General features: G+C 66.2%; 50 protein-coding genes and 1 tRNA gene (2 of these 51 only partly in view). 29 read left to right on the top strand and 22 right to left on the bottom strand.

Features of this window, described 5'->3' with window-relative positions:
- The 4 genes from yjjJ to ACZK5G_RS19820 all read left to right on the top strand — a co-directional run.
- On the top strand, positions 1–916 hold the 3' portion of the coding sequence (gene yjjJ, locus ACZK5G_RS19835; protein ID WP_478464512.1) for a type II toxin-antitoxin system HipA family toxin YjjJ. Its footprint begins 485 nt before the window's first position; the window shows 916 of its 1,401 coding nt (coding positions 486–1,401); its start codon lies beyond the left edge, outside the window; the stop codon is at positions 914–916.
- A 124-nt stretch (positions 917–1,040) separates the two neighbouring features.
- Positions 1,041–1,116 (top strand) — tRNA-Ile (locus tag ACZK5G_RS19830).
- Between the two features lie 69 nt (positions 1,117–1,185).
- A complete protein-coding gene (locus tag ACZK5G_RS19825; protein WP_121504310.1) occupies positions 1,186–1,833 on the top strand; it encodes a hypothetical protein in 648 nt (215 codons plus the stop codon).
- A 60-nt stretch (positions 1,834–1,893) separates the two neighbouring features.
- A complete protein-coding gene (locus tag ACZK5G_RS19820) occupies positions 1,894–2,580 on the top strand; it encodes a hypothetical protein (RefSeq protein WP_248858325.1) in 687 nt (228 codons plus the stop codon).
- A gap of 24 nt (positions 2,581–2,604) precedes the next feature.
- On the opposite strand, the gene ACZK5G_RS19815 is transcribed toward ACZK5G_RS19820, so the two are convergent.
- A complete protein-coding gene (locus ACZK5G_RS19815) occupies positions 2,605–2,997 on the bottom strand; it encodes a DoxX family protein (RefSeq protein ID WP_032128569.1) in 393 nt (130 codons plus the stop codon).
- Between the two features lie 118 nt (positions 2,998–3,115).
- Here ACZK5G_RS19815 and ACZK5G_RS19810 point away from each other — a divergent pair, with 118 nt between their 5' ends.
- Positions 3,116–3,535 carry an H-NS histone family protein gene (locus tag ACZK5G_RS19810; protein WP_478464510.1) on the top strand — a complete coding sequence of 140 codons (420 nt, stop codon included), beginning with the start codon at positions 3,116–3,118 and terminating at the stop codon, positions 3,533–3,535.
- 49 nt (positions 3,536–3,584) lie between these two features.
- Positions 3,585–3,992: a hypothetical protein gene (locus ACZK5G_RS19805; protein ID WP_478464508.1), complete on the top strand. Its 408-nt coding sequence runs from the start codon at positions 3,585–3,587 to the stop codon at positions 3,990–3,992.
- 21 nt (positions 3,993–4,013) lie between these two features.
- Here the strand turns inward: ACZK5G_RS19805 and ACZK5G_RS19800 are convergent, their stop codons facing one another.
- A complete protein-coding gene (locus tag ACZK5G_RS19800; RefSeq protein WP_478464506.1) occupies positions 4,014–4,655 on the bottom strand; it encodes a glutathione S-transferase family protein in 642 nt (213 codons plus the stop codon).
- A gap of 127 nt (positions 4,656–4,782) precedes the next feature.
- On the opposite strand from ACZK5G_RS19800, the gene ACZK5G_RS19795 reads away from it, so the two are divergent.
- Positions 4,783–5,199, top strand: a complete 417-nt coding sequence (locus ACZK5G_RS19795; protein WP_032128572.1) for a hypothetical protein — start codon at positions 4,783–4,785, stop codon at positions 5,197–5,199.
- A 7-nt stretch (positions 5,200–5,206) separates the two neighbouring features.
- Here ACZK5G_RS19795 and ACZK5G_RS19790 read toward each other — a convergent pair whose 3' ends face one another.
- Positions 5,207–6,010: an AraC family transcriptional regulator gene (locus ACZK5G_RS19790; protein WP_279912463.1), complete on the bottom strand. Its 804-nt coding sequence runs from the start codon at positions 6,008–6,010 to the stop codon at positions 5,207–5,209.
- Between the two features lie 65 nt (positions 6,011–6,075).
- Here ACZK5G_RS19790 and ACZK5G_RS19785 point away from each other — a divergent pair, with 65 nt between their 5' ends.
- Positions 6,076–6,969 (top strand): DMT family transporter, encoded by an 894-nt coding sequence (locus ACZK5G_RS19785; RefSeq protein ID WP_478464504.1) that lies wholly within the window; start codon positions 6,076–6,078, stop codon positions 6,967–6,969.
- 8 nt (positions 6,970–6,977) lie between these two features.
- Here ACZK5G_RS19785 and ACZK5G_RS19780 read toward each other — a convergent pair whose 3' ends face one another.
- On the bottom strand, positions 6,978–8,006 hold the full coding sequence (locus ACZK5G_RS19780; RefSeq protein ID WP_458073897.1) for an IclR family transcriptional regulator: 1,029 nt from the start codon (positions 8,004–8,006) through the stop codon (positions 6,978–6,980).
- 258 nt (positions 8,007–8,264) lie between these two features.
- Positions 8,265–11,099: a TonB-dependent receptor gene (locus ACZK5G_RS19775; RefSeq protein ID WP_032128574.1), complete on the bottom strand. Its 2,835-nt coding sequence runs from the start codon at positions 11,097–11,099 to the stop codon at positions 8,265–8,267.
- A gap of 554 nt (positions 11,100–11,653) precedes the next feature.
- Here ACZK5G_RS19775 and ACZK5G_RS19770 point away from each other — a divergent pair.
- Entirely contained in the window at positions 11,654–12,106 is a 453-nt protein-coding gene (locus ACZK5G_RS19770) for a PA2169 family four-helix-bundle protein (RefSeq protein ID WP_005419568.1), read from the top strand.
- 84 nt (positions 12,107–12,190) lie between these two features.
- On the opposite strand, the gene ACZK5G_RS19765 is transcribed toward ACZK5G_RS19770, so the two are convergent.
- From ACZK5G_RS19765 to ACZK5G_RS19755, 3 genes are read right to left on the bottom strand one after another with little or no spacing between them, the layout of a single operon-like run.
- On the bottom strand, positions 12,191–13,888 hold the full coding sequence (locus ACZK5G_RS19765) for a peptidoglycan D,D-transpeptidase FtsI family protein (RefSeq protein WP_478464503.1): 1,698 nt from the start codon (positions 13,886–13,888) through the stop codon (positions 12,191–12,193).
- A 23-nt stretch (positions 13,889–13,911) separates the two neighbouring features.
- On the bottom strand, positions 13,912–14,340 hold the full coding sequence (locus ACZK5G_RS19760) for a hypothetical protein (protein ID WP_032128576.1): 429 nt from the start codon (positions 14,338–14,340) through the stop codon (positions 13,912–13,914).
- On the bottom strand, positions 14,331–15,866 hold the full coding sequence (locus ACZK5G_RS19755; RefSeq protein ID WP_478464501.1) for an MFS transporter: 1,536 nt from the start codon (positions 15,864–15,866) through the stop codon (positions 14,331–14,333). Before ACZK5G_RS19755 ends, ACZK5G_RS19760 begins: the two co-directional genes overlap by 10 nt.
- A gap of 107 nt (positions 15,867–15,973) precedes the next feature.
- Here ACZK5G_RS19755 and ACZK5G_RS19750 point away from each other — a divergent pair, with 107 nt between their 5' ends.
- Complete coding sequence (locus tag ACZK5G_RS19750) at positions 15,974–16,879, top strand: LysR family transcriptional regulator (RefSeq protein WP_032128595.1); 906 nt, start codon at positions 15,974–15,976, stop codon at positions 16,877–16,879.
- Positions 16,880–17,077: 198 nt separating this feature from the next.
- Positions 17,078–18,265: a CmlA/FloR family chloramphenicol efflux MFS transporter gene (gene cml / locus ACZK5G_RS19745; RefSeq protein ID WP_478464499.1), complete on the top strand. Its 1,188-nt coding sequence runs from the start codon at positions 17,078–17,080 to the stop codon at positions 18,263–18,265.
- Positions 18,266–18,331: 66 nt separating this feature from the next.
- On the opposite strand, the gene ACZK5G_RS19740 is transcribed toward cml, so the two are convergent.
- Entirely contained in the window at positions 18,332–21,727 is a 3,396-nt protein-coding gene (locus ACZK5G_RS19740) for an autotransporter domain-containing protein (RefSeq protein ID WP_478464498.1), read from the bottom strand.
- Positions 21,728–21,915: 188 nt separating this feature from the next.
- Between ACZK5G_RS19740 and ACZK5G_RS19735 the strand changes: the two genes are divergently transcribed.
- Positions 21,916–22,116, top strand: a complete 201-nt coding sequence (locus ACZK5G_RS19735; RefSeq protein ID WP_080291777.1) for a hypothetical protein — start codon at positions 21,916–21,918, stop codon at positions 22,114–22,116.
- Positions 22,117–22,240: 124 nt separating this feature from the next.
- Entirely contained in the window at positions 22,241–22,591 is a 351-nt protein-coding gene (locus tag ACZK5G_RS19730; RefSeq protein ID WP_478464496.1) for a VOC family protein, read from the top strand.
- Positions 22,592–22,606: 15 nt separating this feature from the next.
- Here ACZK5G_RS19730 and ACZK5G_RS19725 read toward each other — a convergent pair whose 3' ends face one another.
- The gene (locus ACZK5G_RS19725) at positions 22,607–23,227 is read right to left on the bottom strand and encodes a TetR/AcrR family transcriptional regulator (protein ID WP_478464494.1); all 621 of its coding nucleotides are present in this window, start codon (positions 23,225–23,227) and stop codon (positions 22,607–22,609) included.
- 126 nt (positions 23,228–23,353) lie between these two features.
- Between ACZK5G_RS19725 and ACZK5G_RS19720 the strand changes: the two genes are divergently transcribed.
- The gene (locus ACZK5G_RS19720; RefSeq protein WP_478464492.1) at positions 23,354–24,826 is read left to right on the top strand and encodes an MFS transporter; all 1,473 of its coding nucleotides are present in this window, start codon (positions 23,354–23,356) and stop codon (positions 24,824–24,826) included.
- A 10-nt stretch (positions 24,827–24,836) separates the two neighbouring features.
- On the opposite strand, the gene ACZK5G_RS19715 is transcribed toward ACZK5G_RS19720, so the two are convergent.
- The 3 genes from ACZK5G_RS19715 to ACZK5G_RS19705 form a co-directional block, all read right to left on the bottom strand.
- On the bottom strand, positions 24,837–25,142 hold the full coding sequence (locus tag ACZK5G_RS19715) for a KGG domain-containing protein (RefSeq protein WP_032128582.1): 306 nt from the start codon (positions 25,140–25,142) through the stop codon (positions 24,837–24,839).
- 135 nt (positions 25,143–25,277) lie between these two features.
- Entirely contained in the window at positions 25,278–25,952 is a 675-nt protein-coding gene (locus ACZK5G_RS19710; protein WP_478464490.1) for a CerR family C-terminal domain-containing protein, read from the bottom strand.
- Positions 25,945–27,201 carry a M24 family metallopeptidase gene (locus tag ACZK5G_RS19705; protein WP_049423757.1) on the bottom strand — a complete coding sequence of 419 codons (1,257 nt, stop codon included), beginning with the start codon at positions 27,199–27,201 and terminating at the stop codon, positions 25,945–25,947. The genes ACZK5G_RS19710 and ACZK5G_RS19705 overlap by 8 nt, the downstream gene beginning before the upstream one ends.
- Before the next feature lie 207 nt (positions 27,202–27,408).
- Between ACZK5G_RS19705 and ACZK5G_RS19700 the strand changes: the two genes are divergently transcribed.
- A complete protein-coding gene (locus ACZK5G_RS19700) occupies positions 27,409–28,893 on the top strand; it encodes a DUF4434 domain-containing protein (RefSeq protein WP_478464489.1) in 1,485 nt (494 codons plus the stop codon).
- A gap of 5 nt (positions 28,894–28,898) precedes the next feature.
- Here ACZK5G_RS19700 and ACZK5G_RS19695 read toward each other — a convergent pair whose 3' ends face one another.
- Positions 28,899–29,363, bottom strand: coding sequence for a MarR family winged helix-turn-helix transcriptional regulator (locus tag ACZK5G_RS19695; RefSeq protein ID WP_032128584.1), 465 nt, complete (start codon positions 29,361–29,363; stop codon positions 28,899–28,901).
- 50 nt (positions 29,364–29,413) lie between these two features.
- Between ACZK5G_RS19695 and ACZK5G_RS19690 the strand changes: the two genes are divergently transcribed.
- The 3 genes from ACZK5G_RS19690 to ACZK5G_RS19680 all read left to right on the top strand — a co-directional run bounded on the left by ACZK5G_RS19690 (position 29,414) and on the right by ACZK5G_RS19680 (position 34,059).
- A complete protein-coding gene (locus ACZK5G_RS19690; RefSeq protein WP_478464487.1) occupies positions 29,414–30,325 on the top strand; it encodes a S41 family peptidase in 912 nt (303 codons plus the stop codon).
- 98 nt (positions 30,326–30,423) lie between these two features.
- Positions 30,424–31,317, top strand: a complete 894-nt coding sequence (locus tag ACZK5G_RS19685; RefSeq protein ID WP_478464485.1) for an NAD-dependent epimerase/dehydratase family protein — start codon at positions 30,424–30,426, stop codon at positions 31,315–31,317.
- Between the two features lie 210 nt (positions 31,318–31,527).
- The gene (locus ACZK5G_RS19680; RefSeq protein ID WP_478464483.1) at positions 31,528–34,059 is read left to right on the top strand and encodes a methyl-accepting chemotaxis protein; all 2,532 of its coding nucleotides are present in this window, start codon (positions 31,528–31,530) and stop codon (positions 34,057–34,059) included.
- 95 nt (positions 34,060–34,154) lie between these two features.
- Here the strand turns inward: ACZK5G_RS19680 and ACZK5G_RS19675 are convergent, their stop codons facing one another.
- Positions 34,155–34,541 (bottom strand): DUF2628 domain-containing protein, encoded by a 387-nt coding sequence (locus ACZK5G_RS19675; RefSeq protein ID WP_478464481.1) that lies wholly within the window; start codon positions 34,539–34,541, stop codon positions 34,155–34,157.
- A 217-nt stretch (positions 34,542–34,758) separates the two neighbouring features.
- Between ACZK5G_RS19675 and ACZK5G_RS19670 the strand changes: the two genes are divergently transcribed.
- Positions 34,759–34,929, top strand: a complete 171-nt coding sequence (locus ACZK5G_RS19670) for a hypothetical protein (RefSeq protein ID WP_165929944.1) — start codon at positions 34,759–34,761, stop codon at positions 34,927–34,929.
- Between the two features lie 60 nt (positions 34,930–34,989).
- On the opposite strand, the gene ACZK5G_RS19665 is transcribed toward ACZK5G_RS19670, so the two are convergent.
- Positions 34,990–37,035: a TonB-dependent receptor domain-containing protein gene (locus ACZK5G_RS19665; RefSeq protein ID WP_329893366.1), complete on the bottom strand. Its 2,046-nt coding sequence runs from the start codon at positions 37,033–37,035 to the stop codon at positions 34,990–34,992.
- A 493-nt stretch (positions 37,036–37,528) separates the two neighbouring features.
- Here ACZK5G_RS19665 and mdoH point away from each other — a divergent pair, with 493 nt between their 5' ends.
- From mdoH to ACZK5G_RS19645, 4 genes are read left to right on the top strand one after another with little or no spacing between them, the layout of a single operon-like run.
- On the top strand, positions 37,529–39,454 hold the full coding sequence (mdoH, locus tag ACZK5G_RS19660) for a glucans biosynthesis glucosyltransferase MdoH (RefSeq protein ID WP_032128590.1): 1,926 nt from the start codon (positions 37,529–37,531) through the stop codon (positions 39,452–39,454).
- Between the two features lie 50 nt (positions 39,455–39,504).
- Entirely contained in the window at positions 39,505–40,164 is a 660-nt protein-coding gene (locus ACZK5G_RS19655; RefSeq protein WP_080291776.1) for an alpha/beta hydrolase, read from the top strand.
- Between the two features lie 3 nt (positions 40,165–40,167).
- On the top strand, positions 40,168–41,211 hold the full coding sequence (locus tag ACZK5G_RS19650) for a histidine kinase (RefSeq protein ID WP_279912289.1): 1,044 nt from the start codon (positions 40,168–40,170) through the stop codon (positions 41,209–41,211).
- 10 nt (positions 41,212–41,221) lie between these two features.
- On the top strand, positions 41,222–41,953 hold the full coding sequence (locus tag ACZK5G_RS19645) for a LytR/AlgR family response regulator transcription factor (RefSeq protein ID WP_010481294.1): 732 nt from the start codon (positions 41,222–41,224) through the stop codon (positions 41,951–41,953).
- 388 nt (positions 41,954–42,341) lie between these two features.
- On the opposite strand, the gene ACZK5G_RS19640 is transcribed toward ACZK5G_RS19645, so the two are convergent.
- Entirely contained in the window at positions 42,342–43,247 is a 906-nt protein-coding gene (locus ACZK5G_RS19640; RefSeq protein ID WP_478463664.1) for an IS110 family transposase, read from the bottom strand.
- A 566-nt stretch (positions 43,248–43,813) separates the two neighbouring features.
- Between ACZK5G_RS19640 and hemC the strand changes: the two genes are divergently transcribed.
- On the top strand, positions 43,814–44,725 hold the full coding sequence (gene hemC / locus ACZK5G_RS19635) for a hydroxymethylbilane synthase (RefSeq protein WP_049421426.1): 912 nt from the start codon (positions 43,814–43,816) through the stop codon (positions 44,723–44,725).
- Positions 44,726–44,841: 116 nt separating this feature from the next.
- On the opposite strand, the gene ACZK5G_RS19630 is transcribed toward hemC, so the two are convergent.
- Complete coding sequence (locus ACZK5G_RS19630; protein ID WP_010481298.1) at positions 44,842–45,618, bottom strand: DUF481 domain-containing protein; 777 nt, start codon at positions 45,616–45,618, stop codon at positions 44,842–44,844.
- A 107-nt stretch (positions 45,619–45,725) separates the two neighbouring features.
- Positions 45,726–46,328: a LolA family protein gene (locus ACZK5G_RS19625; protein WP_478464480.1), complete on the bottom strand. Its 603-nt coding sequence runs from the start codon at positions 46,326–46,328 to the stop codon at positions 45,726–45,728.
- Positions 46,329–46,409: 81 nt separating this feature from the next.
- Here ACZK5G_RS19625 and ACZK5G_RS19620 point away from each other — a divergent pair, with 81 nt between their 5' ends.
- Both ACZK5G_RS19620 and ACZK5G_RS19615 read left to right on the top strand, forming a co-directional pair.
- On the top strand, positions 46,410–47,381 hold the full coding sequence (locus ACZK5G_RS19620; RefSeq protein ID WP_010481302.1) for a helix-turn-helix transcriptional regulator: 972 nt from the start codon (positions 46,410–46,412) through the stop codon (positions 47,379–47,381).
- A gap of 26 nt (positions 47,382–47,407) precedes the next feature.
- Positions 47,408–48,202 carry a MetQ/NlpA family ABC transporter substrate-binding protein gene (locus tag ACZK5G_RS19615; protein WP_032129055.1) on the top strand — a complete coding sequence of 265 codons (795 nt, stop codon included), beginning with the start codon at positions 47,408–47,410 and terminating at the stop codon, positions 48,200–48,202.
- Positions 48,203–48,297: 95 nt separating this feature from the next.
- Here ACZK5G_RS19615 and glpK read toward each other — a convergent pair whose 3' ends face one another.
- The 3 genes from glpK to ACZK5G_RS19600 all read right to left on the bottom strand — a co-directional run bounded on the left by glpK (position 48,298) and on the right by ACZK5G_RS19600 (position 52,205).
- Positions 48,298–49,797 (bottom strand): glycerol kinase GlpK, encoded by a 1,500-nt coding sequence (gene glpK / locus ACZK5G_RS19610; RefSeq protein WP_478464479.1) that lies wholly within the window; start codon positions 49,795–49,797, stop codon positions 48,298–48,300.
- A gap of 79 nt (positions 49,798–49,876) precedes the next feature.
- Positions 49,877–51,355 carry a glycerol-3-phosphate dehydrogenase gene (glpD, locus tag ACZK5G_RS19605; RefSeq protein ID WP_478464477.1) on the bottom strand — a complete coding sequence of 493 codons (1,479 nt, stop codon included), beginning with the start codon at positions 51,353–51,355 and terminating at the stop codon, positions 49,877–49,879.
- Positions 51,356–51,569: 214 nt separating this feature from the next.
- Positions 51,570–52,205: an OmpW/AlkL family protein gene (locus tag ACZK5G_RS19600; protein WP_088027288.1), complete on the bottom strand. Its 636-nt coding sequence runs from the start codon at positions 52,203–52,205 to the stop codon at positions 51,570–51,572.
- A 186-nt stretch (positions 52,206–52,391) separates the two neighbouring features.
- Here ACZK5G_RS19600 and ACZK5G_RS19595 point away from each other — a divergent pair, with 186 nt between their 5' ends.
- The 3 genes from ACZK5G_RS19595 to lpdA all read left to right on the top strand — a co-directional run.
- Positions 52,392–52,907 (top strand): DNA-deoxyinosine glycosylase, encoded by a 516-nt coding sequence (locus tag ACZK5G_RS19595; RefSeq protein WP_478464475.1) that lies wholly within the window; start codon positions 52,392–52,394, stop codon positions 52,905–52,907.
- Between the two features lie 167 nt (positions 52,908–53,074).
- Positions 53,075–54,787, top strand: coding sequence for a dihydrolipoyllysine-residue acetyltransferase (gene aceF / locus ACZK5G_RS19590; protein ID WP_071229582.1), 1,713 nt, complete (start codon positions 53,075–53,077; stop codon positions 54,785–54,787).
- 107 nt (positions 54,788–54,894) lie between these two features.
- Positions 54,895–55,740 carry the start of a dihydrolipoyl dehydrogenase gene (gene lpdA, locus ACZK5G_RS19585; RefSeq protein ID WP_478464473.1) on the top strand. The gene runs 963 nt beyond the window's last position, so the window shows 846 of its 1,809 coding nt (coding positions 1–846); its start codon is at positions 54,895–54,897; its stop codon lies beyond the right edge, outside the window.

Genomic DNA, 55,740 nt, shown 5'->3' with positions numbered 1-55,740 from the left:
GTTGATGGCCCTGGTAACCGCTGGCGGGACTGAAGCGGGCGATCTGCTGCTCGGTACCGCCGCCGTGGAGGCGGCGATGGAGACGTTGCAGGTGCCGATCGATCGGGTTGCGGCCGACGATCGTCTTGCACAGTATCGCGAGCGTGCGCGTGCTGCGCTGGACGGAGAGGACGTGGGCTCCTCGCCGGGTGGCGAGCAACCCAAGTTCACCGCCACCGTAGAGGACTACGGCAGGCGCCGCTCGGTCCTGGTCAAGTTCGCGCAGCCCGATGAAGGCGCCGCCGCCCAGCGCTGGAGCGATCTGCTGGTCTGCGAACATCTGGCGCTTGAGGCCCTGCGCGAGTCCGGACAAGCCGCGGCGTCCAGCGAACTGCTGCAGTCGCCCACGCACACCTTCCTGGAAATCGAGCGCTTCGACCGCACGCCCGATCTGCTGGGGCGGCGAGGCCTGGTCTCGCTGCTGTCGCTATCGTCTGCGTTCACCGGCGAGGTCACCCCAGCGTGGCCGATTGCAGGCGCCGAACTGCGTGATCAAGGCTGGCTGACGGCCGACACCGTGCAGGCGATGGGCCGACGCCATGCGTTCGGGCGGCTGATCGGCAACAGCGACATGCACCACGGCAACATCGCCTTCCACTTCATTGATCGCGGCCCGCTGCCGCTGGCGCCGGTCTACGACATGCTGCCGATGTCGCTGGCGCCGTCAAAGCTGGGCGTGTTGCGCGCGGACGAGCCGCTGTCGCCGGTCGCGCCGCTGGGCAGTGGTGATCTGCAGCATCTGCGCTGGGCGGCACCGGTGGCTGAAGCATTCTGGCAGTGCGTGGCTGTTGACGGGCGGATCCAGTCGCCGGCAATGCGGTCGTTGGCGGGGGCGAACGCCGAGCGGGTGCGGGAGATGGGCGCGCGGTTTGGGTGAGCCAGCTGTTGCGCAAGCCTGGGCGCGTGGCGTTGCGCAGCGATGGCTGAGGGTTTTTCAGTGTGTCTTGGCGCTGGCGGGTAGCCGGTTGAGCGCAGGCTCCACTACACTGTAAAGCTGCGCAGGGCCTATAGCTCAACGGTTAGAGCAGGGGACTCATAATCCCTTGGTTCCAGGTTCGAATCCTGGTGGGCCCACCAACCCAGCATGCATGAACGGCTGCTGGTCTGCCTTCAAGGCAACATCTGATCCACACGCAAGGATCGAACATGCCCGACACCCGCGCCCCGGTGGAAGACTTCACCACTGAAATCGAAGACAGCCGGCATCTGTTCGCCTGGTGCCTGGTGCGCTACGGCCAGATTCCCGAAGCGCTGGCAATCGAACAGGCACGCGAACGCTATCCGGACCAGGCCGCCGGCCACGAATACGAGCACGAACTGCTCTTCCACGACGAGCCCTGGCATTGGGCGATGCTGCATGTGCTGGGCGAAGGGTACTGGCACCAGAACCCGGAACTGTTGCAGCCGTCGCTGGAGTACGACACCGAATTGGACGCGCTGTGCCTGGCGCGCGGCGAGCCGATTCCCTTGCTGGATGAGGATGAGTATCTCGGTGCGCTTGCGCACGCGCGCCATATGCATGCGTGGACGTTGATCCATCAGGCAGGGATTGCCGAAGAGCAGGCACAGCGGCAGGCGCTTGAGTACTACGCGTACTTTCCGCCGCATCATCGCTGGCGCATGTGCGTCCACGATGCGCGCGCTGCATGGGTCGACGTGATGAGCGTACTGCACATCAATGACTACTGGAGCCGGCCCGAACTGCAGAGGCCGCCTGAGGCGTACTGGCGCGCGTCACGTGCATTCGCCCTGGCACAGGGGCTCCAGCTGCCGGAAATTCCGCCTCCCTCATGAGAGGGCGCTGCAAGGGTGGCATGATGCGGCTTCCGCCGATCCGTACGACAAGGAGCCCGCATGAAGCGCAGTGCCCGTATGTTCGTCGCCCTGACTACCCTTGCGGCACTGCCTGCCGCTGCCGAGCCGTCCGACTCACCCAGGCGCCCGTCGGTTGACACCCTGCAACGCCTGATCGTCGACAAGGCACCGCAGACGCGCGTAGCAACACCGGACCACGAGCGCATCACCGCACGGCGCATCGATATCGTCGATGACACGGGGGTGATCCGCATGACGCTGTCCGGAAAGACACCGGCACCGATCATCGATGGCCTGCAGTACAAGCGCGCCTTCAACGTGGCCGGCATGGTGCTGTACGACGACAAGGGCAGCGAACGCGGTGGCTTGGGCACCGCCGATGTCGACGGCGGCATGGCGGTGCTTGCGCTGGACCATCCGGCGATGGATGCGATCGGCTGGCGGGTATCGCCGGACGGCGCGGTGAGTTTTTCGATCAACCAGGCGCCGAAGCTGATCCGCGAGCCTGCGCTGGGCAACAAGCTGATTCCTGGGGTGCAAGCACCGACCCGCATCGGTCTGGTGGTCGGGCCTGACGGCACGCCGGCCATCGCCTTGAACGACAAGGCAGACCGCACGCGACTGCGCCTGACTGTCACTGCGGAAGGCTACGGTGCGATCGAGTTCCTCGATGCGCAGGGCAAGGTGATCCACACATTGGCGCCGGAGGCTGAGCTTCGGCGCTAGCGCGTGGGGGGCGCCGATCGGCGCTTACCCGCGCCGCCCTCTGCCATCAATGCTGTACCGCCCGGCCCCGGTGCAGGCCAGCAGCAGGAAGCCACCGGCCAGCCCCAGGTTCTTCAGGAACATGATCTGTTGGGTCTGGTCGGCGAAGTTGTGATGGAAGATGAAAGCGGTGACCAGGCTGAAACCCACCAGCACGATCGACACCAGCCGGGTCTGGAAGCCGAACAGGATGCACAGTCCGCTGCCGATCTCGAAGGCGATGGTGGGCCAGAGCAGGATGCCGGGCACGCCCATCGCTTCCATGTAGCCCTGGGTGCCGCTGAGATCACCGAGCTTGCCCAGGCCGGAGATGAGGAACAGCGCCATCAGCAGGATGCGTGCAAGCAGGTAAGCGAGCGAATGGGATGAGTGGCTCACGTCGGTGTCCTCGGAGATGGCCGGCGAAGGCGATCGGAGCCCACCGGCAGTGAAGCCCGTGTCTACGCCAAGGGCAAGGCGCCTTGACAGCTGGCCGTCCGCAGGAGACCTTTCTCCCATGACGATTGATATTGAATCGCTCAGCCTTCGGGAGCTGGGCGCCTTGGTAGTTGCCGCTGAACAGCGGAAACAGCTGATTTCCAGCCGCCGTCCGGCCAGTGCGGTACGGCGGATGTTGAAGGCCGCAGCAGCAGAAGCGGGGTATACCCTCGAAGAGCTGTTCGGCGGAGAGGCGAACGAAGAGGCCGCTCCCCGCCGGAAACCGGCACGGCGCAGAACCGGGAACGTGGCTGCCAAGTACCGTGACCCGGAGTACAAGCGCCTGACCTGGTCCGGCCGCGGGCGCATGCCGCGCTGGCTGGCGTCCAAGGTGCAGAAGGGCCACAAGGTGACCGACTTCCTGATTCCTGGCCTGGCCCGGCCGACGGCGCGCAAGAGCAGCCCGATCGGCAAGCGCACGGTTTTCAAGAAGGATTGAACCTGCCGCGCTGCTACCCTGCCGGGGTCTTTGAACGAAGGAACACGGGATGGCACACGATGGCAGCATGACGATCTCACCCAGAGTCCTCTACATCGCGGCAGGCGCGGCGGTGCTGGTCAGCCTGCTGGCCTGGGCGGTGGAATGGAGTGGGATGGCCTATGTCTGCCCGTACTGCCGCGTGCAGCGCACGGTCATCGGCGTGCTGGGTGTGCTGACGCTGTTTGCACGACCGGGCGGCCTCATCGTGCCGTGGTTGTCGTATACCGCGGGCGGCTTCGCATTCGTGGTCGCGGCGATGCAGCACTTCAACGGCTGGAAGCGTATTTCCGCCGGAGATTTCAGCTTCAACGCGCAGTGGTATATCGACCCGTGGCTGCTGTCAGGTTGCGCGATGCTGATCCTGGTGGCGCAGCTGATGCTGGTGCAGACCGCATGTCGGCGCAGTCTGCACTGAAGCCTGCCCACGGGCGTAGCGTCAGGCGTTCTGGAACACCGCCAGCTGCGCAGCAAACGCACGCTGGTAGGCGGGGCGCTGCGTTGCACGGCCCACATAGGCCACCACCTGCGGGTACTCATCGAGGAGGCCGCTGCTCTTCAGGCGCAGCAGCACCGAAACCATCATCAGGTCGCCGGCGCTGAACTCGCCCTCCAGCCACAACGCCGATCCCAACCAGGCGGACAGCTGTGACAGCCGCATACGCACGCGCTCATCGAGCATTGGCAGACGCTGCGCATACCAGGGCTGCTCGCGCTCCAGCACCCAGGCCATCGAGCGCTCGACGATGGGCGGCTCCACCGTATTCAATGCAGCGAACACCCACATGATCGCGCGCATGCGTGCATCTGGATCAGCAGGAAGCAGGCCGGCATGCTGCTCGGCCAGGTGCAGCACGATCGCGCCGGATTCGAACAGGACCTGGCCGCCGTCCTGCCAGGTGGGGATCTGCCCGAAGGGGTTGCGGGCCAGGTGCGCGGGCTGCTTCAGCTCGGCAAAGCCGAGCAGCTGCACGTTGTAGGGCACGCCCAGCTCCTCCAGCGCCCAGCGCACGCGCATGTCACGGGCCAGGCCCTGGCCGCGGTCCGGGGAAGTGGCGAAGGCGGTGAGGATCGGGCACATCGTGGCACTCCTGCAGGTCGAAGGGCCTGCCTTTCCTGTTCCGACGAACGACGGGGCGGGAAATCGACACCCTTCCCGGGACGGCGGGCGATACACTGCCCGCCACCCACCACACCTGTGCCTCCTCATGTGGCAGCGCCGCACTTCCCTGGCCGAACTGCAGCAGCAACGCGATGTGCTGCAGGCTGAGATGGATGCGGACGCCCAGCGATGGGTCTCACAGCTTCCGCCGGATGATCTCGTGGCAGCGCTGATGCCGCAGGCGCGCCGGCTTCAGGAGCTCAATCAGCTGATCCTGCGGGCTACACCGCCGCGTGAGCTGATGAAGCGCCTGAAGGCGCTTGAGCGACAGCTGCTCGAACCCGGTACACAGAACGCAGGCGTGCGGAGGGGACTGGAAGATGAACTGCGCGATCTGCACCTCTATTTCAGCAATCCCCGCCGTCGCCCATTGACGGCAAAGGTCATTCTCATCCTGTTTGCCTGCGTTCTGGCCGCCTTGTTCCTGCCGAGGCTGCTTGTGGACCTGCTGATCGCTCTCTAGGCCGGCCTCACCCCGCCCGATGCAGCTTCCGGTACTGATCCGGCGTGCACTGCGCGTGCCGCTTGAACATCTCAGCGAAGGCGCTGACGCCGGAATAGCCCAGCTCCTCGGCGATCCGGCTGATCGGCCGGCGGGTGCACAGCGCCTCGGTGGCGCGCACGAACTTCACCCGTCCACGCCAGTCGCCGAGCGACATGCCCAGCTCGCTGCGTGCCATGCGCTCCAGCTTGCGCACGCTCATATGGTGCCGCTGCGCGATTTCGGCAACCGATTCGGCCACCGACAGGTGTTTCTCCATGTACGCCATCACCTGCTTCAGTGCATCGCTGCTGGCGATCGGCAGGAAGCTGGGCAGAACGGCCGCATTGACGATCTGGTCGATGACCACGGCGGCCATACGCCGCTGGGCCGGGGTCTGCGGATCGGTCACGCCCTGCCGTGCCAGTTCGTGCAGCAGCTCGCGCAGCAGCGGGCTGACTTCCAGTGCACGGCAGCGATCAGGCAAGCGGCGTGACAAGGCCGGCGACAGATAGGCCGAGCGGTAGGCCAGCTGCGAGCGGTTGCGCGAATAGTGGGCCATTCCCGGTGGAATCCAGATCGCGTAGTGCGGCGGGGACACCATCCATTCGCCGTCGATCTTCATCTCCATCACACCCTGCGCGACGAAGTTGAACTGGCCCCACGGATGGCTGTGCGTGCCCCAGTCCGTGGGCTCCATCGCACCCTGCCGGAAGTAGATCGGACCGGGCAGCTGGTGGAAGGTGGGGATTGGCTCCATCGGTTGCCGCAAGCCGGGGTCGGTGTGGCGCATTTTCGGGATGTCCTCGATATGCGCCAAGCGTACGCTGGCCATTCCCCTACGTACACCCGCGTTCCGTGAACTATCTTTTCCCGATCCTCGCCTGCCTGCTGTGGGGCGCGAACACCATCGTTACCAAGCTTGCTTCGGGCTCGGTCGGTCCCATCGACATCGGCTTCTTCCGCTGGCTGGTCGCGGCGGTGGTCCTGCTGCCGTTGGCGCTGCCACGTCTGCGCGAAAACCTGCCGACCGTGCGCGCCAATCTCGGGCGCTTCCTGGTGCTGGGCTGCCTGGGTGGGGTGATGTACCAGTGCCTGGCCTACTATGCGGCGCACTTCACCTCGGCCACCAACATGGGGGTGATCCAGGCGCTGATTCCGTTGATCGCGCTGGCGCTGTCGCGCGTGTTCATGGGCCATCCGGTGCGAGGCACTTCCATTCTTGGCGCGGTGATCTCCACCGTCGGCGTGGTGGCGGTGGTCTCGCAGGGCGACCTGGCGCGGTTGGCAGCGCAGGGCCTGAACCGCGGCGACGCGATCATGCTGATCGGTGCATTGGCGTTCGCCGCCTACAACGTGCTGATGCAGCGCTGGAAAATTCCGCTGTCGGTGCTGGAGTCGCTGTTCCTGCAGGCCACCGCTGCATCGCTGATCCTGTTGCCGGTACAGCTGCTGGTCGGCACCGGGGTGAACAACCTCACGGCGGTCGGCTGCATCGGCTTCGCCGCCGTGTGCGCTTCGATCCTGGCGCCGCTGACCTGGATGACCGGACTGTCACGCCTGGGCGCTGCGCGCGTCTCTGGCTTCTTCAACCTGGTGCCGATCGTGACCGTCGCGCTGGCTGTACTGCTGCTGGGAGAATCGCTCAGTGGCTGGGTACTGGGTGGTGGCCTGCTGGCGGTGTCCGGCGTGGTGTTCGCTGAGTACAGCGCCAGGCGCGCCGCCGCAGTGCCGAGCGAGCAGCCCGCATAGGGCTTCGGTCATGCGGGATACGTGTCTCCACTCAGCGCCTGTTCCACCCGCTGTTGCAGCGCGTCTGCATCATGGCCGCGTTTGCCCTGCAGGCTGAGATACAGCGAAAGCGGGTCAACCACATCGCCAATACTGGTGAATGCCGGCGGATAGGCCCAGATCTGCAGCCGTGCGCTCTGAAGGCAGTCCGGGCCGGGCATGGGAAGTGCGCCCAGCAACCGCCACGCATCGATGTGCAGTGCGCGGGTGCCACCGATCGGGGGCGGTGACGTTTCAGCAAGCGCATCGAGGCCTGCCATCGGCGCCGGATGCCCCGCATCGCGGAGTGCCTCGGCGGTCGGGCCCCAGCAGACATCCACTTCCTTCAGGATGGGGGAACGCAGGAACGGCTGTGCCCTGGCCCAGACCTCGTCGCGGTTGCCGGCCAGCTTCAGGAAGCGCTCGCGGCCACCGGTGGAGCGCTCGACCAGGCCGCGACCGACCAGTTCGGCAGACAGGCGCGACGCCGTCATCGAGGTGTAGCCGGCGGCGGCGCTGATCTCGCGCGGTGACCACCAGCGCGTCTGGCCACTCAGCAGCACGTGGATCAGTACGGCCTGCGCCGAAGGCAGCAGCGAGATGGCTTTCTTCTCATGATCGGGGTCGTCGCGGAACTCAATGGCCAGGCTCGGCGCGAACAACTGGGTGTGCGGGACCACGAAGTCGATGTGGTTCTCGACCAGGAAGCGGCGCTGGGTCGGCGTGAGATAGGGCGAGACGTACAGCACCAGTGCATTCGCTGCAGAGCGCAGGCAGCGCACATCCTGGATCACACGGGTGCTGGATTCGCCCGGCTCGCGGGCCACGGCGAGCATGGCGGGGGTTTCCCCGTACAGCATCAGCCCGGCGAGGTGGTAGCGCGATGCCATCGCGTGGGGAATGGCATGCAATGAAGCAAGTGGATGCACTGCCGAGGCGAGCCCGGGGAGAATCCTGCGCAGGTACCGCTGCGCGTCAGCGACCAGGTCGGTCAGGCCGGTGCGAACTGCCGTCGTCATCTCGTACTTCCCTTGCGGCGGCATGTCCGGAAGATCGGAACCCGGCCACACCGTCACATTCAGTGGTGAACCTGGAGACGGGTGTGCAGTGTCGGGGCGCGTGGCGATCCATGCGGTCCTGCTCCTTAGCCGTCATGACATCAAGTGTTGCCGGGAACCTTGGAGATTCCGTCGAAAAACGATGGAGATTGGGTGGAGGCGGTGTGCATCGTGGCCGGCGGACTCCCCTTCCGCCGGCCACGAGCACGGACCTGCCCGTCAGAAGCGCTGCGAGTACTTCACGTACACGGTGCGGCCGATATCGAAGCCGCCGTAATAGGGGAAGGAGCTGGACGGCTTGGAGAACATGATCGGGCCCTGGTGGTTGAACACGTTGTTCGAACCCAGCGCCACGGTGCCGTCCCACGGCAGCTTGTAGCTGACCTGGATATCGTGGAAGGCATTGGAACCGACCTTGCGCAGGGCATCCGGCTCACCGTAGGCGTAGCGGTCGGGCAGGGTGCACGGACGGTTCGGTACGCAGTTTTCAACCATGCCGGAGTAGTAGCGCACGGTGTACTGCGTGCTGAAGTTGCCGAGCTGCCAGTTCACACCCAGGTTCGAGCGCAGGCGGGAAATTCCCGGCTGGCCGATCCGGCCCATCATGATCGTATCGCCGGCCGAGTTCTGGTTCTCCTCGTCGTACTTGGAGACATAGCTGTTCTGCAGGTCGATGGTGAAGCGGCCGAACGAGAACTCGGGCAGGCGGTAGCGGATACCCAGGTCCCAGCCTTCGGTTTCCATAGAGCCCAGATTGGCCAGACCGTAGAACATGCTGGTGATGTGGCCATCGCCAGCGCGCTTGACGCTGCCACAACGCGAAGCGTTGCCGAGCACGTAGCAGTCACGCAGGATGCGATCGACGCTGTCCTGGATGATCATGTTGGTGATCTTGTAGCTGTACCAGTCGAGGTTGATGTCCAGCCCGTCCACCCAGCGCGGGCTCCAGACCACGCCCACGGTCTTGCTCTTGGACTCTTCCGGGCGCAGCTTCGGATCGGAGCCGGTGGTGAACTCGTCAGGCGTGGCGCACGGATAGCTGGCGCAGGGCTTCAGGCTCTGGTTCAGCTGCTGGTAGCCCAGCGGGACGCCGGCGGCGTTGCAGGCGGCATTGCCGTTGACGCTGTTGGTGGCGCCGATGCCGCACGGGTCGACATAGGTTTCGAAGCTGGTGCCCAGGCCGCCATACAGATCGGAGATGCTCGGTGCGCGGAAGCCTTCGGCGAAGGTGCCACGGATCATGAGCTCTTCGATCGGACGCCAGGCGAAGCTCGCCTTGGAGTTGGTGGTGCTGCCGAAGTTGCTGTAGTCGGAGTAGCGCGTAGCCAGGTTCACGGTCAGTTCCTTGGCGAACGGCAGGTCGCGCAGGATCGGCACGTTCACTTCGGCGAAGAACTCGTTGAGGCTGTAGTCGCCGGCGGTGGTGGATGCGCCCAGTGCAGTGCTCTGGCGCGACTGGGCGAAGGCATCGGGCACGAAGCGGCCTTCTTCCTTGCGGTACTGATACCCCAGGGCGACGGACAGGTCACCGGCAGGCAGTTCGATCACCGGGCCGGAGATGTTGGCGAAGTAGCTGCGGGTCTTGGTGATGCCGGTATCGTTGAACGTCGGGAACAAGAAGCGCTGCAGTTCGGGATCGGAGAGAGAGCCAGCCCCCGCGACCCCGAACGGCAGCAAAGGATTCCAGGCCAGGCAACCCGAGACCGGCGATGCCGCCGTGCCACACCGGGCCACACCGTTGGCATCGAGGTAGGAGGGCCCCAATGCCTGCCGGGAAGCGATCAGGCTCATGTCGCCACGGCCTGTTTTTGTAACTTCATTGCGGTTGAACAACGCGCCGACTTCCCAGTCGTACGTCTTGGTGCCCAGCTCGAAGTAGCCGGACAGACTGGGTGCAACCCGCAGCGACTTCAGCTTGCTTTCGGTCGTGCGCGGCACTTCCCACAGGCGGCGATTGAACGCGATGCCGTGGTCGAGCGGGTTGAATACGCTGGCCGCGTCCAGGGGCGTGCCGAACTTGGTCGACTGGTACGGGTAGCCCGCGATCTGCTGGTCGGTGGTGCGCTCGTTGTAGCCGATGTCGGCAGTGAACTTGATCTGGTCGGTCAGGGCGTAGTCCGTGCTCAGGAACAGCGAGCGGCGCTCGATGCCGGTCTGCAGGTGCATCTGGTCGTTGCCGTTGGCGAACTCGGCCGGCGTGATCGGGTGGTAGTCGTTCGGGTTCTTCGGATCGCCGCCACGATTGAGGGTCTTGAATACGGCATCACCGGTATTGCACTTGTAGAGCGCCGGGTCGCACCAGGAACCGTTCTGGCTGATGTTGCTCCAGTCCGCGCCCGGGTAGTTGGGGCCGGCGCCACCGTACCGGGAGAACTCGCGGTCGCGGGCAAACACCGGGTCTGACTTCTGGTATTCCAGTGCGAGCGTGTACCCGCCACGCTCCCCACGGGCGCCGGTGACCAGCGAGAACGTGCTGTCCTTGCCATCGCCCTGGCTGAACTGCCCGTGCTGCATGGACACTTCCAGGCCTTCGTAGTTCTTGCGGGTGATGATGTTGACCACGCCAGCGATTGCATCCGAGCCGTACAGCGAGGAGGCGCCGTCCTTCAGCACGTCGATGCGTTCCACCGCGCTCATCGGAATCTGGCTGAGATCCTGCAGGCCGCTGGTGGTGGCGCCGAGCCGCTTGCCGTTGACCAGAACCAGGGTGCGCGTGGCACCTAGATTGCGGATGTTGACGTAGTAGCCGCCAACGTTCTCGCCGGACGCCAACGCGCGCGCACGCGAAATGGTCGGCGCGCCGGTGGAGGTCAGGTTCTGCAGCAGGTCGGCGATGGTGGTGAAGCCCTGCTGCTCGATCATCGCGCGGGTGATGGCGATGATCGGCTGCTGCGTTTCGATATCCACGCTGCGGATGGCCGAACCGGTAACCTGGATGCGATCGAGGTTCTTCGGTGTTTTATCGCTGTCATCCTGCGCATGCGCGGCCGGTGACCAGGCAGCGGCCAAGGCCGTGCCCACTGCCAGGGAAAGCAGGGTGTACTTGTAGTGCATTTGGCTCTCTCCAAATCCAGTTGAATGGGTTTCCGCATCGCTGCGTGGAAACCGATCTGAAATCCCGCTGTGCGGAATCGGAAGGAACCTAACACTCCGTTTACAACTCGATTACGTTATGGACGCGTTATCGTCGCGCGCCGGATACAGCGTTCATGCACAGGCCATGCACGAAACCGCGACGCGCACCAAGGGTGCTCTGCTTCAGTCTGGCTGCGGGCTGATGACAGACTCCAGGAGACATCCGATGAATATCCCCGGCAAACCAAGACCCACGTGGAAGCAGTGGCATGTGCTGTTGCTGGTGCTTGCCATCGCACTGTTGGTGACGCTGATCATCGTCATCGCGCCATGGTGAATCGTCGGCGTTCTGCTCAGGTACCGTGAACGCGGAAATGCGACGGGATGAGGGAGTCAGGGCGCGTTGAGGGTGGTGATGCATGCATCAATTCGTACTCACCCACTCGGCACATTCAAACCTCCACAGTGGTCCCGAAGGCAACGCACTCGCGCTGTCATTCTCCATAGACCATCGAGCACACAGGAGCGATTCCATGAGCACCCAGTCCACCATCGAACACCGCCTCAACGATCTGATCGAGATCGCCCGCGACGGAAAGTCGTTCTACGAGGAAGCTGCGACCAAGGTGAAGGATGCCGAACTGTCGGCCCTGTTCACTCGTATTGCCGGCGTCAAGGGCCGCATCGTCGCCGCACTGAGTGGCTCCGTTGCTGCCAGCGGTGGCAAGCCGGCCGAGCACGGCACCGTGGTCGGTTCGATGCAGCAGTTCTATGGCAAGGTCCGCGCTGCATTCGGCGACACCAACTATGGTTACGTGGCCGAGCTGGAAGAGTCCGAAGACCGGCTGCTTGGCGCGTTCAAGGACGTGCTGAAGGACAACGAACTGCCGCCGGCCGTGCGCCAGGAAGTCACCCAGCTTCTGCCTGAAGTGCAGGAGTGCCATAACGTGATGCGTGCTCGCAAGCACGCCATGAAGGCGGCCTGACGATCATCGGCGGCCTTCTCCCCGGGGCCGCCACGGTCGGGGCAGCGTGGCTGCCCCGGCCAACCTGGAGGCGGCGTGCAGGACTCAGCGTGGCGCATCGGGCGCGATGTCCTGCAGGTGCAGAACGCGCCCCATCAGCTCGCTGAAGATGGGAGCTGCGACTGCTCCACCACCGTAGCCTCCGCGGCGTGCATCGGGATCGTCCACTACCACGGCGACCGCATAGCGTGGATGTCGCGCTGGTATGACCCCCGCAAACAGGGACATGTAGTGGCGCGCGTATCCACCGGCAGCCGCCTTGCGCGCGGTTCCGGTCTTTCCGGCGATGGCATAGCCGCTGATGCGGGCCCGCGTCGCGGTGCCGCTGGGCTCGGTGGTGGTGGCAATCATGTCCATCACCTGGTCGGCCACGTTTGCAGGCATGGCACGGCTCATCGCTGTTGCGCGACCATGCTCGAAGGTCGGTTGCACGCGCAGGCCATGGTTGGCCAGCGTCGCGTAGGCATTGGCCAGCTGCAGCGTGGTCATCGACAGCCCGTACCCATAGGCCAGGGTCTGCTTGCTGGTGCCGCTCCATGCAGCAGGAGCGGCCAGTACACCGTTGCGCTCGCCGGGAAATCCGCTGCCCGAGACATGCCCTGCGCCCAGTGCGGCAAACATCGCGTGCAGCTGCTCGCGGCTCAGGCGGTGCGAAATCAACGATATGCCCACGTTTGAGCTTTTCTTCAGGACGTCGCTGGTATCCAGTACGCCCAGATCCCGATAGTCACGGGTGGTGAAGCGCCCATTGCGGATCCAGCCTGGGTGGGTGTCGAACGTGCTGGCAGACGTGATCACGCCGGCCTCGAGCGCTGCAGCCACGGTGAAGGGTTTCACCGTGCTGCCGGGCTCGAACACATCGGTCACCGCACGGTTGCGGCGTGCATCGGCGGCGCCGGTACCGGGCGCATTGCTGTTGTAGCTGGGCCAGTTGGCCATCGCCAGGATCTGGCCGGTACCGACTTCCAGCACCACGATGCTGGCGGCAGCCGCGCCGTAGCGCTGTACTGCCGGACCGATTCCTGCCTGCAGGATGTGCTGCATACGGCTGTCCAGCGACAGCACGATGTCCTCGCCGGGACGCGCCGGACAGCCACGGTCGCGCAGTTCGACCGGGCGGCCCTTGCGATCGATGATGACGTCACGGTAGCCGGCCTGTCCGCTCAGGCGCGCGTCGAACAGGCGCTCAAGGCCTTCAAGCCCACGGCCTTCGATATCGGTGATGCCGACGGTCTGCGCGAACAGCTCCGACTGTGGATAGAAGCGTTTGAACTCCTGCTGCAGGTGGACGCCTATGGGGGCCCTGGCCTGCAGTGCTTCAAGGCGGGCTGGATCGCCGCGACGAAAGCCAGGCAGATAGACGAAGCGTCGTTGCCGGTTGCGCGCCAGCAGTCTGGTCAGCACCGTCGCATCGGCCTCCAGTACCGAGGCCAGCTGCTCGACTGAACCTGATGCGTCGAAGAAGGCGCGCGGATCGATCCACAGGGATGCCACAGGAGCCGATCCGGCAATGACGATGCCGTGGCGGTCGTACAGCGTTCCGCGATGCGCGCGCAGCGGATGGTGGCGGAGCATCCGTGCTTCGGCCTGGTGCCGGTAGAAGTGGTGATGGATGATCTGGACGTCAGCGGCCCGCGCCAGCAGCAGGCCCGCCAGCACGGCCAGTGCGGCGCAGGTCAGGCGGTAGCGGCGTCGGAAGTCATGGGCACGCGCGCGGCGTGGCGCCATGGTGGGGGTGCGCATGCGATGGGGCATCGAGACAATGGTTACAGCGGTTGCCCGGCGATGTAGGCCAGCAGTGCGGAAGCACGGTCGATGACATTGGCGTGGCTGCGGCCATCGGCAACAGCCATGCAGGCGATCTCCGCATCGCGCAGCGTGGCCAGCCGGTCCTGCAGGACCGGATAGGGTTCGGCCGTGCGATAGGTTGCGGTGTAGCCGGCATCCAGCAGCGGCTGGACCTGCACGGGATGGCTGTCGTGCTGGTTGCGCAGGGTGTGGTCGATCCGTGCGACATCACAGGAGGCGATGGCGTTGAACGCGTACTCCCATGCCACGGCGTTCGCCATGCCCTGGTCGATCTGGCTGAGCAGCGCTGCACGAGGTGGTTCGATGGGAGAACTGGACGATGCCGCCCCTGTGGTGGCTACCGGCATGGCGAACAGAAACAGGATCAGCGGGAGGTTCAGTCGCACGCGCGCGGCTCCGGGCGTTGCAGGAGGGATGGTGCTTCTGCCGCAGACCGGCTACGGCCCAGCAGCAACACCGCAAGGCTGGCCAGCAGCGCGGCGATGGCCGACGTCCACAGTGCACTGGCAAATCCATGGCTGTAGATCGCCTGTGCGAAGGCGGCGGTGCGCGCATCGGCGAAGGTGCCGGTAGCGATCGCATCGGCCATGGGCAGTACGTTGCGCGCGGGAACCGCTGCGGACAGTGCGCTGCGGATGCCCAGGCTCAAGGCACTGGACAGTACGGTGAATCCGAGCAGGATGCCGACAAAGCGCGTGGTCGCGCTGATGCCGGAGGCCATGCCGGCGCGCTCGCGCGGCGCCGCGCCGATGATGGCTTTGGATGTCTCGCCATTGAGGATGCCGCCGCCGGCACCGATCACCACCATTGCGACGAGTGCCAGCCAAGGCAGGTGCTGCCACGCGGCCAGTCCGGCCACGGCATTGCCCGCGGCGGTGACCGACAGCCCGATCGCCAGCACCGCCGGACTGGTCAGATGGCGACCGAGCCGCCGGCCCACGCTGGGAAACAGCAGCATCGCCGCAGCGAACGGAAGCATGCCAGCACCGGCAGCCAGTACGCTCAGGCCGATGCCGTTCTGCAGGTACTGCGGCAGCATCGATGCCATCACCTGTGCGCTGACCGAATAGCCGACCATGGCAATGAGTGCGCCGACGAAACGCGGACTGGCCAGCAGCCCGAGATCGACCATGGGATGTGACCGTGCCCGTTCAACGATGACGAAGGCAACAGCCATGATGATGGCCAGGCCCAGCCCAATCAGCGCCGGGGCCGATGTCCATCCTTCTGCCAGTCCTTCCACCAGGAAGAACACGATGCCGAAGATGGCAGCGCTGAACGTGATGATGCCGGGCGGATCGAGCGGGCGGACCACGCTGTCTGACGACTCGGGTATCCAGCGCAGCGTGCCGTAGCCGAGCAGGCCCAGGAACGGCAGGATCGCGACGAACACCGCGCGCCAGCCCCAGAGTGCGGACAGCACGCCGCCGATCAGCGGTGAGAGCACCATCATCACGCCCATGGCTGTGCCCCAGAACGCCCATGCAGTGTCCTTGGCGGCCCCCTCGTGGTACGTGTGGCCGATGATCGACAGCGAGGGTGCCAGCAGAAAGGCTGCACCAATGCCCTGCAGAGCCCGCGCCAGGTAGAGCAGGGCAGCACCGGGCGCCAGTGCGCAGAGCAGAGAGGTGAGGGCGAACAGGCTGATGCCGATCAGCAGCACCCGGCGGCGGCCGTAGCGGTCGGCGACCGCACCGGCGGGCAGCAGCAGTGAGGTGAAGGACAGGATGTAGGCACTGATCACCCACTCGATATCCGCGAATCCGGCGTGCAGGTCACGTGCGATGCTGGGCAATGCGACCGCGACGGCATTGGTCTCCAGCACGGTCATCGTGCAGCCCAGCGAGGCCACCAGCAGGACCGCGTCAGGCAGCGTGTGCCGTGCAGGCGAAGGGGGAGGAGAGGGCGGCACCGGTCACTCGCAGGAAGGGGAGGACGGCCATTCCATCAATGATCGGTGTTTGTTTCATTCTCGGTGTTTTCTGGTTACGTTAGCTTGAACCTAACGAAATGCCGCCCATGGAACGCCGTCACCTGGAGTACTTCGTCACCCTGGCCGAGGAGCTGCACTTCGGTCGTGCGGCCCTGCGCCTGGGAATTGCCACTCCCACGCTGAGCGTGCAGATCCAAGACATCGAGCGTCGGCTCGGCACGCGCCTGTTCGACCGCGGCCGGCGCGAGGTGCTGCTGACCTCGGCAGGCGAGGTGTTCCTCGCGGAAGCCCGTGATGTGCTGCGCCGGTTCGAACAGGCCGAAACCCTGGGCCGGCGCGCGGGGCGGGGTGAGATCGGCAAGATCGAGATCGGCTACGTCGGCTCGGCGCTGTATGCCGGAGCATTGCAGGATCAGCTCAGCCGGTTCCGCAGCCGCTACCCGGGCGTGGAACTGCAGGTGAGCGAATGGCCGATGGGCGAGCTCCCGCAGCTGCTGCAGGAAGGACGGGTGGATGTGGTGTTCTGCCGGCCTCCGATGGATGTGCCCGACAGTTTCGGCGAACACACCCTGGTCGAAGACCAGTTCTGCGTGGCGCTGCCGGAAACCCATCCGCTGGCGCAGGCCCGGTCGCCGGTGCAGCCGGCGTCATTGGCCCGGGAGGGTTTCGTCATGCCGGAGCAGCCGGTGGGCGCAATGGAAGTCGGGCGCCGCGGCGGGTTCATTCCACGTATCCGTTCCCAGCCCGGGCATCTGGCGGCGGTGTTGGCCGAGGTGTCGGTCGGCGTTGGTTCGGTGGCGATCGTGCCATCGGTACTGCAACGCACGCTGGTGCTGCCCGGAATGATCTATCTGCCACTGGCGGGCCCCACCATCGTCTCGACCATCGCTGTGCAGTACCGGCGGGCAGAGACTTCGCCAGTGGTGCGGCGGCTGATCGAGCAGGTGAAGGAGACACCGTGCAGGCGCATCGACATGTTGCCCCTGGCCTGAGCGCCGCGCGGCAGGTGGACGATTGCTACACTGGTGCCACCTGCATTCGCATTCGATGGACACCATGAACAACGGGAACGGTCCGCAGACAGTTCGCTGAGCCGCAACAACGATGCAGACGTTGTTGCGGTGATCATCCCTGCGATGCACGCGAATTGGATGGATCACCGCCGGATTCACTCTGGGCGGAGACTCCCCATGTTCAATCGACAGGCCCCGCGTTGGGCCCACCCGCTGCCATCGGCCATTGTGCTGATGGCGCCGTTCGACCTCCTGGCCTCGCTGGCCATGGACATCTATCTTCCTGTGGTGCCGATGATGCCGCAGGCATTGCAGACATCACCGACGCTGGTGCAGCTCACCTTGAGCATCTACCTGCTGGTACTTGGCCTCGGCCAGTTGCTGTTCGGCCCGTTGTCCGACCGCATCGGGCGGCGGCCGGTCCTGTTGCTGGGGGCGTTGCTGTTCGCGCTTTCGTCGTTCGCGCTCGCCATGTCCAGCAGCGGCGCAGCATTCCTGGCCTGGCGAGCCGTGCAGGCGGTGGGAGCGTCGGCGGCACTGGTGGCGACCTTTGCCACGGTGCGTGATGTGTATGCTGATACAGCCGAAGGCGCGTCGCTGTACGGGCTGTTTGCCTCGATGCTGGCCTTCGTGCCGGCGCTGGGACCGATCCTCGGCGCGCTGCTGGCAGGCGCCTTCGGCTGGCGCGCGATCTTCGTTCTGCTCGGCGTACTGGGCATGATCGCCGGCATGCGCGCGGTACGGCATTGGCAGGAAACCCGCCCGCAGTGCCGGGACGCGTCGCGACCCGCGCTACGACGCATCCTCGGCAGCGGCGCGTTCTGGGTCTACACGCTGGGCTTCAGTGCGGGCATGGGCACGTTCTTCGTGTTCTTCTCGGTCGCGCCCCGGCTGCTGGTCGGGCGCATGCAGTACTCGCCGCTGTCGTTCAGCCTGGCCTTCGCCACGGTGGCGCTGGTGATGATCGTCACGGCGCGGATGGCGAACGTGTGCATTGCCCGCTGGAACCTGCGCGGTACCTTCCTGCGTGGCCTGTGGGTGATGGTGGCCGGGGTACTGCTGATGGCGTTGGCCGCAGCGTGGCCTCCCTCGTTCGTCGGAGTGGTGCTGCCCATGTGGGGCATCGCGGTGGGGCTGGTGATGGTGGTTTCGGTGGCTGCAAGCGGCGCGCTGCGTGATTTCGCCGATGCGTCAGGTACGGCGGTGGCCCTGTACTACGCCGTGCAGAGCCTGATCGTGGCAGGCATCGGCACGCTGGTTACCCTCGTGCTGCCCGGCGATACCGTGTGGCCGCTGGTGGCCTATGGGTTGCTGTTGCCACTTGCCAGCCTGGCAGGTGCCGCCGCGCTGCGGCATCGCGCATAACGCTGGGTGGCGGGCAAAAAAGGGGGCGGCCGCAAGGCCGCCCCAACCCGTCAAGAGAGCACGTGTTTAGAAGCGCACAGACCAGCGTGCGGTGGCGCCATGGTCGCGGCTTTCACTGCCGAACTGGCCGCTGTAGCCCAGCTCCAGCTGCTGCCGCGGGGTCAGCCACGCTGCCAGGCCCAGCTCGGCCACGACGGCGTTGTCGGCAATCGGTGCGCCCTCGACTGCAAAGGTGGTGCTGCTGTTGGCGAAGGCCAGGTTGGCCACCTGGCTGCGGTCACCGAAGGCGCGGCGATAGCCCACGCCACCGCGCAGGTGCAGCCAGCTGTCCTGCTGGAACGATGCCTTCAGGCCCTTGTCGAAGCGCAGGCCAGCGGTGGCGATGGTGGTGCCGGTGTCGTCCACCTTGCCGTGCAGTGCGGCCGCGCCGCCACGCTCGTTGACCTGCTTCAGGTCCACTTCCACGCGGGCGACCTGCAGGTACGGCTCCAGCCCGCCTTCCGCATTGCCGAAGCGGTAGCCCGCTTCGATGAAGGCCTGGCGCGTACGTGCGTTGTAGCGCGCGCTGAGGCTGTCGCTGAAGCCGGCGAAGGCAACATCACGCGTGCTCTTCACTTCGTTGCGGCTCCATGCCATGCCACCACGCAGGCCGAAGCCGCCCCAGGTGTGGCTGGCATAGGCGCCGAAGTGCGTGTTGTCGATCTTCGACTTGGCACGACGCTCCTGCTGCTTCACGTCGGTGCGGCCTGTACCGGCCAGCACGCCGATCTGCCAGCCACCGAACTCGCGGTCGATGCCGACCAGCAGGCCGTTGCTGTTGGCGTCGGTGCGCGCGGTGTTGCTGTTGCCATCCAGCTTGCTGTTGCCGCCCAGTGCCTGCACCCAGGCGCCGGTGGCATCACCCGCATCGGCACCGGGTGCGGTGGCACCGGCACGACGTGACAGTGCGGCATCGCGCACATAGCGGCTGCCCTCGACCAGGGCCAGCGCCGTGGCCGGATGCAGCTCGCCGCTGAGGCCATCGAGCACGCCACCCACCTGTTGCGGGAACAGTTGGGTCAGCGGCTTGGGCAGGCCCTGGTTGATCGCCAGTCCATCGGCCACCGCCGCGGCCGCACGCTGGTTCGGCGTGGTGGCGGCGCTGGCGAGCGAGGCACCCCGGGTCACGTCGATGCGGGTGCCATTGGCGCCGTAGGCCAGGCTGAACTGCAGGAACGGCGAGAACGCGCTGAAGTCGGTTTTCGCGAACTGGCCGCTGACACCGCCGTCGGCGCGGATGAAATTGAACTGCTCGCCGAGGTAGTAGGTACCCGGCTCCGGCAGTGCGACCAGGGTGCCGCCGAGAGTGGCGGTGCCGGTTACGTGCAACTGGTCACTGCGGCCGCCCGGGGCAAGTTCGGCGGCATAGACGCCGGTTACGCCCTGCACGTAGTTGCCGTTGATGGTCAGCGTGCCGATCGAATTGCCGGGCGCGATGATGCCGTCCACACGGGTGTTGCCCAGCGTGCCGATGCCCTTCAGCAGGCCGTTGGCACCGACCGTGGTGGTGCCGCCGGTCTGCGTGCCGTTGAAGGACACCACGCCACCGTTGACCGTCAGGTTGCTGCCCTTCAGCAGGCCGCTGCTGCTGACCGTGCTCACGCCTCCGGTGGTGTTCAGGGCGGTGGAGACCAGCGAGCCGTTGAGCAGGAACTGGCCACCCTGGACTTCGACCGCTGACGTGAGTGTGTTGGTGCCGTTCAATTCCAGCGTGCCGTCCTGCAGCACTGCGCCGTTGAAGGTGTTGCCACCACTCAGGCGCAGCCAGCCGATGCCGGACTTGATCAGCTTGCCGGGGCCGCCGATGTCGTTGGTCCAGTCATCCCAGGCATCGCCTTCCCACACCTTCAGGCCACCGGCCTTCTGGTTCATCACCACGTTGGTGTCCACGCGCAGCGAGCCGTAGCCTTCGATGGCCTTGCGCAGGTCGACCATGCCCCAGCCGTAGATCTCATCGACGCCCGGATCGCCCAGATCGCGGGCGGTGGTCAGCAGCACGTCGCGGACCTGTGCGCTATCGAGATAGGGGAAGCGCTCAAAAAGCAGCCCGAGAGCACCGGTAATGTGCGGGGCCGCCATGGACGTTCCGCTCTTCTCTCCATAGCCGTGCGTCGGCACGCGCTGAGTTACTTCAAGCGAGATGTTGCCATTCGCATCGGTGCGAATATCTGCCGTTGGCGGGGCAGAGGGGTCGTAGGTAGTTGAGTTGATGTCTGTCCCAGGCGCCGCAATGCACCAGTTGGCACTCAGGCCACATTTGTTTGATCGATTGCTCAGCGTCAAGTCCTCCTGGACGTTGACCACGCTGAGCCAGTACCGCTCGATGTCGGGAAGGGCTCGCGGCAAGGTTGCATATATGCCGGCAATCGGACTTTCCTCAGGCGTGGGAATTTCCACATCAGTGTTGCCGGCTGCCCAGACCTGAATCATGCCCCTGGCGCGTGCGCCATCCGCGAAGATGGAGAGTCTCTCAAGCCATTCGGGATCGCTGTATCGGCTATCAAATTCAGCTGCTGACTTGGGCTCTTCAGCCAATCCCCAGCTGTGATTGATCGCACGCACGCCCTGGGTATTCATCTGATCGTATAGATCGACAAGCGCCGAATTCTCTGGCCCTGTGGACTTAACCCGCGTATCAAGACCGAGTCCTTTGAGATAGATCTCGGTGACGCTGTTAAAGAACAATCTGGCGACGGTCAGATCTGCACCGAATCCCACGCCATGCATGCCTGCGCCATCCCGATTTGCAGCGATGGTGCCACCCACATGGGTGCCATGATCCTCATAGGATGCGTTTCGCAGGAGCTCGCTAATCTGCGGGTCGCGCAGAATCAGATCGGCAATGAACTTGGGCATCTTGGGATCAAGCGTATACCGCTGAACCTGCACCTCATCGCCAGCACTGGAGAAGCATGCATCCGGACCCGTCAATGCAGTCCTGTTCGTACACCGGCTGCCATCGCTCAACAGATCAGCAATAGTGATGCTGCGATGATTCTTGCCGGCGAATTCCGGGTGATCCAAGCCGGTGCCGCTGTCGAACACCCCCAGCCGGACGCCAGTGGCGGTCAGCCCCCGCGCGTACGCAAATTGGGCATTCATTGCACCCAGACCCCAGTCGGCATTGAATTCGTCCGTGCGCCAACTGGACGGGTCACCCGCATTGCCGGGAATCGTCGTGGTGCTGGCAACCGCCGTGGCTGCTGCAACCGGCAACTGAGGCGGGGCAGAAGGGATCGCCGACATGGCCGGTTGCGCCCAGGCGGCCTGCAACTGGCGCTGTTGCTGCCAGGTGTCGAGTGATTCGCTGGCCATGGCGGGCAGCGCACTTGCCAGCAGCAGCGAACTGGCGACTGCCAGCGCCAGGCGGCTGTGCAGCGGGGAACGGGAGTGGGACGAACGGCCGTGCAGCGGGTGATTCATCGGACAACTTCCTTGGATGACGGACTACAAAACCGTTAACGCCAAGGCACGGCGATACCCCCCAGCTATGTGGCAGGAATTTTATGAACACGTTAATTGGGCGTGACGCTGGCGTTCACTCCATCTCCCGGAGGCCTCGCTACCGTGGCCCGGCCTGGGCTCACCAGGCTTATCAAGGAGTGATGTCGATGCGTACTTTCAGGAAAATGATCGCGGGTGCGGTGTTCGCCTTGGCCTGCAGCGGTTCGGTTGCTGTGGCTGGGCCGATTCCGCCATGCGATCTTCCCTGTTGGAAGGCTTACCAGGCGTGTCTGTCCGGTGGCGTTGATGCGATGGAATGCCAGTACGAATACGATCGTTGCATCATGGATCGCTGCGGCGCTGTGTAAGCAGTGGCAATGCAGGATTGATGACGAGCCCCGTCCCTGACGGGGCTCTTCTGTTTCAGCGCCGCCCGCTTGCAGGCCATGCACGCAGCAGCGAGGATGGGGAATCGCATCGGAGCCGCCGCACATGGCCGTCAAACGTGTCGTCGCCAACATCGCCACGCCTGACCCTGCGCGTGCCGCAGCGTTCTATGGCGAGCTGCTGGGCATGCCGGTGGTGATGGACCACGGCTGGATCGTCACCCATGGCGGCGAGGGCAGCGCGCTGGCGCAGGTCAGCTTTGCCACTGAAGGGGGATCCGGCACCGCGGTGCCGGACCTGTCGATCGAAGTGGACAATCTGCAACAGGTACTGGATCGCATGCACGCGGCCGGCATTGCGCTGGAGTACGGCCCCGCCGATGAACCCTGGGGCGTGCGCCGCTTCTTCGTCCGTGACCCGTTCGGGCGGCTGTTGAACATCCTCGCCCACATCTGAGCAGCAGAAAGCCCGTCAGCGACGTTTGGCACCGGTTGGTGGCACGCCGACCATGCGCAGGCAATCATCCACCACGGCGGCGATGAAGGCATCGGCATCCTGTGCGGGTGTGGCGATCAGGTCGTCGGTGGCGCCGTGCACGCCGGCATAGATCAACGAGGCGGTGACTTTGGGCGCTGGAAGCTGCCACAGAGCTGCGGCATTGCCTGCTTCGAGGATGCCCAGCAGTTGCTGCTGGATCGCATTGCGTTCGGCGTTGCCACGCTGGTGGTGATGATGGTTGGCGTACACCACGTCGTGCAGTGCATGGGTGCGCACATAAAGTTCGATGTTGGCGCGGATCCAGGCGCGCAGGCGCGCTACGCCATCGCTGGCCGGGTAATGCTGCACGGCGCGGTCGACGTCTTCCATGAAACGCCGGGTATAGCGCTGCGCCAGCGCCTGCAGAATCTCGGTGCGCGAGGCGAAATAGGTATAGAAGGTGCCCTTGGCAACGTCGGCTGCGGCGACGATGTCGCTGATAGTGGTGGCATCCACTCCCTTTGACAGGAACAGCGCCTGCGCGGCGTCCATCAGTTCTTCCTGGCGGGTTTCCGCTGGTTTGGTGCGTGGCCTGGCGACAGCTGGGGTCTGCATGTGGGAGGGATCCGGGTGCGACGGGAACCATTCTAGCTGGCCTGTGGCACCGACTGACCGTCAGTCATTGACCGACGGTCAGTCAATGGCTAGGATGCGCACACATCCTTCCCCCGGGAGCCGTACATGCGACGTTTCCAGCGGCCGGCCCTGGTGCTGGCGGCCTACCTCGGCACATTCCTCGCCTCGCTGGACATCAGCATCGTCAACGTCGCCCTGCCGACCCTGCAGCAGGCGTTGAATACCGACATGGCCGGCCTGCAGTGGGTGATCAATGCGTATGCAATCGCGCTGTCGGCGTTGATGCTGTCGGCGGGGCCGCTTGGGGACCGTTACGGTCATCGGCGGATGTGGCTGCTCAGCGTCGCCACCTTCACGCTGGGGTCGCTGCTGTGCGCCTGTGCCGGCAATCTTGCGACCCTGGTAGCCGGGCGTGCAGTGCAGGGCATCGCCGGCGCCTTGTTGATTCCCGCCGCAATGCCGATCCTCAGCCACGCGTTTCCCGACGCGCGCCAACGTGCACGTGCGATCGGTGGCTGGTCGGCGTTCAGTGCGCTGGCCCTGGTGCTTGGCCCGCTGCTGGGCGGCGTGCTGGTACAGCGCGTCGGATGGCCCAGCATCTTCCTGATCAACCTGCCGTTGGGCCTGCTCGCACTGGCGCTGGGCGCCTGGGGAATTCCGGAGCGGCGGCATCCGCAGCACGCTGCGCTGGACCCTGCCGGGCAGCTGCTCAGCGTCGTCGCGCTGGGTGCGCTGAGCTATGGCCTGATCGCGATCGGCGCGCATGGCCTGCTGGCCCCGGTGACGCTGCTGGCGCTGGGCGTGGCAGCTGCCGGGTTGATCCTGTTCGGCATCGTCGAACGCCGGGTGGCACGCCCATTGCTGCCGCTGGACCTGTTTGCTGACCGCCGCTTCGGCATGTTCAACCTGGCCTCGTTCGTCCTGGGCTTCACTGCCTATGCCAGCCTGTTCTTCCTGTCGCTGTTCTTCCAGCAGGCGCAGGGGCACAACGCTGCGCTGGCAGGCTCCCAGTTGGCCCCGCAGTTCCTGTTGATGGGTGCCGTCTCGCTGTTGTTCGGGCGTCTGGTCGCCCACCTCGGGCTGCACGCCGCGCTGGTGCTGGGCTATGCCCTGGCCGGGGCGGCGCTGTGCGCGATGGCCACGTTCGAACCGGCTACTTCGCACGCTTGTTCCAGTGCTGTGCTCGTGCTGCTTGGCATTGGAATGGGGCTGGCAGTACCGGCGACCGGCATGGCGGTCATGGCCAGCGCGCCGGTCGAGCGCGCGGGTATCGCCTCAGCCACGATGAACGCGTTGCGTCAGGCAGGCATGAGCTTGGGCATCGCGCTGCTGGGCAGCCTGATGGGCCAGCGCGCCGTGCAGCAGTTCGCCGCGTCCGCGCAGGCGGCCGGGCAGCGGGAGCTGGCGGCACAGGCGCGCGAACTGATCCTGCAACCGGGCTCGATGCACGCCACGCCGCAGATGCTGACGTGGTATCGCAGTGCGATGGCCAGTGGTTTCGGATGGGCGATGGCTGTGGCCGGTGCGCTGGCCCTGCTTGCGGCGCTCGGACTGTATCGGCAGCGCGCACCGGCCTGACGCGCTGCATTCAGCCCTGCTGGCGTTGCGGACCCGCTGCCGTGCGTTCGATCTCCTGAGGCTGTTGTTGCTGCTGGCGCGCATTGGCGTGGCGAGCGTGTCCACCTTCACGACCGATCTCGGCCATGTGCTGGCGGTTGCGGCTGATCGCCTCGCCGCCCTTGCGGCCTGCGACACGTGCCTCGGCCGGACTGAATTCATGCGCGTTGCCGGAGGCATGTGCGGCGCGCCCGCCCTTGGCCGCGATCGCGCGCTGCTTTTCCTGGTCCATTGATGCGAAACCCCGGTTGGAGCTGCGCGGGTTCTGCTCAGTCATGTGAAATCTCCTGCGGTATGGGCGTCGCCTTCGTAGACGACGGCATCCATGCTTGGCCATCGCACGCTAAGTCCAGGTCGCCATCTTGGCCCTGGTTTTCACGCGCCCTGCGCACGGGGCTGATCAGGCAGCCATTCAGGCGGGCGCTGCCTTCGCTGCCGCCAGTGCCATGCCACTGACCACCGACCCGATCGTCTCTACGTCTGCCAAGGGAGCTCCCTGGTTCAGTCGCGCCTGCAGAGCTCCGTGGGAGACGGCGAAGACGATCGCTTGGCCGAGCAGGGCGTGGGTACGCAGCACCGTCTCGGCGCTGGATGGTTCGCTGCCGCGCAGGCACGCTACGCAGGCGGCCAACGTGGTGTGCAGGGGTTCGAACAGCGTACGGTGGGCACTGGCGAACGCCGCCGTCGGTTGGATCTGTTCGCGCGCCAACAGCAGCGTGCGTGGACCCGCATCCGGCGCCGACAGCAAGGCATGGACGAATGCCCGCATCAACTGCTGCAGCTGCTGCGCGGCCTGCCGCGCGCCGCTGGGTGGCGTTGCCGGCAGCGGCAATCGCTCGGCAATGGCTTGAGCGCAGCGCTGCAGCACGGCGGCATACAGTTCCTGCTTGCCACCGAAGTGATAGGGAATGGCTGACTGGCTGCAGCCGGCCTTGTCCACCAGCTGGCGGGTACGCACACCCTCCACGCCGAACGCGCTGAACAGCTGCAGCCCCGCGTGCAGCAGTCGGGCTCGGGTCTGCCCGCTGCGCGTCTCGGCCGCGCGCCGCCGTGCCGGTGTCTGCAGATGGGCGATGAACTCAGGCATCGGCCTGCATCAGCCGTGTCGAGTTTTCATTGAGCGCGGTACCCGCGTCCGCGCCGACGATGACCGTACCGCCGATGTTGGCCATGTGCCGGCCGAATGCACAGTTCGGTTCGAAGGCGAAACACATGCCGGCCTGGAGGGGCAGTTCGCGCCCGACAGTCGGCAGCGGCGCGATGTGCGCATAGCGCGCGGCCTCCGGCAGCGCTTCGATGCCCGGTGCACGGCCGAAGCCAATCGGTCCATAGGGGTTGAGGCTGTGGACCAACGGATGCACGTGCCAGCCGCCCGCCTCCAGCAGGGGCGCTTCCATCGCGTCGACGACATCGCCGAAAGTATTGCCCACGCGCAGTGCGGACAGGCCTGCTTCGTAGCTGCTGCGGGCGACGGCAGCGGCGCGATGGATGTCGTCGTGCACCTCGCCAATGGCAACCGCGGCCTGATGCTGGGTTTCCATCAGCCCGTACAGTGCGAAGATCTCCGACAGCACCAGGTCACCATCGCGCAGAATGCGCGGCGGCTGCGCACGATACTGCCAGGCGGGTGGTCCCCAGCCCACATACTCGGGACCCGAGCCGAGCAACACCTCGGCGGTATAGCCCCCCAGCGAGAAACAGGCGGCGGTCACTGCGGCAACCAGTTCGGCTTCCGAAACACCGGGGCGAGCAGTGGCACGCAGCGCCTCGCTCATGGATTCACCGATCCAGGCGGCATGCGCAATCAGCGCCAGTTCCTCCTGGCTCTTTACCGAGGCGCGCTGGAAGAACGCACGATATACCGGTACGAATTCCGCGTTCGGCACCGCCGCCTGCATGCCCTGCAGGGTGCGCGCGGGCATCGCGCCGTCGAAGTAGAACGGTGGATAGGGCTCCAGCCCCAGCACGCCGATACGTGCCGTGTGCAGGCCACATTGCTGCAGCCAGCGACCAACCTCCAGACCGGATTTTCCAACCCACAGCTGTTCGGGTGCGATCCACTGCAGGTCGCCGCGCAGGCAGGCCTGCAGGTGGTCGGCAATCATCAGCGAGGCAAAGGTGAACACCCGTGGCGGCTGGTCGCCGACGAACACCACGATCGAGCCGGGCCGGTCATTGGTGAAGTAGCAGTCCGGCGAGAACCCGGCCGGTGCGGCGGCTTCCCGGTCGCCATGCACAACCAGGGCATCGAGGCGTTCACTGGCCATGAGGTCGCGGGCCAGGGCCCAGCGGCGGTCGCGTTCCATCAGGCTGAGCGGTGCGGGCGGCGTGCGCATGAGGAGTATTCCAGGGGAAGGAGCGCGCAGGCTCGATCACGCAGTTGAATGAATCAACCGCTTGAATCGGCATTGCACGTGCGCTGCTGCGGGGGCAGCTGAAGTCGGCGATTGCGCAGCGTTGTCGATGATCTTGATGGGGCCACCGTTGCTGTTGATAGGATGCGCAACAACGCCACTCGCCTGGCCACGACAGGGACGTAGAACATGAACAGGATTGGATTGATCGCAGTGCTGGCCTGTACCGCCCCCGTCCATGCGGCCAGCCCCCTGTTGTCCGGCAGCTTCGTCCACGTTGGCTACTCGGGCAGCGACGAACAACTGCCGGCCGCGCAGTTGCCGCTGTTCCTGGATGAACTGCAGGACCTGGGCAACGACACGATCATCCTCGGTCAGGTGCGTGCCACCCGTGCCGGCGTCGGCTGCGCCAGCGGCGTGCAGGATTTCGAATGGATTGCCGGCTTTCCCGGCAAGCTCGGCACCGTGCTCGATGCGGCGGCCGCGCGCGGCATGAAGGTCGTGGTCGGCACCACCTACAGCTCGGGGCAGTGCGCCACCTTCTGGCAGGGGCAGAACGCAACGGCCGTGGCACAGGATGCGGCGCAGTCGCTGGCCCAGCTGGGCCAACAGTACGGATCGCATCCGGCGTTCGCTGGCTGGTACATCACCGACGAGCCAGCACAGGTGCCGGCTGATCGCGCGCCGTTCTACCGTGCGATCGTGACGGCGCTCAAAGGCAGTACACCCTCGCGGCCGGTGATGGTGGCCCCCTACCTGGCGTCATCCAGCGTGGATCCGGCCAGCGTGGGCCGGGCTGCTGCACAGTTCCGTACGGCCACCGGCGTGGATGTGCAGATCTGGCAGGACGGCATCGGCGCCGCCTCGCATGCACGCCTGTTCCAGTGGGATCGCCCGGGTCATTCCACCGAGGCGTATTACGAGGCGCTGTCGGCGGCGCTGGGGGCCAGCGGCCTGTGGGCCGACATCGAACTGTTCAACCATGGCAGTCCCTTGTTCCTGGAAACCGGCAACGGATTGTCCGGTGCCTATCGCTCCGCGTCGGTGCAGCGCATCAACCAGCAGTTGTGGAGTGCGCGTTCGGCCGGCAAGCGCGTTGCCTGGCTCAACCAGTACCACATGTCCGAGGTGGTCGGCCCCGGCCAGGGCTATGCCGAATCGTCGCGGATGATGAACACCTATCGCGGGCTGTATGGGCTCGGCGCGTCCTACCTCGTCGATCCGGTGCAGACCACGTACAGCTACAGCGTGGTACCGGATGCGAACTATCCGGACAGCAGTGGCCACGAGCTGTTCGATCGTCGGGTGGGGGATCCGCGCAACCCGATGGATGCAGGCTGGGTAGGCGTGCATGGCAACGCCAGCATCACCATCGACCTGGGCCAGCGCCGGCGGGTGGACTGGATCGGCCTGCATACGATGACCCGCCCGGCGTGGGGCATCGTCAGGCCGACAGCTGTGGAGGTGATGTGTGCCGAGCCGGGCGCCGCTGCGGTGAAGATCGGTGTGCTGTCGGCGCCATTCCCCCAGGCCGGACTGAGCGGTTCGACCGAAGAGGAATACGTGCTGGGCAACGCCGCGCCGCTGGCCGCGCAGTGCCGCACGCTGGAGCTGCGGTTGGCCAATGGCAGCTGGACGTTCCTCAGCGAAATCGAGATGGCGGCCGAGCAGTAAGCGCCTCAGCGTTGGGGCGTGCCGCGCAGTCGCTGCGCGAACGGCCGCTGTTCAAGCGCCTGCAGTGCGTCGCGCAGCACCTGCTCCAATGACTGTCCAAGATCGGCATCGAGGCTGCGCGCCGCGCGTGCCGTGGCCTGCCACTGCGCCTGCAGCGCCGGCAACGCCTGCAACGCGCGCGGGCTCAGCTGCAGGATGCGCTCGCGGCTGTCTTCACCGACCGCAGCGTGCAGCCAGCCGTCGCGCACCATTGCTGAAACCGTCTGGCTGAGCGCCGAATGGCTGAGCCCGCAGGCCAGTGCGAGATCCTTGATGCGGCAGGGTCCCTGCGCCATCAGCGTGCGCAGCACCGGGGTGTAGCGCGGCCGGTAGTCCAGCTTCAGGTCGCGGTAGGCCTGCTCGACCGCCGGGTCCAGCTGGTCGAGCAGGGCCCGCAGCAGTGTTCCCAGGGTGGCATGTTGGAGATCCATGGTGGCGATGATATATAAGCACTTACATATCATCAACATGGGGTGCGGTCATGGCGGTTTCGTGGATGCTGGGCGCGCTGCTGGCGGCGTCCTGCCCGGCCCAGGACGCGGTGCTGCAGGCGGCGGCCACGGCGATACAGGCGCAGTACCTGGACGTGGCCGAAGGCGCGCACATTGCCGAGGCCGTGCGCGGCTGGTCCACCCAGCAGCGCTATGTGGACAGCTGCGCGGACCCCAAGGCGTTCAGCGCACGCTTGAACCAGGATCTGGACGTGTTCGATGGCCACTTCCATGTCGAGCGGGTGGATGCCCGCGCCGGCCAGGACGACTGGCTGATGGCCTGGCGCGCAGACGCGCGCAGCAATGGTGCGGGCGTGCGCGAGGTGCGGGTGCTGGAAGGCAACATCGGTTACCTGCGCCTGAGCACCTTCTATCCGCTCGATCTGGCCCGGCCGAAGCTGGCCGCAGCCTTCACCCTGCTGGCCGACACCGATGGCCTGGTGCTGGACCTGCGCCAGAACGGTGGTGGCGATGACGGCAGTGCGGACCTGCTGGTGCGGACCCTGCTGGCGGCGGAGATCACCCAGGTGCAGTCACTGCAACGCCGTGGCCAGCGCCGTCCGGTACCGTTGCCACCGGCGAGCCTGGGGCTGTACCTGAAGCCGCTGGTGGTGCTGATCGACCGCCGCACCGGGTCGGCCGCCGAATTCGTCGCGTACTCGCTGCAGGCGCAGGGGCGGGCACGTGTCGTTGGTAGTCGAAGTGGCGGTGCGGCACATATGTTCGATGATCCTGTGCTGCTGCCGGATGGCTATCAGATCAGCATTCCCAACCGGCAGCCGATCAACCTCCGTACCGGAACCAACTGGGAACGCACCGGCGTCACGCCTGATGCAGCAGGCGGTGACGATCCGCTGTTCGTCGCCCGGCAGCTGCTGGCCCGATCGGCATCGCCAGAATGAACGCACAATTGCAACCGCGCCCTATCGCAGACGACATGCAGCGTGCCTAGAATCGATGCATCCCGGTAGTTCCCGGGCGCTTCGAGTGAATGGACTCAATGAAGATTCTGTTGACCGGCAGTTCCGGGCGGATCGGGCGTGCGATCTTCGGCGCGCTGGCGGCGGCCCACGAAGTGGTGGGGCTGGATCGCAGCCCATTCGCTACCACCCGCATCATTGCCGATGTCACCGATCGTCAGGCCGTGAAGCGGGCAGTGCAGGGCGTCGACGCGGTGATCCATACCGCGGCCCTGCACGCACCCCATGTCGGCCTGGTGCCGGATGCGGTATTCCAGCAGATCAATGTGGAGGCGACCGCACACCTGTTGCAGGCTGCCCGCGAGGCCGGTGCACGCCGCTTCGTGCTGACCAGCACCACGGCGCTGTATGGCCATGCGGTGGTGGCGGGCGGTTGCCGCTGGATCGATGAAGATACCGAGCCGCTGCCACGCACCATCTACCATCGCAGCAAGCTGCAGGCCGAGGCGTTGGCTGAAGCCGCTGCGGCGCCGGGCTTCAGCGTGCGCGTGCTGCGCATGGCCCGCTGTTTCCCCGAGCCACCGGAGCGGATGGCGATGTTCCGCCTGCACCGCGGCATCGACGCGCGCGACGTGGCCAGCGCACATGCCGCGCTGCTGCACGATGAGGGCGCTGCCTTCGCACGCTACATTGCCTGCGCACCGACGCCGTTCCTGCGCGAGGATTGCCTGGAACTGGCGACCCAGCCGCGCAGGGTGCTGGCCCGCCGCGCCCCGCAGTTGCTGGCCGAGTTCGAGCGCCGTGGCTGGCCGCTGCCGCTTAGCATTGACCGCGTCTACGACAGTGCACTGATGCGCCGCACATTGGGCTGGCAGCCGCGCTTCGGCCCGGACGACGTGCTGCAGCAGTACGCGGTTGGCAGCATCGAGGTGCTGCCGCGGGCCGAATGGATCAAGGACCGCGTGGCCGAATAGGGCGGCAGCCGGGCGGGTTCCTGACCCGACCCTGAGCAGGTTCAGGAATGTGCAGATGGACCGCCTCAACCTCGTTCGCAGGCGGCCGCTAACCCGGTGCGCTTCCAGCGCCGGGCGTGTCCCGGCGGCCGGTGGCCTGCGCGACGGATCGCGCACCTGCGCGGTGCCCTCGCGGTGCCGGTCGTCCTGAACTGCCTTGCGGATCCTTCCATGCCTTCTCCCCGTTCCGCCGCTGCCCGCCGCCCGGGCAGCATCGCCCACAAGCTGATGCTGGGCACCGCTGCGATCGCGCTGCTGTGCTTCGGCCTGACTGCGTTCCTGATCTACCGCCAGGCCAGCGCCAGCCTGATCGACGCCTCGCGCCAGACCATGGCCAGCGAAGCCACCGCCGAAGCCCGCCAGGTCGCGGCCGATCTGGGCACCGCCTTTGCCAGCAACGACGCCATGGTCGAGGCCGTGCTCGCCCAGCGCGCGCGCGGCGATGTTCCGGACCGTGCCAGCCTGGCTGCCGTGCTGGGAGAGCAGCTGCGCACCCACCCCGAGTGGCTGGGCAAGAGCACCATGTGGGAGGCCGACGCCTTCGATGGCAAGGATGCCGAGTTCGTCAACACTGAAGCGCACGATGCCACCGGTCGTTACATGAGCTACTGGGCCTGGCACGATGGCAAGCCGCAGCAGTCGACGATGACCGATTACACCGAGACGGCCAGTGGCTCCGGTGACTGGTACATGGTGCCCAGCCGCGACAAGCTGGCGAAGGTAAGCGAGCCCTACGCCTACGACATCGGTGGCCAGCAGGTGCTGATGAGCACGCTGAGCACGCCGATCATCGAAAACGGCCGGTTCCTCGGTGTATTCACTGTGGACTTCTCGCTGGCGGCGCTGCAGAAGCACCTGGCCACGCTGAAGCCGATGGGCGCCGGGCGCGTCGAACTGCTCTCGCCGAATGGCGTGGTGCTGGCCTCGGCCAATGCCGCCGAAATCGGCAAGCCACGTGGCGACGCATTGACCCGCAGCATGCTGGCAGACATCGCCGCCGACCGCCGGTTCGAAGCCTTCACTCCGGATGCCGCCGGCAACGTGCGCGTATACGTGCCGCTGCGTGTGGGCGATGCGCCGCAGCGCTTTGCACTGGGTGTGGTGATGCCGCACGCGGTGATCGTGGCCGAGGCGCGCCAGCTGCTGTGGCTGACCCTGCTGGTTGGTGTGGTGGCCGCGCTGACGCTGAGTGCCGGTGTCTATGTGCTGCTGCGCCGGTTGGCGATCCGCCCACTGGCCGAAGCCGTGCGCGTGGCCGGCGACGTCGCCGCGGGCAAGCTGGACAGCACCCTGCCGGCACGCAGCAACGACGAAGTGGGCCGCCTGCTGGACGCGATGCAGGGCATGCGGGGGCAGCTGCAGTCGGTGATGGCGGCGCAGGCGGAAATGGCGCGTCGCCATGGCGCCGGTGAAATCAGCTACCGCATGGACGCCTCGGCGTTCCCGGGTGAGTACGGCCGGATGGTGGCTGACAGCAACAAGCTGGTGGCCTCCAGCAACGCCGTCACCCAGCGCCTGGTCGACGTGATGCAACGCTATGCGGTGGGTGACCTGAGCGTGGACATGGAAGCGCTGCCGGGCGAGAAGGCGGTGTTCACCGCTGCAATGGCCACTACCAAGAGCAACCTGGCTGCGATCAACGATCAGATCCAGCAGCTGGCCGCTGCCGCCGCCGCCGGCGATTTTGCGGTGCGCGGCGACACGCTGCGTTTCGACCACGACTTCCGCCGCATGGTGGAGACCCTGAACACCATGATGCAGGTCAGCGACCACAACCTGGCGGCGCTGTCGACGCTGCTGCGCGCGATTGCCGCAGGCGACCTCAGCGCGCGCATGCAGGGCGACTTCCACGGGGTGTTCGCAGTGATGCGCGACGATGCCAACAGCACCGTGCAGCAGCTGACCCAGATCGTTGGCCAGATCCAGCAGTCGGCGGCCAGCATCCGCCTGGCGGCGGGTGAGATTGCCGCCGGCAACAGTGACCTGTCGCGCCGCACCGAGCAGCAGGCGGCGAACCTGGAAGAGACCGCGGCCTCGATGGAAGAGCTGACCTCCACGGTGCGCCAGAATGCCGACCACGCGCTGCAGGCCAACACCCTGGCCGGCTCCGCAGCGGGCGTGGCCAGCGAAGGCGGGCAGGTGGTCAGCCAGGTGGTGCAGACCATGGAACAGATCGAGGCCTCCTCGCAGCGCATTGCCGAGATCATTTCGGTAATCGATGGCATCGCGTTCCAGACCAACATCCTGGCGTTGAACGCGGCGGTGGAAGCGGCGCGTGCCGGCGAACAGGGCCGCGGATTCGCCGTGGTCGCCAGCGAAGTGCGTGCGCTGGCCCAGCGCTCGGCAGGCGCGGCCAAGGAGATCAAGGAGCTGATCGACGCCTCGGTGGCGCAGGTCGGTGCCGGTGCGCAGCTGGTGCACGGCGCGGGCCGCACCATGCAGGAAATCGTCGGCCAGGTCGGCCGAGTGAACGAGATCATGGCCGAGATCTCGGCAGCCTCGCGCGAGCAGTCGGCGGGCATCGAGCAGGTCAACCAGACCGTGGTGCAGATGGACGAGACCACCCAGCAGAACGCCGCACTGGTGGAAGAGGCCAGTGCCGCCGCGCGTGCGATGGAAGAACAGGCCGAGCAGCTGGCGGTGGCGGTCTCGCGCTTCCGCCTGCAGGCCGAGCCGGTGGCTACGGTCCGCCGCGCGGCCTGATCCTGTTGCGCGCACATGAAGACGCCCGGCCAAGGCCGGGCGTCTTCATTTCTGCTTGATGCTATGCCAGGCCGGAGTGCGGCGGCAGCATCGCGTCAGAACATGCCTTCGAAGGGATTCCAGCTGGCTTTGCCCTTCACCTGCTCCAGGTAGTAGCTGTAGTTGGTGCTGGCGGCAACCAGGAAGTTCATGGCGATGAACAGCGGGCGCGCGATGATGTCCGGCAGGAGCAGGGACACGATGCCCAGCACGAGGCCGATGCCGATCACCACCAGCGCCTTGCGCCACATGCCCAGAATGAACAGGTAGATGAAGCCGAAGAAGAAGGCGAAGAAGTTGATGTTGATCTTGAGGCGGTCGCCGAAGGACAGCGCCTTCCAGGCTTCCTTGAAGCGCGGCTCCTTCGGAGCGCCGTGCTGCTGGAAGAAATTGAAGCGGAACTGCCACTTCGGGCTGAAGCGGGAGAGGTCGACGGTGTTCATTGACGATTACGTCCTTGTAGGAAAACGGTTACATGATACGAGGCCGACGGTTCAGGAAACTACCCTCAACCGTCAAAAATGTGACGCGCCCGGCATGTGCAGGCCTGCGGCGGGGCGCCGCACCGTCACCCATCCGCCTTGTTTTTAGGATAGGGTGCGCAGTTCCGCTGCCGCCCCAGCTGAACCCGGGCGGCGGCGGGATGTCCATGGAGGTTGCATGACCACACCTGCTATACCGGAAAACGCACCGGGACCGGTGCTCCTGCCGACACCTGAAGTGGTGCAGGCACAACAACTGCTCGCACGCCAGCAACTGGCGGTAGCGATGGACCGTGCACGCACGGCCGCTACGCAGAACGCGGCTGCGGCCGCGCTGGAAAGCGAGTAATCCGCAACACCGCCGATCGCGCTGGCGTGCTGCCAGCGCGATCGCGGCGCGCGCCGCCGGTCAGAACCGCGCGGTCATGCTCATGAAGTAGCTGCGCCCGGCCACGAAGTAGTCGGTGGAGCCTTCCGCATACAGCTTCTTGTCGGCTAGGTTGCTGACACCGCCGCGCAGGGTCAGCACCTCGTTGACGTTCCAGGCAGCGGTCAGGTCATACAGGGTGTAGGCCTTGAGGAAGGTCGTGGCGGTACCGGTCTGCTTGCCGGTGTACTGCGCCGACAGGCTGCTGGAAAACACCGTATTGGGCGTCCAGTCCAGCGACGAATAGCCGGAAAACTCCGGCGTATCGATCAGGTTCCTGCCGGTGGTCAGGTTCTTGGCTTCCTTCATCCAGGTGGCCGAGGTGCGCCAGCGCCACTGCTCGCCGAAGCGGAAGTTCAGGTTGCCTTCCATGCCGCTGGTACGCGCGCGCTGCACGTTGCTCATGCGCGTCCACCAGATGCCGTTGAACTCGCCCAGCGGCGCGTATTCGATCTTGTTCTTGAAGTCGGTATGGAAATAGGTCAGGCCGGCATCGAGCAGGTCGTTGTCGAAGCTGATGCCGATCTCGCGGTTGGTGCTGGTTTCCGGGTCCAGGTCCGGGTTGCCGGCCATGTAGCAGCCGCCACGGGTATAGCCCAGCGGAATCAGCGAGGTGCAGCCGCGGCCGCCGGACTGGGTGGCCGCGGTGGCCGAATTCTCGGTCAGGCTGGGCGCGCGGAAGCCCTTGGAGACGCCACCGCGGATCGTCCACTGTTCGGCCGGGTGCCAGACCAGGTACGCACGCGGGCTGACGTGGCTGCCGAACTTCTCATGGTGGTCCAGGCGTGCGCCCAGGGTCAGCGCCAGCGTGCGGTGCAGCTTCAGTTCGTCCTCAACGAACAGTGCCCAGGTATCCACTTCCAGGTTGGAGCCGCTGACGGCATTGCCGGCATAGTCGATCGGCGCGCGGCCGATGGTATCGGTATTGGTCAGTTCCTGGCGCTTCCACTGGCCACCGACGGCGAACTGGTGTTCAACGCCCAGGGTGAACGGCGTGGTCAGGCTGCCTTCGATGATCGTATCGGTCGCCTCGGAGCGGCCGGTGGCGCCGATGTCGTTCTTGTACTCGGTCCAGTAGGCGCTGAGCTTCGAGTTGCCGAAGCTCCACTTGCCATCGTGGTTGAGCGCCAGCGAGCTGCGCTTGAGTTCGCTGGCACCCCAGGCGCCTTCGTCCTGCTTTTCCAGCGACGCGTCGATGAAGGCCTGCTGCACGCCGTGGCCGGCTTCCAGCGACAGTTCCTGCGCATCGCTGAGCTTCCACTGCAGCAGCGCGTCGACATTGCGGTCCTTCTCGCCGGCGTAGGCATTGCCATAGACACCACCGTTGGAGCGGTCGGAGTCGCGGCGCATGCTGTTGGCACCGATGCGCAGGCCGAAGCGCTCGCCGAGCGGACCGGAGAACGTCGCACCGATCTGCTGGGTATCACCGCGCTTGCCATCACCCGGGCGGGTATAGCTGTGGGTGGCGCTGCCGTTCCAGTCATCACCGATGCGCTTGGTGATGATGTTGATCACGCCGCCCATGGCGTCGGAGCCGTACAGCGACGACATTGGTCCGCGCACCACCTCGATGCGTTCGATCTGGTCGGGCGAGATCCAGTTCAGATCCTGGCGGCCGAGGTCGGGACGGTAGTTGGTCGAGGCCGAGCTGCCCATGCGCTTGCCGTCCACCAGCACCAGCGTGTAATTGGACGGCATGCCACGCAGCTTGATCTTGGACTGCTCGCCGACCGCGCTGAGGCCACCGGTCACGCCCGGCACGCGGCTGAGCAGGGTGGCCAGGTCGTGCACCGGCTGGCGCTCGATGTCCTCACGGCTGATCACGCTGATGCTGGCCGGTGCATCCTTGATCCATTGCTGGTTGCCCGAGGCGGTGACCACCACGGTATCCAGATCCTTGGTGGAGGCATCGGCGCTGGCCTCTGCGGCGGCCAGGCCGGGCAGGGCCAGCAGGCAGGCGGTGGCCAGAGCGCAGGCCAGGCGGGTGCGCGGCAGGCGCGCGGAAGGGGTACGGAACGACAGGGACATGACGGCTTCCATCGGAGGAGGGGGACCCGGTGGAAGCAGCAGGCGCACGCAGACAGCAGGCAGCCCCCTTCCATGGGTCGTTGGGCGCTGGGTTGGAACCGGCGCAGCTGGGTGGGTCTCGGCCGTGCGGAAGACGGTGACCTGCCTGGTTAATGAAATGATAACCGTTCGCGTTTGTTACGATCCAGTACCTGGGGCGACCAAGTGACATCCGTTCCCCTGCCCCGGCACTCGCCTGCTGTTTGCTGAATGGGGATAAATCCCGGCGTAGACCTTCGCACTCGGCTTACATCCGGCGCCCTAGACTGAGCCGCATTTTCGATTCCGCCCCGTTGGAGATCGTGTGGGTTCCGGTAGTGACAGACAGCGACTGCGTGGCGTGACGCCGACGCAGCCAGGACAAGTGCGGGCGCCGGGAAAGCGCGCCGGGAACCTTGGTGCATGCAGCCCGGCCGGGATGGCCGGCCGTGCCGACTGCGCGGAGTAGGCGGCAATGGAGGTGCAGACCATCCATGCGGAAGCAGATACGTCCCGGCTTGATGCCGGCTGGACGCTGCTGCCGGCCGAATCGCCGTTGCAGATGCCCGAGCAGACCCTGCGCGAAGGCCAACTGAAGGTTCGCCGCCACCGCACCTCGCCGCGGCTGATCGGCCTGCGCCGGTTCTATATCTTCGGCGGCACGCTGGCGATGACCGCCATCGCTACCCGGATGATGTGGCGGGTGCTGTCGGCCAATGGCATCAGCGTGCTCGAGGCCTGCCTGCTGGTGCTGTTTGTCGGCCTGTTCGCCTGGATCGCGCTGTCTTTCGCCAGCGCCGTGGCCGGCTTCCTGACTGCCGTGTTCGACCGGGGGTATCGCCTCGGCATCGACCCGGACAAGCCACTGCCGACAGTGCACAGCCGCACCGCGCTGCTGATGCCGACCTACAACGAAGATCCGCGCCGGCTGCTGGCCGGCCTGCAGGCGATCTACGAGTCGGTGGCCGCCACCGGCCAGCTCGACCGGTTCGACTTTTTCGTGCTCAGTGATACCCGGCGCGAAGACATCGCACGGGCCGAGGAGCAGGTGTTCGCCGAACTGCGCGAGCGCGTGCCCGATGGCCAGGCGCGGCTGTTCTACCGCCGCCGTGGCGACAACAGCGGGCGCAAGGCCGGCAACATCGCCGACTGGGTCCGCCGCTTCGGCGGTGCCTACCCGCAGATGCTGATCCTCGACGCCGACAGCCTGATGACCGGCGACAGCATCGTGCGCCTGGTCGCGGGCATGGAGCACAACGCCGACGTCGGCCTGATCCAGACCCTGCCGTCGGTGATCGGCGGGCGCACCCTGTTCGCGCGCATGCAGCAGTTCGGCGGCCGTGTGTACGGTCCGGTGATCGCCCGTGGCGTGGCCTGGTGGCACGGTGCCGAGAGCAATTACTGGGGCCACAACGCCATCATCCGCACCCGCGCCTTCGCCGATCAGGCCGGGCTGCCGGCGCTGCCGGGGCGCAAGCCGTTCGGTGGCCACGTGCTCAGCCATGACTTCGTCGAAGCGGCGCTGATGCGTCGTGGCGGCTGGGCCGCGCACATGGTGCCGTACCTGGGCGGCAGCTATGAAGAAGGTCCGCCGACCCTGACCGACCTGCTGGTGCGCGACCGCCGCTGGTGCCAGGGCAACCTGCAGCACGGCAAGGTGGTCGGCAGCCGTGGCCTGCACTGGATCAGCCGCATGCACATGCTGATCGGCATCGGTCATTACTTCACCGCGCCGATGTGGGCGATGCTGATGCTGATCGGCATCGCCATCCCGCTGTTCCAGGAAGGCATCGACTTCAACGCCCTGCTGCACCTGTCGCCCAGCGTGTACTGGCGGGCCCAGGACGAGGAACAGGTGGTGCGCCTGTTCGCGGCGACCATGGCGGTGCTGCTGCTGCCCAAGGTGCTGGGTTACCTGGCGATGCTGCTGGACCCGGTCGACCGCCGCGGGTGTGGCGGTGCCCTGCGCGCGTTCGTCTCGATGCTGGTGGAAACCGTATTGGCCGCGTTGATGGCGCCGGTGGTGATGTACGTGCAGTCGCGCGGCGTGGCCGAAGTACTGTCCGGCCGCGATTCGGGCTGGGACGCGCAGCAGCGTGACGATGGTGGCATTTCGTGGCTGGCGCTGATCCGTGGCTACGGTGGGCTGGGGGTGTTCGGCGCCTTCATGGGCATGCTGGCCTGGGCCGTGTCGCCATCGCTGGCCGCGTGGATGGCGCCGGTGGTGATCGGCATGGTGCTGGCGGTACCGGTGGTGGCGCTGACGTCTTCGCGTGGCCCCGGCGCCTTCCTGCACCGTCTTGGCCTGCTTGATATCCCCGAGGAGAACATCCCGCCGCCGGTGCTGGTACGTGCCGCGCAGCTGCGCCGGGAAGCGGCCGAACAACCGCCGCTGTACTGATCGTCCCGCGGCAGCGGCATAATGCGGCTCGAACTTGAAGGAGCCGCATCATGCTGCAAACGGTGGAACAGGAGACCGGCGCCTCGCCGCAGTGGTCGGTGATCTGGCTGCACGGCCTCGGTGCCGATGGCCACGACTTCGCGCCGATCGTGCCGGAGCTGGTGCGTCCGCATTGGCCGGCGCTGCGCTTCGTGTTCCCGCATGCACCGGTGCGGCCGATCACGATCAACAACGGCGTGCCGATGCGCGGCTGGTACGACATCGTCGGCATGGATTTCCGATCGCGCGCCGACATGGTGGGCGTGCAGGAATCGGTGGTGCAGCTGGATGCGCTGATCGCGCGCGAGATCGAGCGTGGCATCGCGCCGGAGAAGATCTTCCTGGCCGGTTTCTCGCAGGGGGGCGCGATCATCCTGACCGCCGCGCTGTCACGCACTGCGCCGCTGGCCGGCCTGATCGCGCTGTCCACCTACCTGCCCGAAGCCGACGGCGCAAAGCGCGCTGAAGGCGCCGTGCAGGTGCCGGTGTTCATGGCCCATGGCAGCAGCGATCCGGTGATTCCGCAGGCGGTGGCCGCACACAGTGCGCAGGCACTGCAGGCGCTGGGCCTGGAGGTGGAATGGCACAGTTACCCGATGGCCCACCAGGTCTGCGCCGAAGAGATCCAGGCGCTCGGTGACTGGTTGCAGGAACGCCTGGGCGCTGCCTGACCCATGCCGCCGGCCAGCGCCCCGCCCTGGATGCCGGAACTGTGCCGCCTGCCGCGGCTGGCGGCGATGCTCGGCCTGGCCGAACTGGTGGTGGTGGTGCTGGCCCTGGCCCCGGATGGCAGCCGCCACTGGACTGTGGGCGAACTGCTGTCGGCCAGTGGTTTCGCGTTGTGGCTGGCGCTGGCCGTAACGGCCAGCCTGTGCCTGCTGCGGAACGCGTTGTCGAGGTTGCCACAGGTTCTGGGGGCGGTCTCGGCCATCGCACTGGCGACGCTGATCGCGGTGGTCTGCGCGGGCATCGTGCATGCCCTGTACGCGGTGCTTGGCGACAGCTTCGCCCGCGGCATCAGCTTCTGGCGCTTCACGCTGGGCAGCGCGGCGACGACGGCGCTGATCACTGCCTTGGCCCTGCGCTACTTCTATGTGAGTGATCGCTGGGCCGCGCAGGTACAGGCCAACGCACGCGCACAGGCCGATGCCCTGCAGGCGCGGATCCGCCCGCATTTCCTGTTCAACAGCATGAACCTGATCGCCAGCCTGCTGCATCGCGACCCGGTCGTGGCCGAGCGTGCGGTGCTGGACCTGTCCGATCTGTTCCGTGCCGCGCTGGGGGCGGGCGAGGGTGATTCCACCCTGCGTGACGAATGCGAGCTGGCCGAGCGCTACCTGTCGATCGAATCACTGCGCCTGGGCGAGCGCCTGCAGGTGCGCTGGCAGCGCGACGAACCGCTGCCCTGGGATCTTCCCCTGCCTCGCCTGGTACTGCAGCCACTGGTGGAGAACGCCGTGCTGCATGGCATCTCGCGGCTGCCCGAGGGTGGCACCATCGAGCTGCAGCTGATGCGCCAGGGCAATGAACTGCAGATCTGCGTGCGCAATCCGGCGCCCGACCCGCAGGCCCCCGGGCTGGCCCTGGCGCGCGGTGCCGGCCATGCCCAGCACAGCATCGGCCATCGGCTGGCCTGGCGCTTCGGCAGCGCCGCGCGGATGACGGCTGGCTGGAGCGAGGGCTACTATGCCTGCCAGGTGACAGTGCCGATCCAGTGAGGGAGCGATCGTGAGGGTAGTCATCGCCGATGACGAACCGCTGGCGCGTGAGCGCCTGCGCAGCCTGTTGGCCGCGCAGGACGGCGTGGATGTGGTGGCCGAAGCCGGCAACGGCGAGCAGGCCCTGCACGCGTGCGCGGAGCTGCAGCCGGACCTGGTCCTGCTGGATATCGCCATGCCCGGGCTGGATGGCCTGGAAGCCGCCCGCCACCTGGCCAGCTTCGAGCCACGGCCGGCGGTGGTGTTCTGCACCGCTTACGATGCGCATGCGCTGTCGGCGTTCGAGGCGGCCGCGATTGATTACCTGATGAAGCCGGTACGTGCCGAGCGTCTGGCCGCGGCCATCGCGCGCGCGCGCACGTTCCTGGCCGGCCGCGATGGTCAGCCACAGGACCACCGCGGGCAACAGGCGCGCAGCATGCTGTGCGCGCGCCTGCGCGGCAGCCTGCGCTTGATTCCGCTGGACGACATCCATTACCTGCAGGCCGAAGAGAAGTACGTGGTGGTGCACCACGCGCGCGGCGAAGACCTGATCGAGGAATCGTTGAAGTCGCTGGAGGAAGAGTTCGCCAGCCGCTTCATCCGCATCCATCGCAACTGCCTGGTGGCGCGCCATGAGCTGGTGGAGCTGCGTCGTGGCACGGGTGGGCAGGTGCAGGCGATGTTGCGCCATGGCAAGCAACCGCTGGAAGTCAGCCGCCGCTGCGTGGCGACGCTGAAGCAGGAACTGCGGCATCTGTGAGTGTTCCGCGCGGCCTGCGGCCGCGACTGCTTACAGATCAACATCAAGATCAACAGCAACAGCAACAGCAACAGCAACAGCAACAGCGGGTCATGGCTCGGTATTTCTACGTGCTGGGTCGGGCCGGGGTGGGGTGGCGGGACACGCTGCAAGTACATCCCTGTAAGCTCGATGGCGCCTTGCTCGTGTGCGCAATCCTGCGCACACAGCAAGACCGGGGTTGGGCGTCCTGCCCAACCCGCCCGAGGCATGCCTCGGGCCCATGGCGCCAACGGTCCCGCCACCCCACCCCGGCCCAACCCTCTCGTTCTCCACTGCATCGGACAGCAAAAGCATTGTTGTTATCGGGTGGGGAGGGAAATATAGAGTCGAGATCCTATGTTCGTGGTCAAGCCTGCTGGAAGCAGGCTTGACCCACCTTCAGCATGGCCGGATCGAAGTCCCGGCCGCTTTTGAAGACACCCCAGGCGATCCTGGCCAGCTTTCTGGCCAGGATGTTGAAGACGGCGGTGCTGGGGTGACCGCGTTTTGACAGCTCGTCGTAGAGCGGTTGCCCCCGACGACACCGCTTGAGCCCCATGGCGGCCATGTAGAGCATCTGGCGCAGCACTGGCGCGCCCTGTTTGGACAGCCGACGCCGTCCCGTTCTTCCGCCAGACTCGTTAGGCCGGGGATCCAGGCCGGTGCAGGCGATCCACGCGTTGGCGTTGGCCAACGGCCAGCGCGTCATGTAGTAAATCAGGTGAGCGGCGACGGCGGGGCCGATACCAGGGATGGTCAACAGGCGCTTGTAGAGCGTGCCATGCTCTCCATCGCGACCCAAGCGCTGCAGTTCGCTTTCCAGCTCGGACAGCGTCCCAGCCAGAGCGCAGAACAGATCTGACAGCTCCCCGGGGGCACTTTTGCTTACCCCGAAGGATTGCTCCAGGCGCGCGCGTGTCTTTACCAGCGTCTGCCGCTTGCGCAGCAAATCGTGCATCTGCTGCTGCTCGTCGGTACGCGGTACGTATTCACGCAGGCGATCGTTCTCCTTCTTCACGTACCGGGCGATCGCTTCGGCGTCCATGGCGTCCGTCTTGCCACGCGAGCCCGTCGCCCGGCCGTAGTACTTGATCAGACGTGGATTGATCACATAGACAACGTGGCCTGCCTGGCCAGCCATCCGAGCCAACAACTCGTAGTACCGCCCCGTCGCCTCCATGCCAATCCGACATCGCTGGGGCAAGGTGTTGAGCCACTTGGCTATGCCGGCCTGGGTGTTGGCGATCCTGTCGCCGGCCTTGCGGTCGGCCACTGCCGGCACGAACTCCTTGGAGTCCACGTCCACGCCAATATCGAGAGAATCAGACATTTGTACGGCTCCCAGCTATCTTTAAGGGGCTGGGGTGGTACCGCACCGACGTTAGCTTGCCTACATCGACGATCCCCTTTGGGGGCCGTACGATCCTTTATCGACGTTCGTGTGCGGGATGGGGATCGCTCGACTCGTCTGTCGGCTAGTATCCGCAGATGCATGCTTGACGGTCCCTCCACCCTGGCTCCTACATACCGCGTAGGAGCCGGGAGGAACATACAAGCCATGCTCGACTCAGAGCGAAGCGACCCGCTGTTGCTCTGCTTTTCTTTTGATCTTCCGTGGCTGGCGCGCACGGAAACTGTCATAGGACGGGCGGGGTGGGCTGCGCAGGGGCGTGAGCCGCATGGATGCGGCGACCGAGCTTACATGGACGTACTTGCAGCGTCCCCTGCGTGGTCCATCCCGCCCGGCCAAGCACGGCTGTTGCTTCAACCGTACCCCCCACCAGCCACGAGGGGCTCCGCCGTTGGCCGTATCCGCGCCGAAGGCGCGATAATGACCGGATGGAAACCGTCCGCATCGCCACCCGCAAGAGCCCGCTCGCCCTCTGGCAGAGCGAACACGTCGCCGATCGCCTGCGCCAGGCCCACCCCGGCCTGCATGTGGAACTGGTGCCGATGAGCACCCGCGGTGACGAGGTGCTGGACCGCTCGCTGGCCGCCATCGGTGGCAAGGGCCTGTTCCTGAAGGAACTGGAGCTGGCCATGCTGCGTGGCGAGGCCGACTGCGCCGTGCATTCGCTGAAGGATGTGCCGATGGAACTGGATGAACCCTTCGCGCTGCCGGCGATGCTGACCCGCCACGATCCGGCCGATGGTTTCGTCTCCAACCTGTACGCCTCGCTGGATGCGCTGCCGATCGGTGCGCGGGTTGGCACCTCGTCGCTGCGCCGCCAGGCCCAGCTGCGCGCGCTGCGCCCGGACCTGGAACTGCTGGACCTGCGCGGCAACGTCAACACCCGCCTGGCCAAGCTCGACAACGGTGGCTACGACGCCATCGTGCTGGCCGTGGCCGGCCTGGAGCGTCTGGGCCTGGGCGCGCGCATCGTCGCGCGCCTGCAACCGCCGCAGTGGCTGCCGGCCCCGGCGCAGGGCGCGGTGGCGGTGGAGTGCGACGGTGGCAATGCGCGCCTGATGGCGCTGTTCGCGGGCCTGGATGACGCGGAAACCCGTGCCTGCGTGGAAGCCGAGCGAGCGATGAACCGTGCGTTGCATGGCAGCTGCCACGTGCCGGTGGCGGCGATCGCGCAGTGGCAGGGGACCGACCTGCACCTGCAGGGCCTGGTCGGCAGTGCCAGTGATGGCCGTGCGGTGCGTGCCGAGGCGATCGGCCCGGCCAGTGACCCGGAAGCACTGGGCCAGCGCGTGGCGAAGATGCTGCTGGACGCCGGTGCCGGCGAACTGCTGAACGTCTGAGCCATCGCAGCTAGTGCCGGCCGCTGGCCGGCAACCTCGTGCTCCGATTGAATGCAGTTGCCGGCCAGCGGCCGGCACTACCGAAAGAAGAACGGGCGCCTCGGCGCCCGTTCTGCTTATTTGAACTTGTAGACCACGTTCATCGTGGTCAGCGTATCGGTCTTGCGCTTGTCCTCGGCCACGTCACTGTTGTAACGCGCCTGCCAGCCGGCCTTCAGCGCCAGATGTTCGTTCATGCTCACCGAAACACCGAAGTCGTTCTGGCCGAAGGTGTTGTAGGAACCCGACTCGACCAGCAGGGTGTTGACCAGGTCGGTGTTGTCGGTCAGCGAGTACTTCATGTCGAACAGGCCGCGGCCGATCATGCCGGTGCGGGTGCGGTCGTCCTCGGTGCTGTGGGTGCGGCGCACACCGGGGCCGATCTGCGCGTCGAACGAGAAACGCTCGGTGTTCCACAGGCGGGTGCCGTAACCCAGACCGAACGAGCTCTGGCGGTCGTAGGTGGCGAAGTCATCGCGCTCGGTACGCACCGTGGCCGTCAGCTGGCGGTGCTCGCCCAGCTGCAGCGCGCTGCCGGCACTGCCGGTGTAACGGTTGGCGGTGGTGTTGTTGCGGCGGCTGGTGGAGCCGTCGTCGCGGGTCTCGATCACCTTGGAGCTGGAGCGCAGGCCAGCCAGGTCCATGCTGTGCACCCAGTCGCCATCGGTGTAGCGCAGGCGCAGGCGGCCGTTGAAGCTCTCGGTGCTGCTGTTGCCGCGTGCCGAAGCGAAACCGAGCTCGCCGCCACTGCCGCTCCACGGCGAGGACATCGCCGCCAGTTCGGAGGCATCCTGCGCATACGCGAGCGGTGCGCACAGCAGCAGGGGGATCAGCAGGGACACGCGCAGGGACATCGGGGCTTCTCCGAAGCGGTTGACAGCCGGTGATGATACTGGAAGCGTGATGGCGGTCCGAATCGATCCAAACGGTTTCTTCAGCAGGCGTTGCCGCGATCGCCTATTCAGGGCAAATCGACGCGCAATGCCGGGTCGTTGAAGCGCGAATAGCGCAGGCGCAGCTGGAAGCTGCGGCTATTGCTGCTGCCGCTGCGTACGATCTGCCGCGGCAGGCCCTGCGCGTCCACCCAGTACTCCAGGCGTTCGCCGGGCTGCGCGCCACGCAGGCGGTAGTGACGCGTCTCGACCCCGTCCAGCGACTGGCTGCCCAGGTCTTCGGCCTGCAGATCGGCGGGCAGGGCATCGGCCGGCAGCGGGTTGCGCCATTGCTCGAGCAGGCCCGGCGGGGTCGGCACCTGCCGGATCGCGTCGTCGGCCTGCAGGAACATGGTGTCGCCGATGATCGTCTGCGGACCGGCTGGGGTCTGCACCCGGAAGCGGTCGGGGGCGACGAAGTCCATGGCGCTGCGCACCGGCTGTGGCGCGCCCAGCACCTCCAGTTCGGCGTGGAAGCTGCGCAGGGCCGAGAAGCGCTGGCTGGCGCCCAGCACCGCCTGCGCCGGATCCGCCGCAGGCACGGGCGCTTCGGTGCTGGCCGGCGCGGGCGCGCGATCACAGGCGGCCAGCAGCAGGCAGGCCAGCAGGGACAGGGCAGGCAACCGGCGCATCGGGTGTTCCAGAGGGGTGGGGGCGACCACGATAGCCCAAACGTCCCACACAAGACCCGCGACTCGGACATAATCGGGGGTATGGACCGATACGAACGCATCACCGCCCTGCATCGTCTGCTCAAGTCCGCACGCTATCCGGTGACGGTGGCGACCCTGCAGGACAAGCTCGGTTGCTCCCGTGCCACCGTCTACCGCGATCTGGCCTTCCTGCGCGATGCGCTGATGGCACCGATCGAGGGCGACGGCGAAGCCGGCTTCCGTTACCAGGCCGACGAGAGCGACCGCTTCGAGCTGCCCGGCCTGTGGCTGAGCTCGGAGGAGCTGCATGCCCTGCTGGCCTCGCAGCACCTGCTGGCGCGGACCGGTGGCGGCGTGCTGTCCTCGGTTCTGGCACCGCTGCAGCAGCGCATCGAGAGCCTGCTGGCGGCCCAGGCTGGCGTTTCCAGCTGGCCGGTGGACCGGGTGCGGGTGATTCCGCACCGTGGCCGCAAGTTCGATGAAGGCAGCTTCCGCAGCGTGGCTTCGGCGGTGCTGGAGCGCCGCCAGCTGGCGTTCGAGTACCGCGCCCGTTCCACCGACGAGCCGACCAAGCGCACCGTTTCGCCGCAGCGCCTGACCCACTATCGCGACAACTGGTACCTGGATGCCTGGGACCATGACCGCGAGGCGCTGCGCAGCTTTGCCGTGGATCGCATCCACAAGGCGCGGGTGATCGACAGCACCGCCCGCGACGTGGCCGACAGCGAGCTGGACGAGCAGCTCGGGGCCAGCTACGGCATCTTCTCCGGTGCGCCGAAGGGCTGGGCGACCATCCTGTTCAGCGCCAAGGCCGCGCGCTGGGTGGCCGACGAGCACTGGCATTCCAAGCAGCAGGGCCGCTTCCTGGCCGATGGCCGCTATGAACTGAAGGTGCCGTACAGCGTCTCGCGCGAGCTGCTGATGGACGTGCTGCACTACGGCTCGGATGCCGAGATCGTCGAACCGGTGATGCTGCGCGAGCAGGCCAAGGCGCTGCTTGAGCTCGCCCTGAGCAACTACGACAACTCCTGACACTCCCCCCGAGAACCCTTCCGCCCATGAAGAAGACCCTGTTGCTGCCCCTGCTCGCCGCTGCGCTGGCCCTGACCGCCTGCGGCAAGTCCGGCGAGCCCTCGCAGAAGCTGGTGGTGGCCGCCACGGCCGTGCCGCATGCCGAGATCCTTGAAGTGGTCAAGCCGATCCTCAAGCAGGAAGGCGTGGACCTGGACGTGCGCGTGTTCAACGACTACGTGCAGCCCAACGACCAGCTGGTGCAGAAGCAGGTGGACGCCAACTACTTCCAGACCGAGCCGTACCTGGATGCCTACAACCGCGATCGCAAGACCGATCTGGTGAAGGTGATCGGCGTGCACATCGAGCCGTTCGGTGCGTATTCGCGCAAGATCAAGTCACTGGCCGAGCTGCGCGAAGGTGCCGACGTGGTGATCCCGAACGACCCGAGCAACAACAGCCGCGCGCTGATCCTGCTGCACAAGGCCGGTGTGATCGAGCTGAAGGATCCGACCAACGCGCTGTCGACCCAGCGCGACATCACTGCCAACCCGAAGAACCTGAAGTTCCGCGAGCTGGACTCGGCGATGCTGCCGCGCGTGCTGGACCAGGTCGACCTGGCCCTGATCAACACCAACTATGCGCTGGACGCTGGCCTCAACCCGACCAAGGACGCACTGGCGATCGAAAGCAAGGATTCGCCGTACGTGAACTTCCTGGTCGCGCGCCCGGACAACAAGGACGACGCCCGCGTGCAGAAGCTGGCCAAGGCCCTGACCAGCCCGCAGGTGAAGGCCTTCATCGAGACCAAGTACAAGGGCGCGGTGCTGCCGGCGTTCTGACGGCCGCTGGCCATGTGGTAGTGCCGGCCGCTGGCCGGCAATCTGCAGACGCCGCCAAACATCATGGGGTTGCCGGCCAGCGGCCGGCACTACCCTCAGTCGACGTGGAAGGCGAGGGTGGCGGCCACCGCCTGCTGCCATCCCGCATACAGCTTCTCGCGCCGGGCCACCTCCATCTGTGGCTCGAAGCGCCGGTCCAGGCCCCACTGCGCGGCGATCTGTTCGCGGCTGGTCCAGAACCCCACCGCCATCCCGGCCAGGTAGGCCGCGCCCAGTGCGGTGGTTTCGGTCAGCCGCGGCCGCAGCAGTGGCACGCCAAGGATGTCGGCCTGGAATCCGGCCAGGAAGTCGTTGCCGATCGCACCGCCATCGGCGCGCAGCTCGGTCAGCGCGATACCGGCATCGGACTGCATCGCATCAAGCACGTCGCGGGTCTGGTAGGCCATCGCTTCCAGCGCCGCGCGCACGAAGTGCGCCTTGCGGGTGCCACGGGTCAGGCCGAACATCGCGCCGCGCACATCACTGCGCCAATAGGGCGCACCGAGGCCGACAAATGCTGGTACCAGGTAAGCACCGCCACTGTCGGGCACCTGCGCGGCCAGCGCCTGGCTGTCGCTGGCGCGTTCGATCATGCGCAACCCATCGCGCAGCCACTGCACCACCGAGCCGGCAATGAAGATCGAGCCTTCCAGCGCATATTCCACGCGCCCGTCCAGGCCCCAGGCGATGGTGGTCAGCAGTCCATTGCGCGAACGCACCGCCTGCGTGCCGGTGTGCATCAGCATGAAGCAGCCGGTGCCATAGGTGTTCTTGACCATGCCCGGCTGGAAGCAGGCCTGGCCGAACAGCGCCGCCTGCTGGTCACCGGCGATGCCGGCGATCGGAATCGGGTGATCGAAGAAGAACTGCGGCCGGGTATGCGCGTACACCGCGCTGGAATCGCGCACCTGCGGCAGCATCGCGCGCGGGATGTCCAGCAGCGCCAGCAGGTCGTCATCCCAGTCCAGCGTGTGGATGTTGAACAGCAGCGTGCGCGCCGCGTTGCTGTAGTCGGTCACATGCGCCTGGCCACCACTGAGGTTCCAGACCAGCCAGCTGTCGATGGTGCCGAACAGCAGCTCGCCGCGCTCGGCACGCTGCTGCGCGCCCTGGACGTGGTCGAGGATCCAGCGCACCTTGGTGGCGGAGAAATAGGCATCGATCAGCAGGCCGGTGCGCTCGCGGATCAGCGCCTCATGCCCTTCGGACTTCAGCCGCTCGCAGATGGCGTGGCTCTGCCGCGACTGCCAGACGATGGCGTTGTGGATCGGCTGTCCGGTGGCACGGTCCCAGACCACGGTGGTTTCGCGCTGGTTGGTGATGCCCAGTGCGGCGATGTGGCGCGGGTCGATCTGCCCGCGGCTGAGCAGTTCGGTCAGCGTGGCATAGACGCTGGTGAGAATCTCGCGCGGGTCATGCTCGACCCAACCCGGCTGCGGGAAGATCTGCGCGAATTCGCGCTGCGCGCTGCCGACGATGTCGCCGGTGCGGTCGAACAGGATCGCGCGCGAACTGGTGGTGCCCTGGTCGATGGCCAGCACGTAGCGGGGCGTCATGCAGCGTCTCCGGTAGCGATGGTGTTGGTAGAGTCGAGCCTGCTCGACTGCTTTTCATGTCAGTCGAGCAAGTTCGACTCTACCGTCTATCGATCCACGCCTGCAGCCGCGCCACCTGCGCAGCATCCAGCCGCAACCCCAGCTTGCTTCGCCGCCACAGCACGTCCTCGGCGTCCCAGGCCCATTCGTGGTCGCGCAGGAAAGCCACTTCCCGCGCATGCAGGCCGCCGCCGAAGTCCTCTCCAAGATCGTCCATGCCCCGTGCACCCTGCAGAAGGGCGGCGCTGCGGCTGCCGTAGGCTTCGGCCCAACGCCGTGCGATCTCCACGGGCAACCACGGTGCCAGCGCCTGCAGGCGGGAGCGCGCCTGTGTGGCGTCACCCCAGTCGCTGCCCGGCAGCGGGTCTCCGCCTGCCGTCCAGGCCGGTCCCATCTGTGGCAGGGCAGGGCGCAGCAGGTTCAGCGCTTCCTCGGCCAGCACCCGGTAGGTGGTCAGCTTGCCGCCCAGCACATGCAGCGCCGGCGCCGGGTTGGACTGCAGCTGAAGGCGGTAGTCGCGGCTCAGCGTTGCCGCACGCGGGTCCGGGTCGGCCAGCAGGGGACGTACACCTGCGAACTGCCAGACCACGTCTTCCGGAGTGATCGGCTCACGCAGATAGCAGTTGGCGGCCGCGCACAGGTAGCTCACCTCGGAAGGCAGCACGCTGCAGCGCGCCGGGTCACCACGGTAGTCGGTGTCGGTGGTGCCGACTAGCAGATGCTCGTGGGCGAACGGCAGCAGGAACACCACGCGGCCATCGGGCTGCTGCAGCAGGCAGGCACTGTCATCAGGCCAGGGGCGGCGCAGCACGATGTGGCTGCCCTGTACCAGCCGCAGCGCGGGGCCGCCGCTGCGGGCCTCCATCTGCTCCAGCAGGCCACCGGCCCATGGGCCAGCCGCATTGGCGACGGCGCGCGCGGTCACATGCTGCTGGCCATCGGCGGATTCCAGTACGGCCTGCCAACGGCCCTGCACAGGGCGCAGTTCGATGCAGCGGCTGCGCACATGTACCTGTGCGCCACGCCAGGCAGCATCCAGGGCATTGAGCAGTACCAGACGCGCGTCATCGACCTGCGCGTCGGCGTAGCTGAAGGCCTGCCGCAGATCCGGGGAGAGCCAGGGGCCGAGCGGATCATGCTGAAGGTCCAGGGCGCGCGAGGCGGGAAATGCCGGGCTGCGTGGGCCCAGGTGGTCGTACAGCCACAGTCCCACGCGCAGCATCCAGCGTGGGCGCAGGTGCGGTTCCCACGGCAGCACGAAACGCAGCGGGCGGACCAGATAGGGTGCCTGCCGGCGTACCACTTCGCGTTCACCCAGTGCCTTGCGTACCAGGCCGAACTCGCGCTGTTCCAGGTAGCGCAGGCCACCGTGGATCAGCTTGCTGCTGGCGCTGGAGGTATGAGCAGCGAGGTCGTGCTGCTCGCACAGCAGCACGCGCAGGCCGCGGCCGCTGGCATCACGGGCGATGCCGGCACCGTTGATACCGCCACCGATCACCAGCAGGTCGACGTCGTGCATCGCGCCTCCGCATCCTGTGTGTGTAGAGTCGACTGTCAGTCGACTGCTGTTGCAAAAGTCGAGCATGGCTCGACTCTACGAAAGGCAGTCGAGCAAGCTCGACTCTACGAAAGGCAGTCGAACAAGCTCGACTCTACAGAACGCGGGTGACGGAAACGACGACGGGCCCCGAAGGGCCCGTCGCGTTACATCAGTGAAGCAGTTGCAGCCTGGATCAGAAGCGGGCGCCGATGCCGAAGCCGACGGTCCACGGATCCATCTTGGCTTCGCCGATCTTCTCGCCGCCAACCTTCACGTCCGGGCGGGCGCGCATGTAGCGGGCGTCAGCACGGGCGAACCAGGTGGAGTTGATGTTCATGTCCACGCCGACGGTGCCGATCACGCCCTTGGCATCCTTGAAGCGGATGTCGGTGTCAGCGCCGTTGCCCAGCTTCTCGTTGCTGAAGCTCGACTGGTAGTAGCCCACGCCCACGAACGGACGGAACACGTTGTCAGCCTGGCCGAAGTGGTACTGGCCGCTCAGCGCGACCGGCTGCTGCTCGACCGAGCCCAGGCGGGCGTTGTTCGGGCCCTTGAACTTGTTGTCGAACTTGTCGGCGGCGCCCCACAGTTCAACGGCCCAGTTGTCGTTGATGTAGTAGCTGAAGCTGACGGTCGGCGCCGGGCCGCCATCGGTCTTCTTCACGCCGGTGATCGGGTCGTTCTTCGGTTCCAGCAGCGAGATGCCGCCAACAACGGCAAAATGCTTGCCCGAAGCGGTGTCGGTGCTGCTGCTGTCCTGGGCGAAAGCGGCCGGCGCGAAGGCGGCGGAGGTCAGCAGGGCGAGACTCAGGATACGGATGGAGCGCATGGGGGTATCTCCTAATGTTTCTTGTTTTGGGCCCCCGGTTGCGGGGCGAGCACACCGTAGTCGCCCCAACATGAATCGAATCCGACGCACGTTAAAAAATAGTTTCCCTTGTTCAGCGATCAGCTCGAAAAGCCTGTATTCATGGGGTTTTCGGCCATCAGTTGCATTCATTCAGTTGGAGAAGATGTGAGCGCGGCGACGATGTGCATCGGCCTGCAAGCGCAGGTGAACGTGGATTGCAGGGTGCTGCTGCTGGGCTCGATGCCGGGCGTGGCGTCGCTGCAGGAGCAGCGCTACTACGCCCATCCGCGCAACCGCTTCTGGCCGCTGATGGCGGATATCTGCGGTTTCGATGCGGATCTGGCTTATGCACAGCGGCTGCAGGCGTTGAACGCCGCAGGTATCGGTCTGTGGGATGTGATCGGTCAGTGCGAGCGGCGTGGCAGCCTGGATGCCGACATCGTGCGTGGCACGGAAGTACCCAATGCGCTGCCGGCATTGATCGCTTCGCTTCCTGAGCTGGAGCTGATCGGCTGCAACGGTGCGGCATCGCTGAAGGCATTCCAGCGTTGGGTGCTGCCCGGCCTGGAGGCGCCGCCAAGGCTGCTGGCGCTGCCGTCCACCAGCCCGGCCAACGCGGCCTGGTCACTGCCGCGGCTGCGCCAGGCCTGGCAGCCGGTAGCCGACGCACTGGCGACATGAAGCGGACATCGTCCGGACAATACGCTACCGACTGGTCGCGGCCGCAACCCATGAGCAACAGCGTGTCCCGGCTGCGTGAGTACTGAAAACACCTGTAACGGTTGGCGCTGGCCCCCGCTGGCCGCACAATAGACGTTTCCCTACACCAGATTGCCGGAGTTATCCCCATGGCCGAAATCAAGGAAGCACTTGTCCCCGATATCGGTGACTACAGCGATATCCCGGTAATCGAGGTGCTTGTCGCCGTCGGCGACACGGTCAAGAAGGACCAGGGCCTGGTGACGCTGGAAAGCGACAAGGCGACCATGGAAGTGCCGTCGGCCGTCGCCGGCGTGGTCAAGGAGATCAAGGTCAAGGTCGGTGACACCCTGTCCGAGGGCAAGGTCGTGGCGTTGATCGAAGTGGCTGAAGGCGAGGCGGCCAAGCCGGCCGCTGCCGCCCCGGCACCGGCCAAGGCCGCTGCCCCGGCTGCCGCCACCCAGAGCGCGCCGGCCCCGGCCGCAGCTGCGCCGGCCGCTCCGGCTGCCAGCGGTGGTGCGGTTGAAGCGCTGGTGCCGGATATCGGCGACTATTCCGGCATTCCGGTCATCGAAGTGCTGGTCGCCGTCGGCGACACGGTCAAGAAGGACCAGGGCCTGGTCACGCTGGAAAGCGACAAGGCCACCATGGAAGTGCCGTCGTCGGTGGCTGGCGTGGTCAAGGAACTGAAGGTCAAGGTCGGCGACACTCTGTCGCAGGGCAATGTGGTCGCCATCATCGAGGCCGAGGGCGCTGCCGCGCCGGCGCCGACCAAGGCAGCCGCTGCTGCCGCTCCGGCTGCCGCCGAGACCGCCACCAAGGTCGAGCCGGTCGCTGTGCCGGCGCAGCCGGACAAGCTGGCGGCCCGCGAGGTCGCCTCGGCCGGCACCCCGTCCAGCCCGCCGGTGCAGTTCAACGCCGATGGCGTGCTGCCGGCCAAGGTGCCGTATGCCACCCCGGCGGTGCGTGTGTTCGCCCGCGAACTGGGCGTGGACCTGCTGCAGATCAACGGCACCGAGAAGGGTGGCCGCATCACCAAGGGTGACGTGCAGAAGTTCGTCAAGGCCGCGCTCAGCGGCGGCGTGCCGGCTGCCGGCGGTGCTGCTGTCGCTGCCGGTGGTGGCCTGAACCTGCTGCCGTGGCCGAAGGTCGACTTCAGCAAGTTCGGCGAGACCGAAGTCCAGCCGCTGTCGCGCATCAAGAAGATCTCGGGTGCGAACCTGGCCCGCAACTGGGCCATGATCCCGCACGTCACCCAGTTCGAACAGGCCGACATTACCGACCTGGAAGGCCTGCGCGTGGCGCTGAACAAGGAGAACGAGAAGGCCGGCATCAAGCTGACCATGCTCGCCTTCCTGATCAAGGCCAGCGCCGCGGCGCTGAAGAAGTTCCCGGAGTTCAACGCCTCGCTCGATGCCAGCGGTGAAAACCTGACCCTGAAGAAGTACTTCCACATCGGCTTTGCAGCCGACACGCCGAACGGCCTGGTCGTGCCGGTCATCCGCGACGTGGACAAGAAGGGCGTGGTGCAGATCGCGCAGGAAACCGGCGAACTGGCCAAGAAGGCGCGCGACGGCAAGCTCGGCCCGGCCGACATGAGTGGCGGCTGCTTCTCGATCAGCTCGTTGGGCGGCATCGGCGGCACCGCGTTCACCCCGATCGTCAATGCACCGGAAGTGGCCATCCTCGGCGTCTCCAAGTCGTCCATCCAGCCGGTCTGGAACGGCAAGGAATTCGCACCGAAGCTGATGCTGCCGCTGTCGCTGAGCTACGACCACCGCGTCATCGATGGCGCCCTGGCCGCACGCTTCACCACGTACCTGTCGCAGGTACTGGCCGACATGCGCCGCGTGCTGCTGTAAGGCACCGCTTCGCCCCCACCGTGCGGCCGCCGCCCCAGGCGCGGCCGCGTGAACAGATGCAGTGACAGCCCGCCGGTACCGCCGCGCGGGCACGAGGAAAACCCACCATGGCCACGATTGAAGTCAAGGTTCCCGACATCGGCGATTACAGCGATGTGCCGGTGATCGAAGTGTTGGTCGCCGTCGGCGACACGGTGAAGAAGGATCAGGGTCTGGTGACCCTGGAATCGGACAAGGCCACCCTGGAAGTGCCGTCCTCGGCTGCCGGCGTGGTCAAGGAAATCAAGGTCAAGCTGGGCGACACCCTGTCCGAAGGCGCCGTGGTCGTGGTGCTGGACGCCGAAGGTGCCGCCGAAGCCCCGGCCAAGGCGGCCGCGCCGGCCCCGGCAGCGGCCGCTCCGGCCAGCAAGCCGCCGGTGACCCCGTCGCACCGCGCCCCGGCTGAGCCGGCGGCGCCGAAGCCGGCGCTGTCCAGCGGCAAGCCGGCCGACATCGAATGCGAAATGGTCGTGCTGGGCTCCGGCCCGGGCGGCTACACCGCCGCTTTCCGCGCTGCCGACGTCGGCCTGGATACGGTGCTGGTCGAGCGCTACGCCAGCCTCGGCGGCGTCTGCCTCAACGTGGGCTGCATTCCGTCCAAGGCGCTGCTGCACGCTGCAGCGGTCATCGACGAAGTGGCCCACGCCGGTGATTTCGGCGTCGAGTTCGGCAAGCCGACCATCACCCTGGACAAGCTGCGCGAGTACAAGGAAAAGGTCGTCAGCCAGCTGACCAAGGGCCTGGCCGGCATGGCCAAGCAGCGCAAGGTCCGCAGCGTGCAGGGCGTCGGCAAGTTTGTCTCGGCCAACGAGCTGGAAATCACTGCGGCTGATGGCAGCACCCAGCTGCTGCGCTTCCAGAAGTGCATCATCGCCGCCGGTTCGCAGGCGGTGAAGCTGCCGAACTTCCCGTGG

The organism is Stenotrophomonas sp. 62841_Sma, assembly GCF_056482945.1.
The sequence above is the reverse complement of the archived record's forward strand: the minus strand, read 5'-3'. Positions and strand labels throughout refer to the sequence as shown.

What these genes read in the sequence shown, in the direction of transcription:
- ACZK5G_RS19825 (WP_121504310.1), top strand. Translation starts at nt 1,186, where the DNA reads ATGCCCGACACCCGCGCCCCGGTGGAAGACTTCACCACTGAAATCGAA.
- ACZK5G_RS19820 (WP_248858325.1), top strand. Translation starts at nt 1,894, where the DNA reads ATGAAGCGCAGTGCCCGTATGTTCGTCGCCCTGACTACCCTTGCGGCA.
- ACZK5G_RS19810 (WP_478464510.1), top strand. Translation starts at nt 3,116, where the DNA reads ATGACGATTGATATTGAATCGCTCAGCCTTCGGGAGCTGGGCGCCTTG.
- ACZK5G_RS19805 (WP_478464508.1), top strand. Translation starts at nt 3,585, where the DNA reads ATGGCACACGATGGCAGCATGACGATCTCACCCAGAGTCCTCTACATC.
- ACZK5G_RS19800 (WP_478464506.1), bottom strand. Translation starts at nt 4,655, where the DNA reads ATGTGCCCGATCCTCACCGCCTTCGCCACTTCCCCGGACCGCGGCCAG.
- ACZK5G_RS19795 (WP_032128572.1), top strand. Translation starts at nt 4,783, where the DNA reads ATGTGGCAGCGCCGCACTTCCCTGGCCGAACTGCAGCAGCAACGCGAT.
- ACZK5G_RS19790 (WP_279912463.1), bottom strand. Translation starts at nt 6,010, where the DNA reads ATGCGCCACACCGACCCCGGCTTGCGGCAACCGATGGAGCCAATCCCC.
- ACZK5G_RS19780 (WP_458073897.1), bottom strand. Translation starts at nt 8,006, where the DNA reads ATGACGACGGCAGTTCGCACCGGCCTGACCGACCTGGTCGCTGACGCG.
- ACZK5G_RS19775 (WP_032128574.1), bottom strand. Translation starts at nt 11,099, where the DNA reads ATGCACTACAAGTACACCCTGCTTTCCCTGGCAGTGGGCACGGCCTTG.
- ACZK5G_RS19770 (WP_005419568.1), top strand. Translation starts at nt 11,654, where the DNA reads ATGAGCACCCAGTCCACCATCGAACACCGCCTCAACGATCTGATCGAG.
- ACZK5G_RS19765 (WP_478464503.1), bottom strand. Translation starts at nt 13,888, where the DNA reads ATGCGCACCCCCACCATGGCGCCACGCCGCGCGCGTGCCCATGACTTC.
- ACZK5G_RS19750 (WP_032128595.1), top strand. Translation starts at nt 15,974, where the DNA reads ATGGAACGCCGTCACCTGGAGTACTTCGTCACCCTGGCCGAGGAGCTG.
- cml (WP_478464499.1), top strand. Translation starts at nt 17,078, where the DNA reads ATGTTCAATCGACAGGCCCCGCGTTGGGCCCACCCGCTGCCATCGGCC.
- ACZK5G_RS19740 (WP_478464498.1), bottom strand. Translation starts at nt 21,727, where the DNA reads ATGAATCACCCGCTGCACGGCCGTTCGTCCCACTCCCGTTCCCCGCTG.
- ACZK5G_RS19735 (WP_080291777.1), top strand. Translation starts at nt 21,916, where the DNA reads ATGCGTACTTTCAGGAAAATGATCGCGGGTGCGGTGTTCGCCTTGGCC.
- ACZK5G_RS19730 (WP_478464496.1), top strand. Translation starts at nt 22,241, where the DNA reads ATGGCCGTCAAACGTGTCGTCGCCAACATCGCCACGCCTGACCCTGCG.
- ACZK5G_RS19725 (WP_478464494.1), bottom strand. Translation starts at nt 23,227, where the DNA reads ATGCAGACCCCAGCTGTCGCCAGGCCACGCACCAAACCAGCGGAAACC.
- ACZK5G_RS19720 (WP_478464492.1), top strand. Translation starts at nt 23,354, where the DNA reads ATGCGACGTTTCCAGCGGCCGGCCCTGGTGCTGGCGGCCTACCTCGGC.
- ACZK5G_RS19715 (WP_032128582.1), bottom strand. Translation starts at nt 25,142, where the DNA reads ATGACTGAGCAGAACCCGCGCAGCTCCAACCGGGGTTTCGCATCAATG.
- ACZK5G_RS19710 (WP_478464490.1), bottom strand. Translation starts at nt 25,952, where the DNA reads ATGCCTGAGTTCATCGCCCATCTGCAGACACCGGCACGGCGGCGCGCG.
- ACZK5G_RS19705 (WP_049423757.1), bottom strand. Translation starts at nt 27,201, where the DNA reads ATGCGCACGCCGCCCGCACCGCTCAGCCTGATGGAACGCGACCGCCGC.
- ACZK5G_RS19700 (WP_478464489.1), top strand. Translation starts at nt 27,409, where the DNA reads ATGAACAGGATTGGATTGATCGCAGTGCTGGCCTGTACCGCCCCCGTC.
- ACZK5G_RS19695 (WP_032128584.1), bottom strand. Translation starts at nt 29,363, where the DNA reads ATGGATCTCCAACATGCCACCCTGGGAACACTGCTGCGGGCCCTGCTC.
- ACZK5G_RS19690 (WP_478464487.1), top strand. Translation starts at nt 29,414, where the DNA reads ATGGCGGTTTCGTGGATGCTGGGCGCGCTGCTGGCGGCGTCCTGCCCG.
- ACZK5G_RS19685 (WP_478464485.1), top strand. Translation starts at nt 30,424, where the DNA reads ATGAAGATTCTGTTGACCGGCAGTTCCGGGCGGATCGGGCGTGCGATC.
- ACZK5G_RS19680 (WP_478464483.1), top strand. Translation starts at nt 31,528, where the DNA reads ATGCCTTCTCCCCGTTCCGCCGCTGCCCGCCGCCCGGGCAGCATCGCC.
- ACZK5G_RS19675 (WP_478464481.1), bottom strand. Translation starts at nt 34,541, where the DNA reads ATGAACACCGTCGACCTCTCCCGCTTCAGCCCGAAGTGGCAGTTCCGC.
- ACZK5G_RS19670 (WP_165929944.1), top strand. Translation starts at nt 34,759, where the DNA reads ATGACCACACCTGCTATACCGGAAAACGCACCGGGACCGGTGCTCCTG.
- ACZK5G_RS19665 (WP_329893366.1), bottom strand. Translation starts at nt 37,035, where the DNA reads ATGTCCCTGTCGTTCCGTACCCCTTCCGCGCGCCTGCCGCGCACCCGC.
- mdoH (WP_032128590.1), top strand. Translation starts at nt 37,529, where the DNA reads ATGGAGGTGCAGACCATCCATGCGGAAGCAGATACGTCCCGGCTTGAT.
- ACZK5G_RS19655 (WP_080291776.1), top strand. Translation starts at nt 39,505, where the DNA reads ATGCTGCAAACGGTGGAACAGGAGACCGGCGCCTCGCCGCAGTGGTCG.
- ACZK5G_RS19650 (WP_279912289.1), top strand. Translation starts at nt 40,168, where the DNA reads ATGCCGCCGGCCAGCGCCCCGCCCTGGATGCCGGAACTGTGCCGCCTG.
- hemC (WP_049421426.1), top strand. Translation starts at nt 43,814, where the DNA reads ATGGAAACCGTCCGCATCGCCACCCGCAAGAGCCCGCTCGCCCTCTGG.
- ACZK5G_RS19630 (WP_010481298.1), bottom strand. Translation starts at nt 45,618, where the DNA reads ATGTCCCTGCGCGTGTCCCTGCTGATCCCCCTGCTGCTGTGCGCACCG.
- ACZK5G_RS19625 (WP_478464480.1), bottom strand. Translation starts at nt 46,328, where the DNA reads ATGCGCCGGTTGCCTGCCCTGTCCCTGCTGGCCTGCCTGCTGCTGGCC.
- ACZK5G_RS19620 (WP_010481302.1), top strand. Translation starts at nt 46,410, where the DNA reads ATGGACCGATACGAACGCATCACCGCCCTGCATCGTCTGCTCAAGTCC.
- ACZK5G_RS19615 (WP_032129055.1), top strand. Translation starts at nt 47,408, where the DNA reads ATGAAGAAGACCCTGTTGCTGCCCCTGCTCGCCGCTGCGCTGGCCCTG.
- glpK (WP_478464479.1), bottom strand. Translation starts at nt 49,797, where the DNA reads ATGACGCCCCGCTACGTGCTGGCCATCGACCAGGGCACCACCAGTTCG.
- glpD (WP_478464477.1), bottom strand. Translation starts at nt 51,355, where the DNA reads ATGCACGACGTCGACCTGCTGGTGATCGGTGGCGGTATCAACGGTGCC.
- ACZK5G_RS19600 (WP_088027288.1), bottom strand. Translation starts at nt 52,205, where the DNA reads ATGCGCTCCATCCGTATCCTGAGTCTCGCCCTGCTGACCTCCGCCGCC.
- aceF (WP_071229582.1), top strand. Translation starts at nt 53,075, where the DNA reads ATGGCCGAAATCAAGGAAGCACTTGTCCCCGATATCGGTGACTACAGC.